This is a genomic window from Enterococcus sp. 5B3_DIV0040 (assembly GCF_002140755.1).
Lineage (GTDB): Bacteria > Bacillota > Bacilli > Lactobacillales > Enterococcaceae > Enterococcus_D > Enterococcus_D casseliflavus.
In genome coordinates this window covers 1,952,695-2,010,365 of the sequence record NZ_NGLC01000001.1, presented here as the reverse complement: position 1 = coordinate 2,010,365, position 57,671 = coordinate 1,952,695, and the positions used below count along the sequence as shown (strand labels likewise).

48 protein-coding genes (1 of these 48 running past the window's edge) are annotated in these 57,671 nt (G+C 44.0%); 37 read left to right on the top strand and 11 right to left on the bottom strand.

The features are described from left to right. From celB to A5883_RS09450, 22 genes are all read left to right on the top strand, one after another. A protein-coding gene (gene celB, locus A5883_RS09560) for a PTS cellobiose transporter subunit IIC (RefSeq protein WP_086338417.1) crosses the window boundary here: on the top strand, positions 1-25 show its 3' end. Its footprint begins 1,331 nt before the window's first position; the window shows 25 of its 1,356 coding nt (coding positions 1,332-1,356); its start codon lies off the left edge, out of view; its stop codon occupies positions 23-25. 101 nt (positions 26-126) lie between these two features. Further along, entirely contained in the window at positions 127-855 is a 729-nt protein-coding gene (locus A5883_RS09555; RefSeq protein WP_086338416.1) for a GntR family transcriptional regulator, read from the top strand. A 779-nt stretch (positions 856-1,634) separates the two neighbouring features. Then, on the top strand, positions 1,635-2,720 hold the full coding sequence (locus tag A5883_RS09545) for a DivIVA domain-containing protein (RefSeq protein WP_016610405.1): 1,086 nt from the start codon (positions 1,635-1,637) through the stop codon (positions 2,718-2,720). A gap of 136 nt (positions 2,721-2,856) precedes the next feature. Then, positions 2,857-4,164, top strand: a complete 1,308-nt coding sequence (locus tag A5883_RS09540) for a hypothetical protein (protein ID WP_016610404.1) — start codon at positions 2,857-2,859, stop codon at positions 4,162-4,164. Next, a complete protein-coding gene (locus A5883_RS09535; protein ID WP_005235091.1) occupies positions 4,161-4,535 on the top strand; it encodes a hypothetical protein in 375 nt (124 codons plus the stop codon). The genes A5883_RS09540 and A5883_RS09535 overlap by 4 nt, the downstream gene beginning before the upstream one ends. Then, complete coding sequence (locus A5883_RS09530) at positions 4,468-5,844, top strand: glucosaminidase domain-containing protein (RefSeq protein ID WP_034858089.1); 1,377 nt, start codon at positions 4,468-4,470, stop codon at positions 5,842-5,844. The genes A5883_RS09535 and A5883_RS09530 overlap by 68 nt, the downstream gene beginning before the upstream one ends. Further along, positions 5,837-6,880 (top strand): hypothetical protein, encoded by a 1,044-nt coding sequence (locus tag A5883_RS09525; protein WP_086338415.1) that lies wholly within the window; start codon positions 5,837-5,839, stop codon positions 6,878-6,880. Before A5883_RS09530 ends, A5883_RS09525 begins: the two co-directional genes overlap by 8 nt. A 13-nt stretch (positions 6,881-6,893) precedes the next feature. Then, positions 6,894-8,348 carry a hypothetical protein gene (locus A5883_RS09520; protein WP_086338414.1) on the top strand — a complete coding sequence of 485 codons (1,455 nt, stop codon included), beginning with the start codon at positions 6,894-6,896 and terminating at the stop codon, positions 8,346-8,348. 38 nt (positions 8,349-8,386) lie between these two features. Then, positions 8,387-8,710 (top strand): hypothetical protein, encoded by a 324-nt coding sequence (locus tag A5883_RS09515; RefSeq protein WP_016610400.1) that lies wholly within the window; start codon positions 8,387-8,389, stop codon positions 8,708-8,710. A 25-nt stretch (positions 8,711-8,735) separates the two neighbouring features. Then, complete coding sequence (locus A5883_RS09510) at positions 8,736-9,431, top strand: type IV pilus modification PilV family protein (RefSeq protein ID WP_086338413.1); 696 nt, start codon at positions 8,736-8,738, stop codon at positions 9,429-9,431. Positions 9,432-9,474: 43 nt separating this feature from the next. After that, positions 9,475-10,161, top strand: coding sequence for a type II secretion system protein (locus A5883_RS09505; RefSeq protein ID WP_086338412.1), 687 nt, complete (start codon positions 9,475-9,477; stop codon positions 10,159-10,161). After that, the gene (locus tag A5883_RS09500) at positions 10,148-12,172 is read left to right on the top strand and encodes a phage head-tail adapter protein (protein WP_086338411.1); all 2,025 of its coding nucleotides are present in this window, start codon (positions 10,148-10,150) and stop codon (positions 12,170-12,172) included. The genes A5883_RS09505 and A5883_RS09500 overlap by 14 nt, the downstream gene beginning before the upstream one ends. 14 nt (positions 12,173-12,186) lie before the next feature. After that, the gene (locus A5883_RS09495; protein ID WP_223597367.1) at positions 12,187-13,761 is read left to right on the top strand and encodes a GspE/PulE family protein; all 1,575 of its coding nucleotides are present in this window, start codon (positions 12,187-12,189) and stop codon (positions 13,759-13,761) included. A 91-nt stretch (positions 13,762-13,852) separates the two neighbouring features. Continuing rightward, a complete protein-coding gene (locus A5883_RS09490) occupies positions 13,853-15,163 on the top strand; it encodes a type IV pilus twitching motility protein PilT (RefSeq protein WP_086338410.1) in 1,311 nt (436 codons plus the stop codon). Positions 15,164-15,166: 3 nt separating this feature from the next. Then, positions 15,167-16,378, top strand: a complete 1,212-nt coding sequence (locus A5883_RS09485) for a type II secretion system F family protein (RefSeq protein WP_086338409.1) — start codon at positions 15,167-15,169, stop codon at positions 16,376-16,378. An 80-nt stretch (positions 16,379-16,458) separates the two neighbouring features. Further along, a complete protein-coding gene (locus A5883_RS09480; protein WP_086338408.1) occupies positions 16,459-16,977 on the top strand; it encodes a prepilin-type N-terminal cleavage/methylation domain-containing protein in 519 nt (172 codons plus the stop codon). A 71-nt stretch (positions 16,978-17,048) separates the two neighbouring features. Next, positions 17,049-17,801, top strand: coding sequence for a prepilin peptidase (locus A5883_RS09475; protein ID WP_016610392.1), 753 nt, complete (start codon positions 17,049-17,051; stop codon positions 17,799-17,801). Positions 17,802-17,908: 107 nt separating this feature from the next. Continuing rightward, positions 17,909-18,955, top strand: a complete 1,047-nt coding sequence (gene pilM, locus A5883_RS09470; protein WP_086338407.1) for a type IV pilus biogenesis protein PilM — start codon at positions 17,909-17,911, stop codon at positions 18,953-18,955. Between the two features lie 2 nt (positions 18,956-18,957). Continuing rightward, the gene (locus A5883_RS09465; protein WP_086338406.1) at positions 18,958-19,581 is read left to right on the top strand and encodes a hypothetical protein; all 624 of its coding nucleotides are present in this window, start codon (positions 18,958-18,960) and stop codon (positions 19,579-19,581) included. Next, entirely contained in the window at positions 19,574-20,200 is a 627-nt protein-coding gene (locus tag A5883_RS09460; RefSeq protein ID WP_016610389.1) for a hypothetical protein, read from the top strand. Before A5883_RS09465 ends, A5883_RS09460 begins: the two co-directional genes overlap by 8 nt. A gap of 21 nt (positions 20,201-20,221) precedes the next feature. Further along, positions 20,222-24,265 (top strand): pectate lyase-like adhesive domain-containing protein, encoded by a 4,044-nt coding sequence (locus tag A5883_RS09455; RefSeq protein ID WP_086338405.1) that lies wholly within the window; start codon positions 20,222-20,224, stop codon positions 24,263-24,265. Between the two features lie 248 nt (positions 24,266-24,513). After that, positions 24,514-25,221 (top strand): demethylmenaquinone methyltransferase, encoded by a 708-nt coding sequence (locus A5883_RS09450; RefSeq protein ID WP_086338404.1) that lies wholly within the window; start codon positions 24,514-24,516, stop codon positions 25,219-25,221. A 104-nt stretch (positions 25,222-25,325) separates the two neighbouring features. On the opposite strand, the gene A5883_RS09445 is transcribed toward A5883_RS09450, so the two are convergent. From A5883_RS09445 to A5883_RS09425, 5 genes are all read right to left on the bottom strand, one after another. Beyond that, entirely contained in the window at positions 25,326-27,131 is a 1,806-nt protein-coding gene (locus A5883_RS09445; RefSeq protein ID WP_086338403.1) for an ABC transporter permease, read from the bottom strand. A 13-nt stretch (positions 27,132-27,144) separates the two neighbouring features. After that, complete coding sequence (locus A5883_RS09440) at positions 27,145-27,897, bottom strand: ABC transporter ATP-binding protein (RefSeq protein WP_086338402.1); 753 nt, start codon at positions 27,895-27,897, stop codon at positions 27,145-27,147. A 7-nt stretch (positions 27,898-27,904) separates the two neighbouring features. Further along, positions 27,905-28,267 (bottom strand): YxeA family protein, encoded by a 363-nt coding sequence (locus A5883_RS09435; protein ID WP_010747916.1) that lies wholly within the window; start codon positions 28,265-28,267, stop codon positions 27,905-27,907. Positions 28,268-28,434: 167 nt separating this feature from the next. After that, positions 28,435-28,785: a hypothetical protein gene (locus A5883_RS09430; RefSeq protein ID WP_010747917.1), complete on the bottom strand. Its 351-nt coding sequence runs from the start codon at positions 28,783-28,785 to the stop codon at positions 28,435-28,437. Beyond that, positions 28,782-30,083 carry a DUF1576 domain-containing protein gene (locus A5883_RS09425; protein WP_074931818.1) on the bottom strand — a complete coding sequence of 434 codons (1,302 nt, stop codon included), beginning with the start codon at positions 30,081-30,083 and terminating at the stop codon, positions 28,782-28,784. Before A5883_RS09425 ends, A5883_RS09430 begins: the two co-directional genes overlap by 4 nt. Positions 30,084-30,460: 377 nt before the next feature. Here A5883_RS09425 and A5883_RS09420 point away from each other — a divergent pair, with 377 nt between their 5' ends. Beyond that, complete coding sequence (locus A5883_RS09420) at positions 30,461-32,254, top strand: oligopeptide ABC transporter substrate-binding protein (protein WP_086338401.1); 1,794 nt, start codon at positions 30,461-30,463, stop codon at positions 32,252-32,254. A gap of 257 nt (positions 32,255-32,511) precedes the next feature. Here A5883_RS09420 and A5883_RS09415 read toward each other — a convergent pair whose 3' ends face one another. Next, entirely contained in the window at positions 32,512-33,375 is an 864-nt protein-coding gene (locus tag A5883_RS09415) for a helix-turn-helix domain-containing protein (protein ID WP_074931812.1), read from the bottom strand. A gap of 1,066 nt (positions 33,376-34,441) precedes the next feature. Between A5883_RS09415 and A5883_RS09400 the strand changes: the two genes are divergently transcribed. The 3 genes from A5883_RS09400 (at position 34,442) to A5883_RS09390 (ending at position 38,917) form a co-directional block, all read left to right on the top strand. Then, positions 34,442-35,284 (top strand): PRD domain-containing protein, encoded by an 843-nt coding sequence (locus A5883_RS09400; protein ID WP_086338400.1) that lies wholly within the window; start codon positions 34,442-34,444, stop codon positions 35,282-35,284. Between the two features lie 170 nt (positions 35,285-35,454). Beyond that, entirely contained in the window at positions 35,455-37,356 is a 1,902-nt protein-coding gene (locus A5883_RS09395) for a beta-glucoside-specific PTS transporter subunit IIABC (protein WP_010747921.1), read from the top strand. 91 nt (positions 37,357-37,447) lie between these two features. Then, positions 37,448-38,917: a glycoside hydrolase family 1 protein gene (locus tag A5883_RS09390; RefSeq protein WP_015509445.1), complete on the top strand. Its 1,470-nt coding sequence runs from the start codon at positions 37,448-37,450 to the stop codon at positions 38,915-38,917. A gap of 52 nt (positions 38,918-38,969) precedes the next feature. Here the strand turns inward: A5883_RS09390 and A5883_RS09385 are convergent, their stop codons facing one another. The 3 genes from A5883_RS09385 to A5883_RS09375 form a co-directional block, all read right to left on the bottom strand. Further along, positions 38,970-39,155: a hypothetical protein gene (locus A5883_RS09385; RefSeq protein ID WP_074931802.1), complete on the bottom strand. Its 186-nt coding sequence runs from the start codon at positions 39,153-39,155 to the stop codon at positions 38,970-38,972. 360 nt (positions 39,156-39,515) lie between these two features. Beyond that, entirely contained in the window at positions 39,516-39,773 is a 258-nt protein-coding gene (locus A5883_RS09380) for a hypothetical protein (protein WP_005225681.1), read from the bottom strand. 108 nt (positions 39,774-39,881) lie between these two features. After that, the gene (locus A5883_RS09375; protein WP_086338399.1) at positions 39,882-41,117 is read right to left on the bottom strand and encodes an AraC family transcriptional regulator; all 1,236 of its coding nucleotides are present in this window, start codon (positions 41,115-41,117) and stop codon (positions 39,882-39,884) included. 100 nt (positions 41,118-41,217) lie between these two features. On the opposite strand from A5883_RS09375, the gene A5883_RS09370 reads away from it, so the two are divergent. From A5883_RS09370 to A5883_RS09340, 7 genes are all read left to right on the top strand, one after another. Beyond that, the gene (locus tag A5883_RS09370; RefSeq protein WP_086338398.1) at positions 41,218-43,419 is read left to right on the top strand and encodes a glycoside hydrolase family 3 N-terminal domain-containing protein; all 2,202 of its coding nucleotides are present in this window, start codon (positions 41,218-41,220) and stop codon (positions 43,417-43,419) included. A 19-nt stretch (positions 43,420-43,438) separates the two neighbouring features. Next, positions 43,439-44,791 (top strand): PTS sugar transporter subunit IIC, encoded by a 1,353-nt coding sequence (locus A5883_RS09365; RefSeq protein WP_086338397.1) that lies wholly within the window; start codon positions 43,439-43,441, stop codon positions 44,789-44,791. A gap of 9 nt (positions 44,792-44,800) precedes the next feature. Next, positions 44,801-45,706, top strand: coding sequence for an ROK family protein (locus A5883_RS09360; protein ID WP_086338396.1), 906 nt, complete (start codon positions 44,801-44,803; stop codon positions 45,704-45,706). Then, positions 45,699-47,063, top strand: coding sequence for a glycoside hydrolase family 1 protein (locus A5883_RS09355; protein WP_016610369.1), 1,365 nt, complete (start codon positions 45,699-45,701; stop codon positions 47,061-47,063). The genes A5883_RS09360 and A5883_RS09355 overlap by 8 nt, the downstream gene beginning before the upstream one ends. Before the next feature lie 3 nt (positions 47,064-47,066). Beyond that, positions 47,067-48,038 (top strand): alpha/beta hydrolase, encoded by a 972-nt coding sequence (locus tag A5883_RS09350; protein WP_016610368.1) that lies wholly within the window; start codon positions 47,067-47,069, stop codon positions 48,036-48,038. A 2-nt stretch (positions 48,039-48,040) separates the two neighbouring features. Continuing rightward, the gene (locus tag A5883_RS09345; protein ID WP_086338395.1) at positions 48,041-49,741 is read left to right on the top strand and encodes a DUF4091 domain-containing protein; all 1,701 of its coding nucleotides are present in this window, start codon (positions 48,041-48,043) and stop codon (positions 49,739-49,741) included. A 246-nt stretch (positions 49,742-49,987) separates the two neighbouring features. Then, positions 49,988-50,875, top strand: a complete 888-nt coding sequence (locus A5883_RS09340; RefSeq protein WP_086338394.1) for an SDR family oxidoreductase — start codon at positions 49,988-49,990, stop codon at positions 50,873-50,875. 81 nt (positions 50,876-50,956) lie between these two features. Here the strand turns inward: A5883_RS09340 and A5883_RS09335 are convergent, their stop codons facing one another. Further along, entirely contained in the window at positions 50,957-52,462 is a 1,506-nt protein-coding gene (locus A5883_RS09335) for a helix-turn-helix domain-containing protein (RefSeq protein WP_086338393.1), read from the bottom strand. Between the two features lie 92 nt (positions 52,463-52,554). On the opposite strand from A5883_RS09335, the gene A5883_RS09330 reads away from it, so the two are divergent. Genes A5883_RS09330 through A5883_RS09320 form a run of 3 tightly spaced genes read left to right on the top strand, consistent with a single transcriptional unit; the run spans position 52,555 to position 56,467 of the window. After that, a complete protein-coding gene (locus A5883_RS09330) occupies positions 52,555-53,223 on the top strand; it encodes a WxL domain-containing protein (protein WP_086338392.1) in 669 nt (222 codons plus the stop codon). Positions 53,224-53,239: 16 nt separating this feature from the next. After that, positions 53,240-54,289 carry a DUF916 and DUF3324 domain-containing protein gene (locus tag A5883_RS09325; protein ID WP_086338391.1) on the top strand — a complete coding sequence of 350 codons (1,050 nt, stop codon included), beginning with the start codon at positions 53,240-53,242 and terminating at the stop codon, positions 54,287-54,289. Positions 54,290-54,307: 18 nt separating this feature from the next. Beyond that, a complete protein-coding gene (locus A5883_RS09320; RefSeq protein WP_086338390.1) occupies positions 54,308-56,467 on the top strand; it encodes a lectin-like domain-containing protein in 2,160 nt (719 codons plus the stop codon). 54 nt (positions 56,468-56,521) lie between these two features. Here A5883_RS09320 and A5883_RS09315 read toward each other — a convergent pair whose 3' ends face one another. After that, entirely contained in the window at positions 56,522-56,698 is a 177-nt protein-coding gene (locus tag A5883_RS09315) for a hypothetical protein (protein ID WP_015509451.1), read from the bottom strand. 453 nt (positions 56,699-57,151) lie between these two features. Here A5883_RS09315 and A5883_RS09310 point away from each other — a divergent pair, with 453 nt between their 5' ends. Then, the gene (locus A5883_RS09310) at positions 57,152-57,520 is read left to right on the top strand and encodes a DUF7006 family protein (protein WP_015509452.1); all 369 of its coding nucleotides are present in this window, start codon (positions 57,152-57,154) and stop codon (positions 57,518-57,520) included. The last annotated feature ends 151 nt before the right edge of the window (positions 57,521-57,671 follow it).

Below are 57,671 nucleotides of genomic sequence, written 5' to 3'. Positions count from 1 at the left end.
ACAAGCAAACGCAACGAAGGCATAATCAATCCGTTTTTTTGATAAGCCGGCTATGAAAAATAGCTGGCTTTTTTTACGCCAAAGATGATAATAGTAGTAGAGAATCCGAAGGAAAGGAGTAGGCAAATGACGAAACTCAGTATTGAAGACTTAGCAGCAGAATTGATCAGAAAGATCGAAGCGGGTGACATTGGAAATGAGCAGGGGAAGATGCCTAGTGAACGAGAGCTTTTGGCGATTTATCCCGTTTCTCGTTATACGTTACGTCAAGCCCTCAATAAATTGAGCAAGATGGGCTGGATCTACCAGATGCAAGGCCGCGGCTCGTATATTCGCTTTCAAAAAAACCAAAAACCGACCATTGAACAAGGTGATCTTGGCTTCAATGAAGACTTGACCCGGGGCGAGAAAAACATTCGAACGGTCAAAGCTTCAAAGCGACTGGTCAAAGTATCAGAGGCGCTGTTTCTTCCAAGTCAAAAACAATTTGCGAAAGATCAACACTTTATCGAAGTCCAACGGTTTCGCACGCTAGATGACAAACCCTATTTGATTGAACGCTCCTATTATATACCTGAAATCGTAGGGGAGATCTCTGAAACAATGATGGAGGGTTCAATGTTTCAAGCTTTGGCAGAAGAAAAACAACTGACAGTCGCCTTCATCGACAAGTTTATCCAAAGCAAACCGCTATCACAGGAACAAGCAGCGTTTTTTCATCTAGAAGAAGGCATGCCCGCACTGATCGTACGAGACGACAGCTATCTGAGAAATGGCGAACTATTAGCCTTTTCGATGATCCATTATGATTATCGGATGGCGACATTGTACATGCATAAAAAGTTGTTCGTTTAAAGAAAACGGATTTTCAAGAAACGGTTCTTTCTTTTTTTAAGGCAATAGAAAAGCAGCCCATCAGGGAGAAAAAAACTTACAGTTGCGGAGCAGCGGACTGGCAAACTGAGAGAAAAGGGATCTCTTCCAATGGATGAAAGATGACTGAGCAGGAAAACTATATAATAGGTAAAGAATCGATCAGCGACCTTGGCTTATAAGGTCGCTGATTTTTTTTGAGGGGATTGATCGGCGGTTAAGAAGGCGTGATTGTTGATTTAAGATAAAGATCGTTTAAAGAAGAACGCCTGTTTTTTAATACGAGGATATTTTGCTCATTTTTTAACAATATCACTGGGGATAAATGGTTTCCTCTGACAAATATTTCATCAAGTGAAGAAATATCTGATTTTTCAATCTGTTTTTGCTTTGATACTATCAAATAGACAACAGATGTTCTGCGAACGGAAGCCGTCTTTTCGTTTAATGGCTATTTTATTGAGAAACCGGCCGATTCATTTACTTGATTTCTATCTTCCAAAATACATGGAGGTCGTGGAAATCCAGGGATGTGGGGGTCTTTGCTTTCTTTTTTAAGCGAAGGGGGACAAGAAGGAAGCGGACATCACTGCTCAAAAGGTCACAGCAGAAACGTCAGCTCGTTTGAAAAAAAGCCCGAGGGTAGAACAGCCAAAGTGCAACTTTTCACGAAAGCAGACGAACAAGCAGACCAATTTGTAGACACATTAAATTGTTCAACGAATCAAATCATCGATGAGTGAGGAATCAGGAGGGGTAACATGGCATTATTTCGCAAAAAGAAAGATGAAGAAACTTACGAAGGCGTTCATGTCTACGACGAGGAATATGATGAAGAAGAGTACGACGAAGACGAGTACGATGATGAAGAATATGATGACGATGAGTATGACGATGAAGAATATGAAGACGACGAGTACGAGGACGATGAGTACGATGATGAAGAATACGAGGAAGACGAGTATGAGGATGATGCCCAAGAAGAGCTGCTGGCATTAGAAAATACCGTTTCACAATTGACCAAAACCGTCGAACATTTGACCAAGCAATTGGAAAACAAACAAGAATCCATCAATCGGATGGCTTCGCAAGCGACGCAACAAGAAAGTATCATTTATGAAAACAAGCAGCTGCAAATGCGCTACAACGAGTTACAGCAGCAGTTAAAAGAAGCAGAACGTCAACAAGAAGCCCTCAAAGCCAATTATGAGCAGGAAATTGAGCAGTTGACGAGTCAAGAAGACGAATTGATCGAAGTAGAAGAAGAACTCGAACAATTGCGTCAAAGAGAAGATGAACTGTTAAAAGAATTAGAAGAGAAAAGCAAGCAAGTCCAAGCGTTTGAAGAAAAAGCGATTCATTTAGAAGAAAAAGCGGCGATTATCGAAAACTACAAATTAAAAGAAGTCGAAAGCATGCGTCGGATCACTTCGCTTGAAAATGAAAATCAACAGTTGAACTTGCGCTTGCAAGAAGCCGAAGCGAAATATCGAGATCTTGAACGTTCAAGAGTCGAACAATTGGCAGATAAGAATGTCTTACAGCGTGACTTGGAACGTGAATTGACAAAGGTCGAACAAATGAAGGACGAGCTGGCGACGATTTTGATCGAAGCAAAAGAAAAAGCACGGGAAACCGCTGCTGAAGCAGAACTGGAAGCCGACAGAAGACGTCAAATGGCGGAAAATGAAGCCCACAAGATTATTTCAGAAGCATCGATGGAAGTGATGAAGATCCGTCAAGAGATCAAGCAATACCAAGAAAGACTTACGACGTTTCATCATGAGTCGAAAGGGTTGTTTGAGCAATTGATCCAGCATAGCAAAGTATTGAATCTGCCAGACTAAAAAGAAGGTTATAAGTCGGAATAGACGAAAAGGTCTGCTGAATAATTCTGAGAGCGACACGACAAAGGAGGGAAACCCACTACGACCATATGTGCTGTTTAAGAAATCACAGGCAACAACTACGAGTTGATTTCTTATGAGCATGTTGGTTATTGGGACGAATGTGACGAATGATATTTTAAAAATTGCCATCTATCCAACCTTGAGTCCAAATCTTGAGGAATTATTTTATAAACAAGAGGCACTTCCATCAGTAATCACTGCCTGCGACAACCTCTATCAAAAAAAGTGGCCGCTCAAATCTTCGATCCGCAAACAAGTGACGCATTACTTTGAGCAATTTTATTCCATCGAAGCCTTTACCCATCATATCGAGATGGAGATTTTACGGAAAAAAATCGATTACTCAAAATTACGCATTCCTTTGGAACAGCAATTCCCACAGTTTGTGTGGACGCAAATCGGCATCAATCATGTGTCCGATGAAAAAAGCAATCTGTTTTTGGAGTTTGTACCGATCGCTTACACAGAAGAAGAGTTTCCCTTTACGATTCAGTTGGATGCCAGCTTGCAGCAGCAAGCCTCGGCGGGTGTAAGTGATGTGAACGACTTTAAAGAGCAACTGGCAAAAATCGTTCAAAGCGTGATCGATGAACAAAATGTCACGTTTGTGAGTCGCCCGAAAGCGCAAGTCCATGAAGAAAAACGGCAAGGCAAAACCGATGCAGTGAAAAAAGAACTGGAAGACACGGTCGAGTTCCAAAAGGTCAGTGCGGATGAGCCACCGAAGTTCAAAAAGAAAGTTCGAAAAAAAAGCAGCAAAAAAAAACAGGCAAAAAAAGCCAAGCAATTGCCTAAAGTCAACGCCAATGAATTAGCGTTGGAGGAAGAGGCGAAACGAGAACGAGCAAGCAAAGAGCGCTTGCGCTTGGCAAATCAGAAGCTTGAGATCTACATCGAAAACTTGGAAGCCTCTTTGATCAAAAATAGTATCCACTATTTAAACAGCTTGACCGATGAAGAAGACGAGAACTGGCATACGCAATTGAAGATCAGCTTACGAGAATATACCTATCTTTTTCAAAAAGCCAAATACCTCGAACAGGTTTGGCGCATCAATGACAATCTCGTACAAAAGATCGAAAAGATGACCTTGAACGAAAAAGAGTTGACCTATGAAAGAGGGCAAGTGCAGCAAGTGGTCGACAACAACCTTTCTGCTAAAGATATCAGCTTGGTTTTTTATGAATGCAGCGTGATTGAGTCACGGGTCAAATTGTATGAGCGACCATGGTTTAGAAAACCTTACGCACGCATTATGAAGATGGACTATGACAATCTTTTACGAAAAGCCGCTTACTTTGATCTTCTCCAAAGCGAAAGCTATCTATTAGAAAAAAAAGCATTGATCGAAGGCAATACAGACGTTAGGAGCAGCCTATGAGAACCCAAAAGCAAAAACAACGATTCTTATTCTTATACCGCATCTACTTTATTGCTTCTTTGATCCCATTAGCGGTATTTTTGCAGCTGACCGCCTATTTTTATCTCTCTGCCTTTCGAGAATATGTCACTATCAGTCATTTGTTTTTACTCGCTCTTTTGCTAGGTTTTACGATGTATTTGCGGAACAATGCCTTTCATTATCAATTGCTGCTTGTACAGCTTGAAAAAAATGAAAGCAAAGACCATGAACGACCAAAAAAAGGCACCAGCAAGAACAGCCCCAAGGAGGAGGATCAAGAAGATGAAAAAGCCCAGAAGAAACGTAAAAAGTCTGTTAGCGATCGGAGCATTTATCGGAATCATCAATAACCAAACGATTTCTGAAGCCATGGTTCGATCGATCTTAGGTGTAGAGCCATCTACTTATATGGAAACCATCGATGCACAACGAGAAAGTCGTGGGCAATCGATAACGGATGCCCTCCGACCGGTCTCTTATGAAGGAGCTGACAGGATAACGGAGCAACTTGATACTCCTCCAGAACAAACAAACGAAACTCTCCCAGAAAAATCGGAGCAGGCCGAAAAAGGAACGGAAGTCCAAGTCGTAAATGATGTTGAACGACCGGCAGATGATGGGCAGACAGACGAGGAAGAAACAGAGAGCGGCACGGATGAAACAGAAGACCAAGAGACTGAAGATGTTCCGTCGACGCCAGAGCCTTCAGAAGGCGATCAACAGCCGAATCAGCCTGATGGACCTGAAACGAATGAACAAGAAACCAACGATACCAGCAGCAACAATAGTGGAAACAACCAATCAAACGGGAATCAAACCAATCAGGACAAAGATAAAGATCCCGATCCAATCACTGAAGAACCCGAATCGCCGATCGATGAAGAAGAGCGGGAAAGCAACTTTCAATTTTCGGTTACTCGTAATCTAACGACACAACAATTCATCAATGAGATTGGTTCTGATGCGCAGGATGTTGCCTATAACAATGATCTTTATGCCTCAGTGATGATCGCACAAGCCATCTTGGAGACTGGCTCAGGAAACAGTGCCTTATCCAGTCCGCCAAACCACAATCTCTTTGGCATCAAGGGCAGCTTTCGTGGGCAAAAAGTGACCTTCAATACGCAAGAAGATGATGGCAGTGGTGCGTGGTATACGATCTCTTCCAATTTCCGTAAATACCCAAGTTACCGTGAATCCATCGAAGATTACGCTCGCTTACTAAGAGGAGGCATCACAGGCAACCCGCGCTTTTATGCCCCCGTTTGGAAAGAAAATGCCCCAACCTATCGGGAAGCAACTGCATGGTTGACCGGTCGCTATGCCACTGACATCCATTATGACCAAAAGCTGAATGCGTTGATCGAAGCGTATGATCTAACCATCTATGACAATGAGCCGACCGAAGAGGTCTTGGAAGAGATTGAACGCACACGTGCACAAGCAATTGAAGCAGCACGCAAGGAAGAAGCGAAGACGACCCGTTCGTTGTTTGAAGACTTGCAAAGAAGCTCGGCAAATCGTCGAGGCTCAGGGAATTTGCCAGCGTCCATTCGGACCGTCAAGGATCGCTTGCAGGAAAATGCCAATGCCAATACTTATGCAAACCAATTAAGAGGGATGGAACGAGCGGGCAGCGAGGTAGATGCCAATGAGTAATCAGTCACAAGCACCTAGAAGAAAAAAACGTCCGCCACAGCCTGCCAAACGTGAAAAAAAACGAGAACAACCAGAGGATACACCGAGAAATCCCCGAATCGAAAAGTTTCAAGCGCAAGGCAAGCAAGCCAGCACTTCAAGTGGCAAGAAACGACCAAAAAAGACACCCCAAAAAGAACTGACAGGACAGGCGCCTGTGAAAAAGAAACGAAAAAAAGTGGCTGGCACAGCGAATCGCCCCAAATTACCGACCGAAAAGCAGCATCCTAGCAAGCAAAAAGAAAGAGCAGCTGCCAGTACGACCAGTGAAGCACCACGCAAAAAGAAAAAGCGTCCACCGCAGCAAGCACGTCCAAACCAGCGTAACGAGCAGGGGAAAACCAAGAAATCAAGTAATCCGAATGCCAAATCAAAAGGGACCCACAAGCAAGGCAAAAAACCAGCGGAGGCTTCCCAGAAACGACCAACCTTGCAAAAAGGCAAAGCTGCGACGAAGAAACCAACAGCTAAAAAGAAATCTGGCGATCTCGGACTGAAAATCATTTATCTGATTTTCTTGGCTTGCAGCATGACTGTCCTCTTTACGTTTATCGGCTTATATGTAGCTGATCAAAACGAGATGACGGTTTTCAATCATCGGGTGGTGCGTTTATCAGATAATGGGATGGCGAATCTTGACAGCTCTGCATTACGCACACAAGATTTGATTATTTTAAGAGAACAAGCCTTCACTCAAGTACAGCCAAACGGGATCGGGGTCTTTACAAATGGCTCAGGAACTGGCTATATTGCCCGCCGAGTGCTATCGATCGAGGCTGACGAAGAGCAAGGCTATCATTTATCCGTCATTGGTGATGGACAGGCATTTGGGGAAGAAGCCATCGAAGCAGACCGTTTCGTTGGGGAAGTCTCAATGAGTATCAACCATGTAGCAGATGTGTTTCGCTTTATTGATCAAAACTTGATATTATCCATCATCTTCTGTGTATCATTGATCGCCTTATTCATTCTATTAGGCATTTATCTCTTTACTTGAGAGCCGTCATTACTTGAGAAAAGAGGAAACAAGGTTGCAAAAAAAAATAGTGTTAAGAAATAGTATCGCGGGTCTGCTTTTCTTTCTTTTGTTGCTTAGCATCTTGATTTGGCAGAATAATCAGTCTATTCACATTCGTCGATTAGCGGATGAAAATGAAGTGTTCGAAAAAATCGAGATTTTGGAAGAATGGCAGGAACGAATGACCCTTGCAGGGACGACGATCCAACGATCCGTTCGAGTAATGAACGCCAGTGAAGTGCCAGTGTTTGTCCGAGCAAGCTTTGAAGAAGTGCTGCGCTATATCGCGCCAGACAGTGAGGAAGCAGCCTTTGAGCAGGCGGCAGATGCGAGTGATGCGCCAGACTTATTACCAGTACTGTCTCGCTTTGATGAAAACGAAATTTTAGCAAGAGGGTATCAGAACGTGACCCAGCAGATCCCAGAACTTATTGGAAATGCTCTTGATGGTCAAGTGATGGTTTGGATCAGCGATGAGACGATCGAAGAATTGGCACCTACGCCTGCCTTGGATGCCTTCGATAGTGAAGAGATGCAGGAGTTATTGGGGGAATTAGACGCTGAAGGACAGGAAAATCCTGAGAACTTCTACGATCACACCGAAGGCAACGAAGAAATGGGCGATCAACCGTCATCAGACTTGATCGATGGTCCGCCAGATCTCTGGCAAGAACCGGTCCTTGTCGAAGCCCACTTCAGCTATTCCTTTCGACGGGACCAACGACCGGTCATGCAGAAAATGAGTGGGGAACTGCTGCTGCTCAATCCTGCTGATCCGGTTGCTGAGTGGACCTTTGAAGCAGCGAACTTGACCTATAGTTATTATCTTGAAGGGTATCGTTATTTTGTTCGAAATTGGGCGGAGTCGCAGCTAGCCAGCCCCTTTTCCACCAATGAAGAACCTACGGGATTCACGTATCTCGGAGAACAGGGAACGATTGACCAGTCGTCATTTGATTACACGACGACAGAATCTGGGTTAGGCAGTGCCTTTCAATTGCCAGAGATGATCAGTGCGTTTCCTGATGCTGCTGGCTTGTATCCGACCCAAACGGTGAAAACGCTAAGCAGCTTTGTCTCTGAAAGTCCCGCCCAGATCGACTCAGAAGCCATCATGATCGAATTCGGCTCTTTGAGCGATTACCGTCAGATTGATCGAAATACTTGGATCTATAATCCCGATGATGGCTGGTTTTATTATAGTTTCCCTTTGGACCGATCCTATCAAAGTGAAGACGGGTATGGCGTCACCCGTTCACTGATCGAACAAGTGATGATCGATACAAGTGTCGCAGACGATAGCCATCTTGCCTACGAACTTTTACCGAAAGTCGAAGTCATTCAGGCTTCTGATCGACAATCATTAAAGGAGGTCTTTCAGTTAGACAATGAACGGCCAGAGAGTGCCACTGCGATCATCTATCGGCATTTGCACTCACTTCAATAAGTTGCTAGAAAATAAGTCAAGGAGAGATTCACGTGAAAATGGTCATTGAAGAAATTGAATACCGTTATTTTCTTCAATACGGGAAGTATTTGGATTATTTCTACCAACAATACATGCAAGCGAATGTCGAAGATCCTGATGTTGAAAAAGGGATCGCCGAGATTCAGCGACTGGTTGAAGAAGAAAGGTATCATTATATCAGGGAACGAATCCGCATCACACGCAAAGCCAAAAAAAGTATTCCATTAGCTGACTACCCTGATTTCAATAAACTGATTCACTGGGGGTTCACCCTTAGCAAATTATCTTTTCTTGACCCAGATACAAGTATCAACCAGCTAGAAGAAAAGGATTCTCCTTGATCGGGGGCTAGGCAAAAAGCAGGTGATGAAACTGAAAAACGGCAGACAAGCACATAGAGTACTTGATGAATCAGGGTTCAGCCTTGTTGAGATCCTTGGAGCGATCGTCATTCTCGGGATCGCGATGGTCATGATCGCCATGTTGATCATCCAAAACAACCTGATCCTTAGCTACAATACCCGAATGGAAGAGGCCATCGCAGCACGAGATGACGTCAAGGAATGGCTAATCTACCGAGCGCAGACCCAAGATTTGGCGGATTTGAATATCGGGATCTTTACTGCTCGACCATCTTGGATGATGGTCGATCCAGATGACCCCTCAGAAGTTCGCAGACACCATTTGGTCCTCGATAATTCAGGGATCCAATACAATGCGCAAGGGCAACCGATGTATGAAGAAATCCCGATTGCTGTAGATGATCTCAATCGGGGACGGTTTATTCGCAAAGTGGTATACGATCATTCTGGCGCTCATTTGCCGCAGCCCTTGGCAAATTCGGAAGAAAATCGCCTCTATATGGGAACGTACTTGTCGGAGAATGAAGAAACCACCAACTATTTAGTCAAGGTCTCCATTCGTGAAGATCCCAGGAATGGACTGCGAGAAGACACTTATGATCGTCGGCAACTGGGCATCGGACTTATTATTCAGGTCTTCGATAAACAAACGGGCGCATTTTTGACAGAAACGTATCTGCATTGGGTAGTTGACTATTGAAAAGGCTGGCTGTTCTTGCGGAAGTTGCAAAGGAGGGGCGCAGATGAAGCATCGATTACAGGATGAGCAAGGAGTCACGCTTGTCGAATTGTTAGGGGCGATCGTGATATTCGGCATCATCATTGCTCTCTTTTCTGGGACACTCTTTCTGATCGTCCAAGCCTCTGTCCGTCAAGGTCGAATTGCTGCCTTTCAAGGGATCGCGAATGAAATCATGGCGCAAGCAGACCAAATCGCCAAAATTGACGGCATCTATGAACATGCGGGGTATTTAGGAAAATATGATAGTCTTCTTTTCCACGAGGAACATATTGTCAAAACAATGCCCGAAGGAACCTTAGGGGCAGCAATTACGGAAGAGGGCAGTCCGCGAATGGTTGTGACGGATATCACAGATACCAACAATATCCGTGCCAGAGTCTATGATACGAAAGACCCTACCATCAAGTTAAAGATCATTCAACAAAAAAATGAGAATGAAGCGACGTTGACCCATCACTATACGCCTAATTATCGCGATACGTTCAGTATCCAGACCAAGTTTTTCGTTTTGTTTTACACCGAAACGATCAATTTTGCGGATTATTATGATGATTTGACTGGCTGGTGGCAGATGGAGGAGCTGGTCACTGATTACCACGAGCAGATTATCTATAAACGAGAATTTACGATCAATTATCGGGACAATGAGAAAGCAAGAGGGGGGGTACCGGGGAATGGACGATGGTAGAAAAAATGAAGCGGGGTTTGCGCTGATTTATGCTCTTGCGGCGATCATTCTTTCCTCCTTGATGATTGGCTTGGTCTTCCTTGTTGCTCGAAATGTCAATTCACAAATTCGAACGGTAGACAGCTTCCGGCGAGTGGAAGATGTACACGAATATTCCTTTCAACTCGCTTCTCAGGACCTAAAACTGAGAATAGATGATTTAATCACTCGAACCATGCGGTCTGGCGGCTTCTATTCTTATAATAATGAATGGATAGACCATCTAGAGTCAGAGTTGGTATCTATTTTTGACCAGGTCGATGTGAATGAGACCATCGATAATACATTTGCTTTTACCTCCTCTGTCGTTGACTATCAATTCAACGAGATCGCTCCTTATGTAATGACGAAATCTGGTGGGGAGCAAGGATGGATCCAAGCAGCCTCGATGCTGCCAGATAAAACCAATCTTCAAATCATTATTCAAATTCAATCGCAAGTCACGGATCAGACGCAACTGGATGAAGGACAGCCGCGAGTACATACAGCTTCTGCCGAGTATATCTATGAAATGCAGCTTGAAGAAGAAGACCTCGAACAAAACCAAACACAGCTGGATATTTGGCGAAACATTTTTTATCCCTATTACTTACCCTCTACAGCAGGGCAAGCGGTATCCGCCGATACCTGGGTTCGAAAATTATTCGAAGTCGCTGATTTTCAGCGCGTACGTCCAGCGTTTGATTATCTCGCCTTTGAATCGGATGACTTCTTGCAATTCGGGTTTGCCAACAATGTCCTGCAAGATTTTCAAACAAAGCCGATTCTTAATTGGCTGCATTTCGATGGTTCCTTTTTCTTTAATCATGGGATCCAGATGGAAGGACAGGGAAGCGGACAGTTTTCGGCAAAAAGTCTGCTTGCGATCCAGAATGATGGCGGACAGCCTAGTAACGGGTTGAACTTGATCAAAGACATCTTCTTGCAAGCGGGTCTAGGAATGTATATCGATTTGGGCAGTCGAGCGGGCAGCCGCTTGGTCCTATCACAAGCATATACGGATATCCTGGCTGGAAACCTATGGATCAACAATACCAATAGTTCGGCTTCGAGAGTAGAGCAAGAAGGGGTTCTCTTTGCTGAAGGCCATCTGAATGTTTCCGTAAATTCACCAGATGCGGGCTCTGGATTAGGCGAATTAAATAGCAATTATTTTAATTTCTATCATCGAGAAGCCACGAAACAGAATCCTGCTGCAGATGGTAGTTTGACGTTTATGAAGCCGTCGATGGTTCTGACGAGCAGCAATTTTTATGCGGGACCAGTCACGGAAGGCTCGATCGTGCATAGTACCGAAGAGACGGAACGAAGGATTACTGTATATGGTGATTTTATGCTGACGAATACGATGATGCCTAGTGGTGGAACGATCGATGATTTCTCGTATTTTCAGAATCAAAATCAATTCACAGTGCCCCATGACCCGTCAAGAATCACATTGGATGGCAGCAATACCATGATGGAGGTTCACGGGCTTTCATTTATCGATGCCCCGAAGACTGCTCGAAGACTGGCATTAGCAGAAGCAGGCAGCTCAGCGGTTTTTGATTCTTACTATGAAGATCCAGCGTATTGGAATCAAATCACCTTAAAAAATGGTGCTCAGCTGATCTTGGGTCATACAGGCGTTGAACCCTTTCATTTAGCTGTGGATAGAGAGTCGACCTTTGTCATGGAAATCCTGCCAGATTTGGCATTATTTGACCCGACTTTTTTAGCAACAGGGGCTCATAACCGTCGTCTTGAAGGAACAGTCGTTCTCGTACCTTACTATATGGATGACCAGGTGGAACTGGAAAATCAACTGCAACAATTAGGCGTCAATTATCGCGTCCGCGACTTTGAAAGTCAGGCGCAACCGGGGGAGGTAACGATCCTCAGAAGCTTTTTGGATCGAAACATGTGGTCTGATGATGAAGCATATTTAACCGTTACACGAATGTTTGACTATATCAACAAACTCGATTATTGAAAGGAGGGCGCCAGTTGCCGCAATCAAGTGAAAGAACGCCACGTAGAAAACCTAGAAGGCCTCTCAAAAAGTCAGAGAGCAGTCCAAGTTCAACCACCGCTGAGAAAACACAAACAGGCAACCTGTTTGACTTAGAGATCAGCTCAGAGGTTTTGTCCCTGATCCCCCGCTCGTTTGCCAAACAGCACAGCGTCTTTCCGTTAGAGAAAAAAGGCAATCGTTTGACCGTTGCGATGGCAAACCCTGGGGATTATGCGGCGATCAATGAAATGCGTTTGATCACTGGGTTATTGATTCGTCCGCAAAAAGCTCACAATGCCGATATCCAACAACTGATCGTTCGCGATTACCCTTCTGAGATTAGTTTGGATGGTTTGAACGACTCTCTCGTTGAAACCATCGATCCAGAGGGCGACTCAAAATTAGATGACTCGCCGATCGTCAAATTGGTCAATACCCTGCTGCAAGATGCAGTGGATCGGGGCGCCAGTGATATCCATTTCGATCCCCAAGAAAAAGGATTAGTTGTCCGCTTACGGGTCGATGGGGAGCTTCGCACCCATGAAAACTTGCCTAAGAGTATTCAGACGGGTGTTACTTCACGACTGAAAATCATTTCCTCCTTGGATATCACCGAAACACGTGTGCCACAAGATGGTCGGGCAATGATTCGTAACGGGGGCAATGTGGTTGATTTACGGGTCTCGGTTTTGCCTGTCATTCATGGGGAGAAAGTCGTGATTCGGGTGTTGGATCGCTCCAGTGGCATTCGGCGCCTCGATGAGTTTCGCTTTGAACCGAAGGTATTGGCAACCTTTAAAGCGATTTTGCATAAACCCCACGGGATCATTCTGGTCACTGGACCGACAGGATCAGGGAAATCATCTTCCTTGTATGCGGCGCTGCAAGAGTTGAACACGCCTGAGATCAATATTATCACCGTCGAAGACCCCGTAGAGTTTCAGCTGCAAGGCATCAACCAAGTGGCAGTCAACAGCAACGTCGGTTTGACCTTTTCTGCTGGGTTACGGTCGATCTTGCGGCAAGACCCCAATGTCGTGATGGTGGGAGAGATTCGGGATGGCGAAACGGCGGAGATTGCGATTCGGGCTTCCATGACTGGGCACTTGGTATTATCCACCCTTCATACCAATGATTCCGTCAGTACCATCAATCGCTTAGTCGATATGGGGGTAGAACCGTTTCTGGTTGCCAACGCGTTAGAAGGCATCTTAGCTCAACGGCTCGTCCGAACCCTTTGTTCTTCTTGTAAGACAGTAGGACCAGCCAGCGACAAGGACAAGCAGTTATTTGAATCCTATGGCATCACGGTTACGGAACTGGCACAGCCTGTGGGTTGTCCAAAGTGTGGCAATACGGGATTCAAAGGGCGAATGGCCGTCCAAGAGCTGTTGACGATCGATGCCAAGCTGCGCCGGATGATCACGAACAAAGCGACCAACGACCAGCTGATGGATTATGTTCAGGAACGAAAGATGCGCTTTTTGTTGGATGATGGGTTAGACAAAGTGCAACAAGGCTTTTCCACCATCGAAGAAGTCTTGAAGGTGGTCGCCGCAGAAGAGTGAGGCGCTGATTGATTTATCGGTGATCCAGGGATCACCGAAGAACTACATATATTGTTTTAAAAGGAAATGCACATAGAAAGGGGCTGGTTTAATGGATCAAACGAGAGTGGCAACACAAGAGCGAGCAACCAAAAGGGCGACGAGAGAAAAAACAGCTCCGACCCGTACCCGCATTCGGGAAAATCGTGAACTGAGAGAAAAAAAACGTGCCCGCAGTCGACAGAGCGATCAAGACCGACCTGTCTCGACACGGGAGATCATTCAAAAAGCAGAACGGCAAGTAGCAACAAAACCGACGACTGCCAGCAGTTCACAGGGCGTCAATCACAACGAAGCGGCGCAGTTTGCTGCCATGTCACCTAAAGAGCGGATCGATCATTGGCTGATGATTGCCGTCGAACAAAAAGCATCGGATATCCATTTAGTCGAAGGCGTACCGCCGATTTTTCGTCGCCACGGCGACTTGCTGCCGATCGAAGGGGTGCCGACGATCGACACCAAGGATATCGAAGCCATAGCTGAAATCCTTTGCAACCAACGGCAATGGGAGGAATTCAAGGAAAAAGGCGAGACTGACTTGGCCTACGAATTAGGCGACATCTGCCGCTTTCGGGTCAATATTTTCCGTCAAAAAGATACCGTTTCGATCGCCTTGCGGCAGATCCCCATCGAGATCCCGAAGTTAAGCAAACTCGGTATGCCGACTGTCTTGCGGACCCTGATCCATAAAAGCCAAGGCTTGTTCTTAGTAACAGGGCCGACCGGTTCAGGGAAATCAACGACACTGGCTGCGATGCTGGACTATTTGAATGACACCAAAAAGACGCATATTTTGACGTTGGAAGACCCGATCGAGTACATCCATAACCACAAAAAAAGCATCGTTGCCCAGCGGGAAGTCGGCAGCGACACCATGTCCTTTGGCAATGGCTTACGAGCGGCCCTGCGGCAAGACCCAGACGTCATCTTAGTAGGGGAGCTGCGGGATTTTGAAACAATCTCGATAGCCTTGACGGCAGCGGAAACGGGACACTTGGTGTTAGGAACCTTGCATACGTCAAGTGCCCCTGCGACCATTGAACGGATCGTCGATGTCTTTCCTGCCGATCAGCAGACTCAGATTCGCACCCAGCTTGCTGGCGCATTACTAGGGATCTTGTCCCAGCGCTTGCTGCCCACGATCGATGGCAACGGACGGGTAGCAGCAACCGAAATGATGCTCAATACCCGAGGGATCGCCAGCTTGATCCGTCAAGGGAAAACCCACCAGATCCATAATATGCTGCAGATGGGGAAAAACGAAGGCATGCATACCATGAGCGCTTCTTTAGAAGAACTGGTTGCTGCGGAACGGGTCGATGCCGATGTGGCAGATAACTTAATGGAGGAAGGGGGCGAATAGCCGATGGCACTCTTTGCCTATCAAGGCACCAATGTCCGAGGCGAAACGTTTTCTGGCAGCTTGCGTGCCAATTCCTCCGTCGAAGCCCGCCAAAAACTGCGCCAAAAGCACATCAAAGTCAACAGTTTGATCGAACAGCCAGAAACCTTGGCGAATAAAGAAGTTCAGTTGTTCAACAAAGTATCTCTAAAATTATTAGTTGCATACTTACGCCAGTTTTCGACATTGATCGCTTCGGGGATCACGATCGTTGATGCTTCACGAATGCTAGAAGAGCAACAAAAAAACCCGAATTTTAAGAAAATTCTTGGTGAAGTTCGGGATGATATTGACGGTGGACGACCGCTTTCAGAAGCCTACAAAGCCCACCCCAATGCTTTTCCAGTTTTATTGACAAGTGTTATCGCCGTTTCGGAAATGTCAGGATCTTTGGAAAAAAACTTAACGGATATGGCGGATTACTATGAGAAAAGTGCTGAAAATCGGAGTGGTCTCGTAACAGCGATGGTTTACCCAATCATTTTGATTTTAATGACGTTTGTTGTAGGTATCATATTACTGGTTATGATCGTCCCGATGTTTGTCGAAGTATTTGAAAGTTTTGATACAGATCTACCAGCTATTACCGTGGCTACCATGGCAATCAGCGCCTTTCTTCAAACTAGAGGGTGGGTTTTAGCAGTCTTTATTGTAGGCATTATGATCGGCTTTTGGGTCATTCGTCGAAATGAAAAAATCGATTTTGCTATTCATCGTTTGATTTTAAAAATACCGTTGTTCGGTGAATTAGCGATAAAAAATAATTATTCACTGTTTATGACAACTTTGTCGACGTTACTTGGTAGCTCAGTTGGGATGGTCACCGCGTTGAATATGAGTCGGGATGTCGTGTCCAATAAATCAATCAAGCGAGTCATTGACGATTGCGCCTTCCAAATTGAAGAAGGGGGCAAAATGAGTGATGTTTTTCGTGGAAATGTGACAGTTCCATTACTTGTCACTCAGATGGTGGAAATCGGTGAAAGTACTGGATCCCTTGAAGATATGCTGAAAAGACTAAGCATTATCTTTCAAAAAGAAGTGGACGAATCCAGTAAACGAATCAAAACAGTCCTTGAACCGACAGTGATATTAGTTATTTGTGTCATTGTTGGATTAATCGTCGCTGCGATCATGGTACCAATGTTTGATCTTTTTGGTGCCGTACAGGGATAATCATTTGTGATATTAACAGAATTCCTAGACGTTCTGTTTGATATATATTTTTTAGGAAAAGTAGGAGGAGTAAATAACGTATGCTTGATGCAATTTTAGTAGAAGAAAAAACAGAAAATCGTTTTAACAAATTAATGAAAGATGAGACAGGTTTGTCGCTGGTCGAGTTACTTGCTGTTGTTGTTATCATTGCAATCATTGCAGGTATCGGGGTAATTGCTATTGGAAATATCATCCAAAATGCGCGTGAAGATGCGGCTATTTCAGATGTTCAAACAGCATACTCTGCAGCGGTTCTGTATCAGTCGACGGAAGTAACACCTAACAGCGGTTCTGGAGCTAACCCGAATCCGAATGAATTCACACTGCAGGATGTTATAGATGCTAATCTTTATAGTGGTGGAGGATTTGATGATGTAGACGAAGTTGAGTTTGAAATCCAGGATGATGGAACTCTGCTTATTACATTAGAAGACGGTGCTTTGACTGCCGGAACAAAACGCTCCGTAGGAATGACGTTAACACAAACACAAGTTAGTGATCTAGATCGTAAAACATTATTCCCAGATCCGCCAGCTGGCGGCGGTGGCGGCAGCTAAAAACACCTTAAGTCACTAACCTGACCTAAGGTGTACGGCAACTCAACCCCCCAGGAAAAAAGGAGTTTTTTATGAACGAAATTTTGCAACAGATCCCAATGGGCCTAATCATTGGTTATCTTTTCATCATAGGAATGTGTCTAGGTTCTTTTTTCCTAGTGGTTGGTTGGCGGGTTCCCAAAAAGGAATCCCTGCTGACTCGCTCGCACTGTGATGACTGCCAACAGACATTGGGTGCAAGGGACCTCATTCCAGTTTTATCATACCTTATTTTAAAAGGCAAGTGCCGCAAGTGTCAAAAAAAGATTCCGCTGATTGCTTTTCTTTATGAAGTGTTGATCGGCATGCTATTTACGATTGCGACCTTGCTGTTTTGGGGCACTGCTGAAGTGATTGCCGCTTGGTGTTTATTAGCCTTATTAGCCATTATTTCTGCCAGCGACATCTTCTATCAGCTGATCCCCAATAAAGTGTTAGCCCCTTTTTTCGCTGGAGGGATCGGTTTACGGTTGATCCAACCGCAAAATGAATTTTGGTGGTATTGGCTCGTTGGCTTCTTTGCTGGCTTCTTGCCATTGTATCTCTTAGCCGAGCTCAGTAAAAAAGGCATGGGTGGCGGCGATATCAAATTATTTGCCGTCTTAGGGGTGTATATCGGCCCAGTGCAAGTCTTGACCGTTTTATTTGTCGCTTCTTGCTTGGCAGTGATCTTTTACGTGATCCAAATGCTACGGGGCAAAGTCAAAAGCCGCTACATTGCTTTTGGTCCCTTTATCGCCATTGCTACTGGCATGGTTTATCTTGGCAGCGGCTGGTTCCTTTGAATCGGGTTGCTGACCTTGGCGTTTGCTTGGTTTGCTAAGCAAGCGTTGTACATAGAAATAACGTTGGTTTCTTCATAAAAACCAACAAGAAGAAAGCAGGTCCTCGTATGTTTGGCAAAAAAACAATTCCCCGCTTAGTTGGGATCGACATCCAAAAAAACTGCATCCGTTACTGTACCAAAAAAGGTGACCGTCTCAAATACGGCGAGCTGGTTGTAAATGGTACGATTTTTAAAGATGATAAGCTGCGCAATCCTGATAGTCTTGAAGCCGCCTTCAATGAGATTGCCAAACGCTTGGGATTACGCACGATGAGTGTGGTGATCACGGCGCTAAATTCTCGTCTATTGATCAAGCAGATCCCTATCGGCAAGATGAACTCGGAAAAAGAGATTCGCGAGTATTTGTATTTTGAATTGGGGGAGTCCATCTCCTTGCCTTTTGAAAACCCGATTTTTGATCTACTGATTCTAGGCAAAGGCAACAAGCAAAAAGTGCCAAAAGAGAAAAAGAAAAGAGCCAACAAGAAGGAAGAAAAAGCTGAGCCGCAAGCTGTGGTCATCCAGCGGAATCGGTTTACCATCAATGGCAATGTGCCAGTCGTGGTCACATCAGAGCCGATTTTGATTCAACTAGGCGACACATTGAAAAAAGGCGGCCATCAGCTGATGGGCGTCGATTGCAGTTTTCTGGCGTATAGTCGCATGTTTCAGCGACAAATCAACTGGAGTGAAAATTTCGTGCTGGTCGAGTTAGATGCTGGTATCGCCAATATTACCTTTTTTGAAGAATTGGTGCCGACCTACCTGCAGTATGAAGATTATAATCAAGCCAATTGGAAATATATTGAAAAAGCCCAATCTGTGCAAGTAAACTTTAGGGAAAGCGCGGAGATCCAAGCACTGGAAGGGTTGGCAGAAACCCTGAATTCGGTGATTGCTTACTATTATCAGGAAATCTCGCCTGATTGTGAACTGAAAAAAATCTACTTAGTCGGCGGTCATCCAATGCTGCGCAAAGAAGTCCAAGAAATTTTTCATGACGTGTCTTCTTTGCCAGTCAAAATGATTTCCGCAAAAGTTAGTGAAACCAGCAAGAAAAAAATTCCCGACCGCTATGTCTTGGCTGCGGGATTAGCGATGAAAGAGGTGTAACCATGAACATCAATCTATTGCCTAATAAATTTATTCGTAATCGGGCGTTTGAAGTCATTCTTTCGGTTTCACTTCTCCTTTCGTTAGTTGTCGTTGGGGTTTGTGGGTTAGGCTTTTGGTATTATCAACGTTTGGTGACCAATAATCAAAGCAATATCATGTCTAGTCAAGCAGAGCGCATCGTCTTTCAGCGCCAGTTAGAAGAGATGCTGGCGTCAAAATCTCAAGACCTGCAAGAATTCATCGCCCTACAAAAGCAAGAAAAATATTTCACGGCACCTATTATGGAGACTTTTGAAGAAGTGGCATCAGGGATCGATGTGACCATCAATTCGTACAATTTGCTGCTAAATGGCGATGGGGGAATGTCCGAAACAGCCCAAGACGGCACACCATTGTTTCCTTTGGTGAACATGGCAGTCCAAGGGGATGTTTATGAAAGTCTGATTCGCCTTAAATCAGCTTTTGAAGCAATCGATTGGGTACACTATGTGACCTATCAATCCTTCTCTCATAGTTCAACGCCGCAAGATGGGCGCATCACTGTTTACCTTTCACGAATCGATGCACCACAAGTGTTCAGTCAAGACAGCGAAGAAGAAAGCGAGGTGGAAGCGGATGACTAGAGTCTTTTTCTCCAAAAAACACATCATCATCTCCGCGGTGATTGCATTAGTTCTCGCTACCTCCGTACTTATTTTCTGGCTATTTTTACTGAATCCCAAACGTGCCGAAGGGATCGAATTGGCTCAGGAATTAGCTGGGATCGAAGCAGAGATCCGCGACATTCAAGAACAGCTGGTCTACCTGCAAGGGGAACCAGACCTTCTTTCTTCAGAGACGGTCAATGAGGTGCCGATCATTCCCAATGGCATGGCGATCGAGTCTTATTTTACCGATCTCGCTGCTCTTGAAACGGAATTGCCGATCACGATTTTGCAATCGACCTTTAATGAGGAGATGCTTTATCCTACACCAGAACAAATGGCGGATCAGACTGGTGACAATCCTTTGGCGACGCAATTTCGGGTCACAAGGATCGGTTTTGACCTCCTGAGTGACACGAATGAAGGAATCGTGCGTTTTATTGACCGGATGGAAAACCTGAATCGCTTTTTAAAAGTTGAATCAGTCGAATATCGGCAAGGAAACAATACGTCAGGAGCAGATGCGTTTTCGGCAAGTGTCGTTATCAAGCTATATTATCTATCAAGCTTTGAAACGGGACAAGAACTGTTGGAGTAATTAAAAGAAAGGGGTGCCTAGATGAAATCATTTACTGTTCTAGCGACTGTCTCGAAAATCAAACTGGCTGCTGCTGCATTAGGGGTCTTTATCGTTATTTCTGTCTTGTATGCGGTCTTTGCTATCAATGGTGGCAATTCCTATCAAGTGTCCGGTCACTTTGACCCAGAAACAGGACAATATGTATTGACGATCGAATCGGAACAAGCCGCAGGCGAGACGCTTTTTTTGATGGCGAATCATGAAGCGCTGGTGTCATTAGAAATGTTTGAAATGCTCGAGCTGGAAGAAGCGACCTTGCATCCAGCTGAACAAGAGGGTGTTTATGGTGTGGAAATCGAAGTGGCGCCTACGGAAGAAACGTTGTCCTTGGCCTTACCGGTCACTTTAGGAGAAGAAGAAGCCATCGAATTTGTCCTTAAGCGGGGAAACCGGACGCTGCAAAAAATCGCTCCGCCTTCTCTCGAGGAACGACAAGCCTTGCGATTGGAAGCTGACAAGGCTGTAGAAGAAGCAGCCTTGCTTGACATTCAGCAGCAGGAAACCAATGAGTCAGCGGCAGTCGAACTACTTTCAGAACGGGCGACGCAAGGAGAGCGTGCCGAAGTTTCGGACTATCAAGAGCTGCGGGCTGCTTTTAGTGATTCCTCGATCTCTGAAATCGTGTTTCTCGCTGACATTACCGCTGATTATACGAATGAGGCCAACAATCGTTTAACTGCGTTGAATCGGTCAGTGTCCATCGATGGGAATGGTTTTACCCTGACCACACCGAAGCGTTTCAACACGAACGGGACACCAAACTATAGCACGAATCCTACTGGACGTTTCTTTGAACTGACGACTACCCATGATCGTCAGCCAGCGGTCTTTGAGTTAAAAAATATGACGATCGATTTTCAGGGGAACAATCTAGGATTAAACGCGTTGATCTATCAACAATCATTGGCAGCTTCGGCTTTTTGGACGGTCAAAATAGAAAATATCGAGGCAAAAAGTGGTGTGCTAGAGGGAAGTACGGGCAATAATTTCCTTTATTTGCAGCAAGGAAATCTCGAGATTCGCGGAACGTTCCATTGGGTGGCTCACAGGAATTCAGCCGCGGGCAATAGTTCAGATACTGGCAGCTTTAATGTCAAAAGTGTCTTGATCACGGATGGGGCGGATGTCAAGATCTCAAATACTCGGCCGATTTTTCGGCTTCGGCCAGATGACAATAATATTTCAACCTCGTTTCGAGTCAATAAGGGTTCTAAAGTAGACCTCTACAGTGTCCAGAGCCAAGCAATTTGGGCAAATCTTGAAGGACGTACTAACGAGGTGATCTTTGAAGTCGATGGAGAAGGTACCGTCTTAAATGCTTCGTCACAAATGGACTTAGCGGGAGCAAACGGCGCAATCATTTCCTTGATTGGACAACGGGATGAGGGGAATAACAAGTTTTCTCGTACGATTATTTCTGGCGGAGCGGTCGTAAACTCGTATTCTAGAGCCCCCAGTCCCACGAATGGTGTACCGAAAGGAACCGCTGCTTTTGTCAATCAAATTTCCAAAGCTTTAAGAGACACCGAACTCGGTGGCAATGTGACGGTAACTGGGGAAGGGTCGCAGTTTAATTTGTTTGGCGATGGTCAAAATCATGACTATGCTTCTGTCATGCGGTTTCGCTTAGTAGGGGAGCAGACCTTTGTGCTTGCCGACCAAGGGAGAATGAATATCGTCAAATACCATGGAAATTCGGCTGCAGTGCGGATGTATGGTCGAAATAACGAGTTCTATGTGGAGTCAGCCGGTCAGTTGAATATCTTTAATCATGCCGGTACCAGGACTGCGGCAGATGATGGCATCTATATTGATGAAACAGGCTTTGCCGTATTCGATCAATACAATGATGAAGAACGAGAATTTGACCCATCTGCTGCTTCCACCATTACTGCCAGTAATGGCTCAGATACGGCCGGTCGGCAAGGCATTCAATTTCCCCTTGATGGAAGTGGAACCTCGGTCTTTAGTGCACAAGGTGAAAACAGTCGAATCCACATCTATGCACATCGTGGACCTGCTGTTTGGATGCAAGGCGGAGAAGCCGAGTTCTTAGCTGGAAAAGATGCGACCTTTCGAATGGAAGGTCGGACCCTAGGCGCAAATAATGGAATAATCAGTTCGGTTGCAAGAAGTAATTTTGTGATTGATGAACCACTGTTTTATGATTTTCGAAACAATCGACCCAATGGCGGACAAGCATTCTCAAACTCAAATCGCGATAGTACCTTTAGGTCTAATCGTGTCGGACTAGCGGTTTGGGAAAAACGCAACGGAGTGGATCTAAATGGTGACCCGGACAATTTCTGGAATCCATTGAGCTATCAATTAAGTGGTCAAAACTTTACACAGATCGTCAGCCCTCAGCCAGGAGAGCCTTTTTCAAATGAGTTCAACAGTACGACTTTTAGGGGCGGGAATGCCTACACGCGATTTTCTGCCAATAATTACCCGCCAATGATCCAGAACTTAGTGACCCCGACCAATGCCGACAAAACCTTTTATGCCAAAGCGGTCGTTCCGTATGAATATACAGGGGCGATTCGTGATGCCTGGGAAGGTGAGGTCTGGGTGGAAGTTGCTTTGAAGGACGAGGCAGGCAACCAGCTTGAAACGCAATGGCTTTCCTCTAAATCAAGTGTCGATGTTTTTGGTGAGGTGCATGATGGGGTAATCGCATGGACGCGGGACGACTTTTTCAAGACAGGTCAACGTTTTGAAGTGCTGCGTGCCCATCGGGGAGTAGACCCCACGATGGAGGATGTTGACGATTCGATTTTTATTCATGCAACAGAAGAGAGTATTGCCGCTTTGCCTGATGCGGTCGTCGTGGATGTACGACCACCGACGGGTCTGCAAGTGGCAGAGGATCAGGTCTTTAATGAACGGACGACAACAGTTTCGGGGATCATGGATTTTCATTCTCCGCAAGAGGACCAGCCAAAAGAGCGAGTCGCCATTTATGCGAGTACCGCGCAAGGATTGATCCGTGATGCTTCAGGTGACCCATATGTCATTACCCTTGATGCCGAACAAGGCAACGCCGTGCCATGGCAGTATCAATTACCACGTCGTCTTGATCCTGAAGAGGATGTGTATATCGAATTTTACGCGAAAGATTTTGCAAATGATCGTTACGACGATTTCGTAGGAACGTTACCAGATACGACCACGACGGAACCAAATGGTCAGTTGGGGAGTACGAATCCGTCCGCCAGCGATTACGAGGACTATTTAGGGTATCGTGATGCCATTGGCGATGATCGTTTCCCACCAGCGCTCTCCTTTGAAGTCACCAGTATTCGACCTTCTGACCCATCGATTACGTTGCGAGTACCGCAAAGCTTTGATCGTGATGAAGAAGGCAATCCGATTATCACCGTCGGCAATCAATTGATCTTGCGGACGATCGTAGAAAGCAACGATGCGCGAAATTCTGGGAAAGACGATATTGAAAATGCTGTCGTGACGCTAGATATCTCGCCGAATTTATTGACATTCTTAAATGTCGATGCGCTCGTGTATCAAGACAATGTCGCCTCGGCTAGTCTTTCTGGCGATCGTATCACGATCCACTTAGAACGCCCGATCGCACCAGGAGATCGCATAGAATGGAACTTGACTGCTCGGGTGGATGAACAGGCAGCTGCTGGGAACGGTCTGACCCCAGTAACGATCAACGGTAGAGTTTCGGGGAATCAGCCAGAAACGGAAAACATTCTGGTAGGGGAAGACAGTCTCACGCTGCAGACAGGTACACGCGCTGTTACTGGTGAGTTGATCAACCTTGCTGTTCATAACAATCAGCTGCAGATTTTTTATTCCAATCTTAGTACCTTTGACGTCTATATGGATGGCACCTTTTATCGAACATACAACGTGCAGCAAAGACCCGTCACGGATTCTGTCACCCTTGATATTCCTGTCCATGACATCCGTAATATGATCTCTGTGCGCTACAAAGACGAAAATGGCGCAGACCGTGTTTCTTATTGGAACAATATCTGGGACTTTATCGATTAAACGTAAACAACCTGTTTTAAAAGCTAGAAGAACAGTCTTTCACTGCTGGATCTGCTTGTTGCTGACCGAATTGCCTTGGTCAACAACGTGGGGATCTATGTAGGAAAGGCTGTTTTTTAGTGGGGAAATGACTGGAGGAAAAGCAGAAAGCAGGGTTTTTGTTCCGCAGGTTTTTTCGTGCTAGACTAAAAAGCAGAAGCACGTGAAGCAACAGCAAAACGAAGGGAACAAAGAAAGGACGTGCCGCAATGGCAACAACAGCCAAAGAAACCAAAGTACATGATGTATTTGAATCGATCGCTTCCCGTTATGATCGAATGAACGGTATTATCTCCTTTCAGCTGCACAAACGGTGGCGCAAGGACACCATGAAACGAATGGCAGTACCAATGGGTGCTGAGATACTAGATTTATGCTGCGGTACCGGGGATTGGGCGTTTGCGTTGAATGAAGCGGTCGGTTCGACGGGGCAAGTGACTGGCGTTGATTTTAGCGAAGAGATGTTAACGGTTGCCAAAGAAAAGGCCCAGAAAAAGCAACAAACGCAGATCCAGTGGCAGACTGGCAATGCGATGGCATTAAGCTTTCCAGATGAGCACTTTGATTATGTGACGATCGGGTTCGGGTTGAGAAATGTCGCGGATCGCCAACAAGTCTTGGCGGAGATCCATCGGGTGCTGCGCCCAGGCGGGAAAATCGTTTGTCTCGAAACATCACAGCCCACACTGATCGGCTGGCGGCAACTGTTTACTTTTTATTTTCACCATGTCATGCCGTTATTTGGCAAACTGTTCGCCAAAAGCTATCAAGAATACTCCTGGCTGCAGGAGTCTGCACGGGATTTTCCTGACAAGGAGGCATTGAAACGAGAATTTCAGGCAGCTGGCTTTGATGTGTTGCAAGTCAAAAGCTATGCAGGAGGTGCGGCGGCGATGCATCTAGGGGCCAAACCCTAAGATTGCTTTCCCTTTGTGCGAGAAAAAACGAAAAAATGAAAGAGACCATCATGCCCTTCATGGCTTGATGGTCTCTTTGCGTTGAGCAATTCAGAGAGTGATTGTTATTTTTTCTTTGGATTTAAAACAATGTTGGTGTATAACCCAATGGTCACCACGTAATAAATGGCGTAGAGGGCGATAAAGATGCCAAAAGGTAGCCATAGGTCATGGTACGGATCGATCATCAAGGTGGTGAACATTTTTAGACCGAACAAGACATGGATCATTCCTAAGATACCAGGAACTAGGAAGAGCACGCCGATCTCTTTGCGGATCGAGCTTTTCAGTAAACGCGTGCGGGTACCGATTTTTTTCAACATCGTGTAACGTTGAATGTCGCTGTTTGCCCCCGAGAGGATTTTGAACATCAGGCAGCTAGCTAACATCGTCAAGAAGGCGATACCCAGGAAGAAGCCCATAAATTCAAAACCAGAGAAAATCCCGTTATAGCTGTCGTAGGCGAAGACCCGTTGTGAGAAATTCATATCGGCGGTTTCTGAAGAATTTGCGTCTTGATTTGCTTGCGCCAAATCACGCAACGCATCGTAGCTTGCTTGAAAGTCTTTGACTTGTACCATTCGCAAGCTGGTTTCCGATGCATTGACCGCATCAAAAGCGGTTTGATCGACGACTTGGATCTCCTTACCTCGTTGTTCTGGTAAGAGGTAGCTACGCAATTGATCTTGGGCGGTCACATCAGAAGCCAATTGATCGCCAGTCAGCTTGTTGTAAGTAACATCGACACTCAACTGATCCATACTGGAGCTGAGCAAGTTGTTTTCATTGAATTGTTCCTTCACGTAATAAATGGTGTCATCCGTTTCTTTCATGCTGTAGGTCACATCAAGGGTCGGGTTTAACGCGTTGACTTTTTCGTCAGAGGCGTTTTGGGCATTGTTCAAATACAAGTCATAAGGGGCAATAGTTTTTGCTAAGATAGGGATCTCGTTTTTAAAGCCAAGACCAACCGTCAAGGCACCTAATGCTAGAGCAAAAAGCATCGCCACCATCGAAAGCATCTGGGTATACTCACGAATCCGAAAGCTTAATTGCGACAAGGTGAAATTGTTTAACTTTTTCAATGCGATCGTATCGTTCTTCTTTAATAGGGATAAAAGAGCGATGATCACCGAACGAAAGACTAGGTATGTGCCAAGAACGATCGTGACAAGGGCGATGCCGATCCCGATCAATTGGAAGGTCATCAAATCGCTCATCATATAATAGCCGATGGCTAAGGAACAAAGACCTAAAATGGTTTGCAAGAAGAGCAAGAATGGCCGTTGTTTGACTTGTGCCGGCGTGCTTGTTTCTCGTAATAATGCTAAAATCGATTTTTTGGCAATTGCCCGTGCATTGAAGATGGCAGCAATCAAAAAGAGAACCGAGAAGAAGCCGACGGTTACGATCAATGCCTCTGGACTAAATGCTGCATAATGAGTGATCTGCAACTTTAATTGATTGACTAGCAAAGTATTGACACCACTTGCTAAGCCGATCCCTAAGATAGAGCCGACGGCGGTGGCAACGATACCTACCATAAAGGTTTCGATAAAGATCATTTGGGCGATCTTTCGTCCTTTGGCTCCTAACATCATAAACATGGCATAGTCCTTTTGGCGCATCGCCATCAAGAAAGAATTGGCATATAAGATGTAGGCAAAGGTAATGATCCCTAAGAGGACCGAGCCAAAACGAAAGACGAAGACCACCATACTGATGATCGAGTTGCTTTTTAAAAAGGCTTCATTGCTCGCCATTGATTCGAACATATAAAAGATGGCTGAAGCCATGACTAGACCAGAAAAGAGGACGATATAATCCTTCAACCGAGCTTTGATCCCGGTAAGTGATAGTTTCCAAAGCATGTGTTCTTCCTCCTTATTGTTCCAAGTTTCCTAGAATGACAAGGATCTGGCGGTAAAACGCTTCACGGCTTTGATCCTCACGTTTGACTTCTTGATGGATCTTTCCGTCCTTGATAAATAAAATACGTTGGCAATAGCTGGCAGAAAGGGGATCATGAGTGACCAATAAAATCGATACCTGGTCATTGGTATTCAAGTCGTCCATCATATTCAATAAGTCTTTCGCACTTTTTGAATCCAAGGCACCTGTCGGTTCATCCGCAAAAAGGATCGTTGGTTCCGTGATCAATGCTCGCGCGGCTGCCACCCGTTGCTTTTGTCCACCAGAGATCGCTGCTGGATATTTGTCGAGAATATGTGTGATGGACAAGCGTTCTGCGACTTGTTTGATCCGTTGTTGGATGATCTTTGGTTTGACTCCTTGTAAAGACAACGGCACAGCGATGTTTTCTGAAGCCGTTAAGTTTTCTAATAGATTGAAGTCTTGGAAAATAAAGCCGATTTCACGGCTGCGGAAATCTGCCAAGGCATCGCCTTTTAGTTTGGTGATATCGCTATTGTTGATGCGAATCGCACCTTTTGTCGGATGATCCAACGTTGAAAGAATGTTTAGTAGGGTGGATTTTCCTGAACCAGAAGCCCCCATGATTCCAATGAATTCGCCTTTTTCAATATCAAAGCTGATACCTTTTAAGGCTTCGGTTTGTTTTTCGTTAGCTTTTCCGTATACTTTGGGCAGTTCATTTGCTTGAATAATTTTTTCCATCGTTGCGTTACGCTCCTTTTAATTGGGTTAATGCTTTGGCTGGGATGTCTTTTTCTTTGACCTCTTCATAGCCAGTTACCCCTTTTTTTTCGTTCCAAGTAAGCTTCAAATAGGCTTCTTTGCGCAATGGTCGTTCTTGGAAACCGTTGAAATCAAGGGTTTTGCTTTTGCCGTTCTCATCATACCCTGGCAATTCGTAATGGTATTGCGTATAGACATTCCCATTGTCATCCTTAGAAGTCGTCTTTTCACCATCTGTGGTGATTTGGACATAGTAGCTGTCGCCGCCCATGATGACGGTTTGTGCGACTTGCAATGCGCCGAACCCTATGAGGAGGAGCGCTGCAAGTCCAATCAGAAGTTTTTTCATCTATCGGTCACCTCGTTTTTTATTATGATGAAAGTATAACGCTGGTTTTCTGAAAAGTAGTGTGAAAAATCTATCAATAAACTTTCATTTTTGTCACGACAAACGAACAAAAAACGTTTCTAAAGGGTGAAGGTCACCGCTTAGAAACGTTTTTTGCGTAGGGCTTTTCAGTTGTATTTTTTGCGATACAATTCAACGATCAATTGCTCATCCTCGTACATGATGGATGCTTCGTCGATCATTAATCCTAATAGATAGTAATCTTTTTCTTCATGGATCGTTTGATGACCGCCTAACAGCTCCACATAATAATTTTCTAACGTGCTATCTCTTGGTGTGTTGAGCATGTCGATAAAATGTTCTAAATCAGAGGGCTGCTCTGGAAATTGACCTTGCACAACTGCTTTAAACCCCTCTGCTTCAAAGGCCATCTCACTTATTATCTTTTGACAGTCATGGGACAAAAAGTAGGTGACCACTTCATCGACGATTCGCCGTGCCCGTTCTTTTTCAATCATTTTCTTCTCCGCCTTCTGATTTGCTGGTATTCATCTAACAATGGTACCATTGCTGCCGCGACAAATCCACTGGAAAAGCCATTATTGTATAAGTTCAATCCTCCATGTAAATAGGTGATATTTGTGACCAAGGCTGCATGGACTACCCCAGCGATTACGCCAGCAATCGGACCATAGTACCCACTGATGGGGGCTAAACTGGTGCCGAAGATCGCTGTCAGCAATAAGCTGAAGGTCGATACGTCAGAGGTCAAACCGACCTTGGTTGCTAAAACCACCCCAATCATGACAGGCAAACTATTTCTCCAGTGATTTCCGAATGCACTGAAGCCAATCACGGTCAGTATTGCGCCTAAAAGGGGACCAGATAGTTCGCCTTGTAAGAAGAAGACAAAGAACAGCATCAACATCCCCATCATCGCCATGTTCATCATCGTGACCCCAAGGGAAAAAATCGTGACATAGTCCGTCATTAATTTCCCTGACGTTTGAAAAAGCTCAGGCAAGCCTTTGAGGGATCGCTGATTTAGAAGATACCCGATAAGAAACATAGCAAGACAAAGAATGAGCAAGAACCCAGTCAGGTAATAGTGATACTCCGTCGTCAACTGTTTGTTTGAATAGACTTCCAAGTCGAACAGGCGTAAAAAACTCGTGAAAAACATAGTGATGATGCCAGCAGCAAACCCGATATTATACAAAGAAAAACCTTGGTGGAATTGTAAAAATTGAGCTGCTAGAGGAGGGAGCGCCAAACCGATTAATAGACCGATGCCATAACCAAAAGCGATCCCGACGGGTAAAGGCAACCCTAAACCGAATGCTAAGTAACTGATGACCGGCGAGGCGGCACTGCCAAATAAGGCAACCAGTGAATATTGTGTAGCGGGGCGTTGCTGTATGTAAGAGTACAAATAGACACCAAGTGGAATGGGAATCGAGTTAAAGATGTTTTTTCCAAAAAAAGAAAAGCCAGATATGGTAAAAAAAGCAGCGATCATTGGTCCACTAATAATCGTTCCTTGCTTTTTCGCAAGGAGGATACTGATCAATGTCAATAAGCCACTGTTTAAAAAGGCGCTTCCAAGATTGCCGATCGCAAAATAATCAGAAATCAAATTGCTGGGGGCATTTAAGATTGCCAGCGAGCCTTGCCACAAAGCTGGAGGAGGGGAAGCAACCAAGCCAATGAGGATCAAGACGATGCTATACGCCAAAAGCAAGCGCTGGGTTAAGAGCTGTGAGATAGGTGCAAAGGGTTTCGATTTTGTTTGTAAGAAAACTCGTTTATCTGCCATAGTTTCATTGAACGCTCCTTTTTTTCATAGTATCACACCTTTTAGCGACAAAAAAGTATTTTTTGACAGTTTTAAGTAGCAGGACGACGAGAGAAATGAGAACCAAAAAAGGGAGAAAAAGAAAAATTTAAGAAAATGCGAATAAAAATAACGGCGATGTATCAAGGAGAATCGCCCTTTTTTCAATAATTTCATCAATCGGTGAAATTATTGACAGAAAGAATTTTACGAAAATTGTTATAATTTAGTTAATCTCGTTCAGATTTTCTAATAAAAAAGCCATTTTAAGATAAAAAAAACTGTTTGCTTGGTTTTTTTATTCGAAGATCGAGTGATCACTGAATCACGAGGAAGGGATTTAAATAAGGAGGAAGAGTATGAAGAAAACGAAGTTTGGCATGATTACTTTATTGGCAGCGCTTGTTTTAGGGGCTTGCGGACAAAGTAACGAAGGTGGAACAGGTTCGACAGATACACAAGAATCATCAACTGAGGCAGCTGGATTTGATATCAATGATTTGCAGCTTGCAGTTGAAAATAACGATGAAGTGATCGATGGGGGCGTCTTAGATGTTGCGGTAGTAACAGATACGCAATTCCAAGGGTTGTTTCAATGGGAGTTTTATCAAGATGCTTATGACCGTGACTTCATGTTACCAAGCCATGAATATTTGTTCCTACAAGATGAAGATTTCCGAATTGTGAATGGTGGACCAGCTGATTTAGAATTAGATGTCGATAACAACAAAGCAACGATCACTTTGCGTGAAGATTTGAAATGGTCTGACGGGGTCGATGTAACGGCTGAAGACGTGATCTTCTCTTATGAAGTCATCGGACATCAAGACTATGATGGCGTTCGTTACAACAATGATTTTACGAATATTGTTGGTATGGAAGAATACCACAGCGGCGATGCCGATACGATCTCAGGGATCACAGCAGTTAGCGATAAAGTCGTTGAAATCGAGTTTAAAGAAATGCATCCAGGTATGCAGCAATCCGGTGGAGCGATCTGGCATTCTGCATTAGCGAAACATGCCTTTGAAGGCATTGAAGTGGCAGATATGCCTTCAAGTGATCCCGTTCGAACCAATCCAATCGGTTTTGGTCCATACAAAATGAGTAATATCGTACCGGGTGAAACGGTGGAATACGTACCGAATGAACATTACTATGGCGATACACCAAACTTAGAAAAAATCGTGATGCGTAACGTCCCTTCGGCTTCAATCAATGAAGCGTTAAACGCGAAGCAAAACGATTTAGTCTTAAAAATGCCAACAGATACCTTTGATACGTATCAAAACATGGATGGCTACCAAATGTTAGGTCGTCCAGAACAATCTTACACGTATCTTGGCTTTAATTTAGGTTCATGGAATGATGAAACAAACAGTGTTGATTTTGATCCAAATGCAAAAATGGCGAACAAAGCATTGCGTCAAGCAATGGGCTATGCCATCGACAATGATGCGATCGGTGAGCGTTTCTACCACGGCTTGCGTTCAAATGCTTCAACATTGATCCCACCTGTTTATGGTACGTTGCACAATAGCGATGCCGAAGGATACCACTTAGATATGGAGAAAGCAAACCAACTTCTAGATGACGCTGGCTTTATCGATGTTGATGGCGATGGCTTCCGAGAAGATCCAGATGGCAACAAATTGACCATCAACTTTGCGTCAATGTCTGGTGGGGAAGTTGCCCAACCATTGGCGGATTACTATGTTCAACAATGGCAAGAAATCGGTTTAGATGTTCAATATTCAACAGGTCGTTTGATCGATTTCCAAGCCTTCTACGACAAGCTGAAAAACGATGATCCAGATATCGATGTCTTCCAAGCTGCTTGGTCTACGGGTTCAGATCCATCACCAACCAGCTTATGGGGACCAAATTCAGCATTTAACTACACTCGTTTTGAGTCAGAGGAAAATACTGAATTGTTAGCTGCGATCGATTCAATCGATTCCTTTGATGAAGCAACACGGAAGGCTGCTTTTGATGCATGGCAAGAATATGCGATTGAAGAAGCTTTTGCGATCCCAACGTTGTATCGGAATCAAATCTTACCGATCTCTGATCGTGTCGCAAACTTTACCTGGGCATTTGACGCCGATCATAACCCATGGGCAACCATCGGTGTGACTTCAGAATCTCGTTAATCGGTTAGTAAATTACACAAATGAATCGGCAGCAGCATGCTCGTTGCTTTTGCCAAACAAAACCAGTTAGGTCTAAAACCTAACTGGTTTTTTCTTGGTCCATGCAGACGGAAGAAGCAAGTCGAATGTTGAACCCTTCATTTCGAGCGGCTGTTTCGTGGGCGGGTTGGAGTGACATTGACGAAAAAGCTGAGCTCCGTTGGAAGATCAGCTTTTTTTGTTAGATAACATTACCTAAATGCCCATTTAATAAGCGGCTAAATCGCACGATTGGTAACAGCAGCAAGCAACTGTTGGAGATCGTCTTTATGGTTCTGGTAACCGGCTTGTTCAATAACGACTAAGGTGTTTTTTAGAATCTCTTTGTTCAACTGAGCGGATTGCAAATACGAGTATATTTCCTGATACAGCACTTGATGGATTTTTAAATAAAAATAGAGAGGAGTATTGGGTAGCGGTTCAGACAAAAGCAGAAACTTGTTTAGTAGATAGGCATCTTTATTTTCGCTGGCAAAGGCACAGCCGTTTAAGATCACGACACTTAACAGATTTGCATAAAATGGATCATTGGCGTAGTGAAGGATTTTTTTGATCCCATGATCTAAGTAATAACTGATCGTTTCTTGGTCAAAAATAAATAACAAATTTGAGAATAAATTTAACTCAAAGCGCCCCCAGGTTTCGATATCAAACAAGTATTGCTTTACCAGGTCGACTTCTTGGGTGTAAGCTCCTTGATTCATCAGAAATGATTCACGGTTGAGCAGCAGCAATCCTTGGACATACAAAGAATAATAGAAAAAATTTTGTGTCTCAAAGTAGCGTTTTTCCAGGCTAGTCAAGTAGTCGAGAGTCAGTGTTCGCTCATAGTAACGGGTATAGAAATCTTGCACCAGCTGACGTTTCTGATCTGTGACTTCGCTGTCGATCAACAGACTGAACTCATGAACCGTGATATTCATTTTGTCTAAGTAGTCAAATAGGGTTTGTGATGAGAGGTTTGTTTTACGATTTTCGAATGAAGAAAGGGTGGTGCGTGAGGAAATACCTTCGGCAAGCTTGGCTTGCGAGATTTTGCGATCTGTGCGCAGTTTTTTGATTAAAGAGCCTTGCTGTTTCATGGGGGACCTCCTTAATTGTGACGCATTTCTGAACAATGTGATTTTAATAACATGTTATCAAATATAATAAGGTATAGCAAATAATAAAGGAGGTAGTTTTTCATGGAATTTGAACCATTCGGCCCTTGGGAAATCAACCCATTTAAAAACTAGTACTGCCTTTTCTGCGAAACCTTATCGTTGACCTTTCAATGATAAGTCTTGTGGCTGTTTCCTTTGTGATAGGAACAGCATTTTCCTCGCTCTCTGCGGTTTTTATCGCAGGATCGAGCAACATCTTGAAGAATCGAAAGGTTATTTGATTGCTTCCCCCTCTCAAAGACACCTTTTCGTTTGTGGAAGACATGAAGCGCATGAATCGCTAAAAGCGGTCAGTCACATTGAATGTCTGTCATGCACCAGACCTTCCCCAATTCTTTGATTCTTTGTGATTGATCGTTTTTTGTAAAGCATCATCCTTCTAGCTATGACCGTAATGTACGAAGATTACGGTTTTTTTTGTGTTGTGTGCTGTTGGATAAAAAATGCCCAAGCTGTTACAGAGGATTTATACAGAAAAACCCCTCACTATCAGTAAGAAAACTACGAGCAAATCAGAGTGAAACGAAGCCAAAAACGAAAAAAGAAAAACGTTTGCAAAAAAAGTGTTGACATTTTTTCTCAGAATGAGTACTATTATCTCAACGGAACATGAGAGTGTTCTCATTACTGGATTCGTTACTGTTCGGCAGGCAAGACCAGAGGAAAAAAGTGCGTTGATTACCCAAAGTTTCTTGGGTTGTACACTTTTTTGCTTTGGTCTTCTTTTTTTGCTCCATTATTTCTATTCGCTAAAAAAAGAACCGGTTCCAAGGTAAGGTCCAGTCATTGATCAGCAAAGGAGGGGAGAAGTAAAACGCAATGAACTGCCAGCTAGGTTTGACGATAGCCTGCAGCACTGTCTGGAGCAGTCAATCACCTCGTCACTTAACGGCACGTCAGAGAAAGAAAAAAATACAAGACCTTCTGCATAGACGTCAAAGGATGCAACGTTTTTACGGGCTATGCTGATCAAGGAGGATCGTTCGTGAAGATTATCAAGAGGATCAACAACAATGTTGTACTTTCAAAAGAAGATGAAGTTGAAGTGATCCTAATGGGAAAAGGGATCGGCTTTCAAACGAAACCGGGTGACCCGATTCCAGCTGAGCGAATCGAAAAAAAATACTATCCAGAAGATGATTTGACAGTGGAACATATGTCGAAAGTCATGACGAAGGCTGACGAAAAACAAATGGCCGTCATTTATGAAATCGTGCGTCTTTTTCGGGATAGCGTTGGAACCGATTTCAATCCAAATGTTTATTTCACACTGATGGATCATATTTTGTTTGCCATCAGTCGTCAAAAGCAAGAAATTGTTTTGACCAATCCCATGCATTGGGAAATCAAGAAAATCTATGCCAAGGAATATGCGGTCAGTGTCCAAGCGGTCGAGTTGATCCGCAAAGAGCTGTATCCCAATTTTTCACAAGAAGAAGCTGCGTTTATCACTTTGCATTTCGTCAATGCGCAAATTGAAAAAAGCGCCAATCAAAGTGCTTATGAGCACACCGAGTTGACGAACAATATTTTACGGATCGTTAAGTACAGCATGAACATCGAGTTTGATGAGAATTCTTCCTACTTCCAACGGTTCGTGACCCACATTCGCTATTATTTAATTCGACAAAGTCAAGAAAAAGAAGAGCCAGTATTGGCAAATCCAATGATTGCCTTGGCCTTCAGCAGCTATCCAAAAGAAAAAGAAACCGCAGATTCGATCAAAGAATACTTATTTGAACAAAAGGGCTGGCATGTCAACGATATGGAATTGATGTATTTGATTCTGCATATCGGTAACTTAGCCGCTCACTCAAAATTAACCTAAGAATGGAAATGGATTCGTTACAGTTCGGCTGGCAAGACCTGCACTTTCTTACAATACTCGATGAGGAAACCCGTCGCTCTTTTTTTAGGGGATCTCTCATGCTTGTTTATTGTAGAAATGGCTGGTCTTTTTATTTTTATTAAATGACCAATAAAAAAGGAGCAATCAAAATGGCAAAATATACTGAATTAGCGCAAGACATTTTGGCCCACGTTGGTGGCAAAGAAAATGTCTCATCTGTAAAACACTGTGTGACTCGCTTACGGTTCCACTTAAAAGACGAAAGCAAAGCGGACACTGATTATTTGCAAAAACGTGACGGTGTCGTGACCGTCGTCAAAGCAGGCGGACAATACCAAGTCGTTATCGGCAATCATGTGCCAGATGTTTATGATGAAGTGTTGAAAGTCGGCGGATTAGCCGATGGTGGCAGTCTTGATATCGATGAAGGCGACGGGCAAAAAGGCAGCTTGTTTGACCGCTTTATCGATGTTATCTCAAGCCTGTTCCAACCGTTCTTAGGCCCATTAGCGGCAGCCGGTATCTTAAAAGGGATCACGGCGTTGCTGGCAGCAACTGGGATGGAAGCGACCAATGGTATCTATGTAGTAATGAATACTCTAGGCGATGGTTTGTTCCAATACTTACCAATGATCTTAGCCGTCACTGCAGCGAAGAAATTCAAGATGAACACCTATACAGCATTAGCGATCGCAGGGGCGATGGTCTATCCTGGCTTAGCAGAAAGTGTGGCTGAAGCGAGCAAAGTCTTCGGTTTAACTTTGACCTTGCCAGCAGGCGGCTACTTCAACAGCGTATTGCCAATTATTTTAGCGATTTTTGTCGCTTCAAAAATTGAGCAGTTTATGCGCAAAGTCACACCTGACGTAGTCAAAATGTTTGTGGTTCCGTTTGTAACGATTTTGATCACTGTGCCGTTGACCTTCTTTGTGGTAGGTCCAGTCGCAAATACAGCCTCTAGCTGGATCGGTGTTGCTTTCCAAGCAGTGTATGATTTCAGCCCAATCATCTACGGCTTTGCTTTAGGGGCATTATGGCAAGTATTAGTTATGTTTGGTCTTCACTGGGGCCTTGTGCCATTGGCGATCATGGATATGGCGCAAAACGGCTCTTCGATTATTTTGACCGCAGCAGTGCTACCATGTTTCACGCAAACGGGTGTGTTAGCAGCGATTTGGTTGAAAACGAAAGAACCAAAAGTCAAACAAGGCGCCATGCCAGCATTGATCTCATCGATCTTCGGTGTGACTGAACCTGCGATCTATGGGTACACGTTGCCAATGAAAACACCATTTATCGTTTCTTGTTTAGTTTCAGGTTTCGTCGGTATCTACTTGTCAATCTTTAACGTCACTGGTTATGCAATGGGTGGTATGGGGATCTTCTTGTATCCTGCATATATTGATCCAGCAACAGGCAGCTTCCATAGTGTGATCCACTTGGCGATCGGTACAGTGATTGCGATCGTGGCGTCATTTATCATCATGATGTTGTTGAAAGTGCCAACATTGTATACAACTGTTGATTCACCAGTCGACGGTCAAGCAACACCAGCAGCGCCAGCGCCAGAAGCAAAAACCGTTTCTGCCAGCGTCAAAGACGAAACAGTCAAAAGCCCAGTAACCGGTCAAGTGGTTGCTTTAGCAGATGTGGAAGACAAAGTCTTTTCTTCAGGTGCTATGGGAAAAGGGATTGCAGTTGAACCAGCGATCGGTGAAATCACTGCGCCAGCAGATGCAGAAGTCAAAATCTTGTTTCCAACAAAACATGCCATCGGTTTAGTGACAGAAGATGGAACAGAACTATTGATCCACATCGGCATGAATACGGTAGAACTTGAAGGCAATCACTTTACTGCCTACATCAACCAAGGAGACAAAGTCAAAGCTGGTCAAAAATTGATTTCTTTTGATACAGAGGCGATTCGTGCGGAAGGCTATTCCTTGCTGACACCAGTCATCGTCACGAACTCTAACGACTACAGTGACATCCAAACGACACAGTCAAAAGAAGTAACAGCGCAGGACGATTTGATCGAAGTCGTAAAATAAATGCGATTAACGGCACGTCGCAGGATCAGTAAGAATGCTTTCTTGCTGATCTGCTGTGTCGATCATTAAAGAAAAAGAAAGTAGGCTAATCATGACAGAAAAACAATTTCCAAAAGGTTTTTTATGGGGCGGCGCCACTGCAGCCAACCAATTTGAAGGAGCATGGAACGAAGGCGGACGTGGTCCAGCGACATCCGATACAGCGATCGCTGTCAAACCAGAAGACCGCAAAAACATGGCAGAATTTGCTGCACCAATGACACGGGAAAAAGTTTTGTTTGCCTTAAATGACAAAGAAGGCTTGTATCCAAAACGTTGGGGGTCAGACTTCTACCATCGCTACAAAGAAGATATCGCCTTGTATGCAGAGATGGGCTTCAAAACCTTCCGTCTGTCCATCGCTTGGTCAAGAATTTTTCCAAATGGTGACGATGCTCAGCCAAATGAAGAGGGCTTGCAATTTTATGACAATGTGTTTGATGAGTGTGCGAAATACGGGATCGAACCCTTAGTGACCCTCTCTCACTACGAAACACCTATCGGGATCGCGTTGAACTATGGCGGCTGGAAAAATCGCCAAGTGATCGATTTGTTCGTCAAATACGCAGAAACCGTGTTGACCCGCTACAAAGACAAAGTCAAATACTGGTTGACCTTCAATGAAATCAATATCATGGGGATCTCTGGCTATGTTGGTGGTGCCTTGTTATCCGAAGACGGCACACAAAACCTTTCTGACATGTATCAAGCCGTGCATCATCAATTTGTGGCTTCTAGTTTAGCAACAAAATTTGCCCACGAAATCAATCCTGACATCAAAGTAGGGATGATGTTGGCACGAATGCAAGCTTACCCAGCTACACCAAATCCAGCAGATGTGATGGAAGAAATCAAGCGTGACCACGAGAATCTCTTCTTCTCTGATGTCCAAGTTCGTGGGAAGTATCCCGCATATACGAAGCGCTTCTTTAAAGAAAACGGCATCGAAGTGACCTTCGAAGACGGCGATTTAGACATTCTTGCGCAATACCCTGTTGACTTCATGTCCTTTTCTTACTATATGAGTTCTATTGCCCGCCACAATCCTGAAGAAGGCGGCGAAGCAACTGCTGGCAACTTTTCTTTAGGTGAATCAAACCCTTACTTGGAAGCCTCTGACTGGGGGTGGCAAATCGATCCAATCGGCTTGCGTGTGACTTTGAATAACTTGTACGACCGCTACCAAGTACCGTTGTTTATCGTTGAAAACGGCTTAGGTGCCTTGGATACGGTGGAAGAGGATGGTTCGATCCATGACAGCTATCGCATCGATTATTTGAAGGCGCATATCGAACAAATGTATGAAGCGATCGAAGATGGTGTGGAATTGATGGGCTATACGCCTTGGGGTTGTACCGACTTAGTATCGGCTTCCACGTCAGAAATGTCGAAACGCTACGGCTTTGTCTATGTAGACGCGGATGATGAAGGAAACGGCAGCTTTGACCGTTCCCGCAAAGATAGTTTCTACTGGTACAAAGAAGTGATTGCCACCAATGGCGGTAGTTTGTTACAGGATTAAAAACTAAACCAAAGCGGCTCTCTTTTGTGAGAGCCGCTTTTTTTTGCTGGGTTTAGAGAACAAAGAAGAAAAAGGGAATCAGCAGCTGCCATGCCAGAAAAATCAAAGATACAGTCAGCGCCCACTTCTTCATTTTTGGCTTAGGCACAACGGATTCAGGCATCAAATACACAAGGGAAAAAACCGTGAGAAAAAATAGCAGGGTCAGTGGTTGGACGACAAAGGTCAGCCAGTTCATAGGAAACGCTCCTTTCAAGAGGTTTGATGATTCTTTGTTATGATGTGGTAATTTACAATTTTATTATATATTTAATTGTTTAGGAAGACAATGTGTTCTTTGGGATCGCAAGTGTCACAACGAAAGGAATCAGAGAGAAAGGCTTGGCATGCCGTGATCGGCGAAAAGTGATTTTTTCATCAAAGTAAACTGAATAAGAATGAGTGAGGATGAACAATAAAAAAATCCCCTCGAAAGGGGATCATGAGCCGTAATCCTTACGAAGGGGATGAAAGGAGCTGCTTCATAGGTATAGATCGTCTTTGTTATAGTCAAAAGGCATTAAGAGGGCGTTTTGGCGCGAGTCAGGCGCAGCTGCAGTCAACGTTTTCTACTACGCAAATAAAAAATATACCCAAGCAGACTAGCAGAAATCAAGAAACCCATAAAATAAACGGTTAGTTTCATATCTGGCATGACATAGGAGTATTCTAAGATTTTACAAACAAAGATGATCAAAGAAACAGTGATCGTTAGAGAAACCCATGTGAAACGCGGCAGTCGTTTCGTTAGGAAGACCAAACCTAACGAAAAAAAGATGACTGGTACCCAAAAGATCAAGCGAGCAAGTTGGATCATTTTATCTCTCCTCATTCAAATTGATTTGAGTAAAAGGATAGCTTACAACGCTTGTTATTAAAAATGATAGCCATTGCTTATGAGTATTTTTTTTCGAAGCGTGTGTTTTCAACTTAAAGCATGGGCGTAATGCTGCTCTTTAAATTCTTTTGGTGTTTGCCCCGTCACTGCTTTGAAATTGCGGATAAAATGGCTCTGATTGGCAAAGGCTAATTGGGTGCTGATTTTTTCGTAGGAATAGTCTGTGAACAACAATAAATGCTTGGCTTCACTGATTTTTCGTTCCTGAATGTAACTGTGGATCGTTTTATTCATTTCTTTTTTGAATTGATTGCACAGATGGGTCTTATGTTTTTGAGTAATGGCAGCGAGGTCATCAATGGTCACTTTTTCGTAGAGATGACTATCAACATGATTCACGATCGTTTTGACCAGCAGCGATTTTTTCGCCAGCGGGTAGCTGTGTAAAAGCTCCATGAAGCGGTAGGTCGCTTCTTTGATATAGCGAAGGCATTCCTCAGCAGAATGAATATAAACCAGACCTTGGATCAAGGAATCAGATAAGCCGAATGCTTGGTTGACCGGTACTCCTTCATCAATGCTCATGCGGGTCACGACAGCGACAAATGCCGAACATTTTAGTTTCAACCCTTCAAGCTCATAAGGAGAGAGCGAAACGCTGTAGGTCTCTTTCATTTTATTGAACACCCAAACCACTTTTTCAGGCTCATTACGTTTGATGTAGTCGAGATAACGCAATTCAAAATGGTAGGAATCAAAGGTGGCTTCATGCACCCGACGTTCGTAAAGATTGGTTTCCAAACTAAGATCTGTTTGCATGGATCGGTCATGAGGCTCGTTTTGGTAATGCCAATGAATTTGATCTTTTGCAAGAGGTTGCTCCGCAAACAGCGTATAAAGCAGTTGGATGTACTCTTCAAAGGAGTATTTGTCTTCTTTTGAGTAGTGCACATTGTAGTGGTATTCATGCTCAAGAAATAGGTAAGACGTATCTGGTGTACCAATCACACCACAGGGTCCGATGACCATATAACAGGTTTTTCCAGCTAACTGAAACGCAAAACAACCAAGCATATATTTGCCGTAATGATAGAGATTCGCAACTGGGCCGCTCGTTTCTTCTAAATAGTGTTTCAGAGGATTCTTGGCTGTTAAGGTGAGTGGGGGATACAGCGGAGTTCCTTCTTGATCCAAGAGGATCATCGGGATCAAATATTTGCGATACAGCAGATCCATGGCGGTCGTCAGTGTTGTTTTGTTCATAAGACACCTCAAAGTCCAAACATTGTTTTTTCTTTTAGTATAACGTAAATTTTTTCGCATTCAATAAATATTTTATTATAAACACTAGTTTTTTAGTATATCTAAGGAAGGATTCTTTTTATAATTCAGATAAATAAAACGGTTACAGGAAGGGGCAAACATGGATAGTAAAAAATTGAAAGAATTGTTTCAGCAATTGACGCCAGAAGAAAAAATCGCTCAGACGATTCAATTGAATGGCAGTTTAGTCATTGAAAATGAGGTGATGTCTACGGGACCGATGCAAGATCTTGGACTTCCCAAATCGTTGAAGATTCATGAGATTGGTTCAATCTATAATGTCAATGATCATCAAAAATTGATTCAGTTACAAAGGGAAACGTTGGCACACAGCCGACTTAAGATTCCCATGCTGTTTATGTCTGATGTCATATACGGGTTTCGGACGATTTTTCCGATCCCCCTTGCGCAAGCAGGTTCTTATGATTTTGACCTGATCGAGCAAGCCGCTGAGATGACCGCCAAAGAATGTTACCAAAATGGCCTTCATGTGATCTTTTCACCCATGCTGGATCTTGTTCGCGATCCTCGCTGGGGGCGGGTGATGGAGTCGCCAGGAGAAGATGTTTATACGGCCAAACGTTTTGCTAAAAGCGTCGTGACCGGTTACCAAGGCAATCTTGATCAAGGAGTGGCAGAAAATCACGTTGCTGCTTGCATCAAACATTTTGCTGGTTATGGTGCACCCGAAGCAGGCAGAGAATACAATACGGTCGATATGTCGAATCAGCGCTTATTCAATGAATATTTGCAACCCTATCAAGCGGCGATCGAAGCGCAAGCACTGCTAGTGATGACGGCCTTCAACCTATTGAATGGTGAACCTGCAACGGGTAGCCGCTGGCTGAACCGAGAGATTTTGCGCGAACGATTCGGTTTTGATGGGGTATTGGTCTCCGATCATGCCGCCATCAAAGAATTGGTCCCTCATGGCTTTGCCAAAGATGAACGGGAGGCCGCTCAGAAAGGTTTGGAAGCGGGCGTTGATTTTGATATGATGACATCGGTCTATGCGACGCACTTGCCAGAACTGATCAAACAACCCAAATTAGCAGCTTTGTTGGATGAAGCAGTCTGGCGAATTCTCGTATTAAAAAATCAATTAGGTTTGTTTGAGGAACCCTATCGAGGGTTGAAAACGCAACAGACTGGAGAGGTTTTGTCGGAGGAAGCCAAAGAGCTAGCCGTTAAGTTAGTGGAAAAAAGCTGCGTGCTTTTAAAAAATGAGGGCAGCTTACCTTTGAAAAAAGACCAAACCGTCGCTGTGATCGGTCCTTATGGAGAAAGCCGGTTGACATTAGGCTTTTGGGCGTCAGTTAGCGGCAAGCCACAAGATACGATTCCTTTAAAAACTGGTTTGCTGAAGCACTTCGCACCTGAAAACCTGATCTTTGCTCGTGGATACAATTTATTCGATTCGTATGAGCAATTTGGTCCTTTAAAAGTCGGAATCGAACAGCTGAATGGACCGATCGAACCAGAAGACCAGCTGCTTTTAGAAGCCGTCAAAGCGGCTGAGGCTGCAGAGGTCATCGTCTTGACTTTTGGGGAACAATTTTTGGAAAGCGGCGAAGGGGCATCAAAAGCTCATTTGCAGCTGCCAATGAAACAAATGCGTTTGATCCAAGCGTTGAAAAAAACTGGCAAGCCTTTGATTGGCGTGCTTTACACTGGCAGACCGTTAGTCTTAACACAAGTGGAAGCATTATTTGATAGTCTGTTGCTCGTTTGGTATCCAGGAACGATGGGCGGGATCGGGATCGCCAATCTGTTGAGTGGGCAGGCTTCTCCGACGGCAAAATTGGCGATGACCTTTCCTCGTAGTGAAGGACAGATCCCACTATACAGTGCCCAGATGCCAACAGGCAGACCTTTGACAGATAGCGAGCATTCTGATCGCTTTTTGTCAAAATACCGCGATGAATCAAATGAACCCTTATTCGCATTCGGAACAGGTCTTAGTTACAGTACGTTTACTGGAGAATGGCTTGGTAGTGAAGTATTTAGCGAGACGATCCAATTGGCTTATCGAGTGAAAAACCAATCAGCAACAGCTGCAGAAACCGTCATTCAACTTTATCTCATGCAGCGCCCAGCGGCAGTGGTACGTCCAAGTCGCCAATTAATCGCGAGTGACCTCATCTCATTCGCGCCCCAGGAAGAAAAAGAGCGAAGATTTTCACTGCCGTTGTCAGAACTTGTTTTCTATGACAATCAAGGAACCAAACATTTTACCAAAGGTACTTATCGATTCCTAATACGGATCGATCAAAAAGAAACGATGCTTAGTGTAACGATCTAAACTAAAGGAGTGAGAAAGAATGGAAAAATTAGAAGCATTTTTAAGTAGCAAACTATTACCAATGTCACAAAAATTACAACAAAACAAAGTGTTGGCCGCTTTGATGGAAGGCTTTATTCGAACAAGTCCCATCACTTTAGGAATTGCGTTTATCACGATTATTGGAAATTTTCCGATTCCCGGTTGGACGGACTATTTGACGAAAATTGGCATCTTCCAACATGTTGAAGCGATCACCAACGGAGCAACTGGCGTTTTTGCCTTGTATGTCGTATACAGTTTGGCGTATTCTTACGCAAAACAGTTAGGAAGCAACGAACGCAACTCGGCGATTATTTCTTTAGCTAGTTTCATTATGTTGATGCCCCAAACCGTCGCAACAACTGTCATGCAAGATGGCCAAGCAGTGGAACAAACGATTGGTGCCTTGAAGCTTGATTTCTTAGGCGGGCAAGGACTGTTTATCGGCATGCTGACCGCTTTGTTGGTCACTCGCTTTTATGCTTTCTTGTCGAGAAAAAATATTATGATCAAACTGCCAGACAGTGTTCCCCCAATGGTGACCCAGTCCTTAGCACCAGTGTTTGTTGTCACGATCATTTTTGCAGTCGTCTTTGTCTTACGTGTCTTATTTGGGTTTACTTCATCTGGTTCGATTTTCCAATTCTTTATCGATGTGATCAATGCGCCGTTGAACTCCTTAGTTGCCAGCCCGCTATCGATCATCATCATTATGGAATTATTAGCCGTCTTATGGTTTTTCGGAATTCACAATGCAGTTTTACAAGGACCGCTCGGCGCGATTAGTATGACCATGGTCGTTTCGAATATTGCCGCTTACCAACAAGGACAAGAACTGCCTTATCTGATTCCTTCAGTGATTTATATGGGTATGTATGCTGCTGGCTTCATGGGCTTTGTGACCTTCTTTATGATCCGCAGCAAATCGGCAAAAATGAAACAATTAGGAAAATTATCATTTATCCCGTCGATCTTTAATATCACAGAGCCAATCATGTTCGGGATGCCGATTATTTTGAATCCGTTGTTCTTTATTCCGCAAGTCTTCACACAATTGATCGCTGGCTTTGTGACCTGGGGATTAGCGACTACGATCCTCCCAATCAGCTTGAATCCAACCATGAGTCTATTGCCATGGACGACACCGACTTTTATCAAAATGCCATTTTCAGGAGGGCTTAACTACACGATCTTAATGATCTTCTGTATGCTGATCGGTATTGTGATGTGGTATCCGTTCCTAAAAATTGCGGATAAAAAAGAGTACGAATTAGAACTGGCTGCTGAAAAAAAGCAAGCAAGTGAAGCAGCAAAAATGACAGAAAAAGTCGTGGAAGAAATTCAAGCGTAAATAAAGGAAGTGGCACATTTGGTTTATTTAGGAATTGATATCGGTGGGACGCACATCAAAACGGGATGGGTCGAACACAACGAGGTCAGCAAACGGCGCACCATTTTAACCCCTGCAGCTTTGGAACCTTTTAAAGAAGCTATCAAAGGGCTCTTGCAAAGCTATGCCCGTCAAGTTTCTTTCACCAAAGTCGCGATCGCAGTCCCTGGTTCAGTTAATGAAACAGGGACGGTCTTCTTTGGTGGTGCCTTGCCATACCTTGATGGGGTAAATTTGCCAGAATTGATCTGCCAGTTAAGCGATGGCATGGTGACAGAAGTTAGTGTCGAAAACGACGCAAAAGCCGCCGCGCTAGGGGAAATGAAAGCTGGCAATCTGCAAGGTATCCAAAATGGTGCGGCGATCATTTTAGGAACCGGTGTGGGGGTCGGCCTTTGTCTGAATGGAACACTCTATCGCGGGCATCATGGACAAGCTGGTGAAGTCAGTTTTATGATTCGTGACCGACAAATGAGAGGCGCGGACTCTTTTGTGGGGATCGGTCTTTCGGCTGTGGGATTGATTGAGCGTTTGGCTGCTAGTATGGCAGTTGCGCCTGAGGGTCCTTTGGTCTTTGATACTCTTAGGAAAACTGCTGATCCGGAGGCAGAAGCTTTATTTTTAGCTTATACCAAAGAAATCGCTGTCTTGTGCTTCGATCTTCAGTGTCTTTTAGCTCTGGAGAAAATCGTTATCGGTGGCGGGATCAGCCGTCAACCACGCTTGATCGAAGCCATAGCTAGCAGCTATCAAGCTATTTTTAAAACCGCACCAATCATTGAGAAAACGCTGCAGCCAGTTGCGATCCAAGCCGCTTATTTTCAAGCGGACGCCAATTTGATCGGCGCAGCTAAGGAGGAACCGTGGGATGAGTAAATTTCCAGAAGCATTTTTGTGGGGAGCATCCACTAGTGCTTATCAAGTAGAGGGCGCATGGGCGGAAGACGGCAAAGGTCCCTCAGTGCAAGATATCAAAGAGATTCCGCAAGGGACTACTGATTTTAAAGTAGCATCAGATCACTATCACCGATATGAAGAAGATGTGAAATTGTTTAAAGAATTAGGGTTAAAAGCCTATCGTTTTTCCATATCATGGAGCCGCGTCATGCCCGATGGTCAGGTCAACCCAGCAGGATTAGCGTTTTATCAAAAACTGATCGATCTGCTACTAGAAAACGAGATTCAACCGATCGTCACCGTCTTCCATTTTGATCTGCCCGTTGCGATCGCAAAGCAAGGCGGGTGGGAAAACCGAGAGACGATCCAAGCATTTGCTGATTACTGCCAAGTACTGTTCGAAAACTTTGGGCAACAAGTTCCGTTATGGCAAACCATCAACGAGCAAAATGTGATGGCACTTGCTGGTTCGGTCATTGGTACGAGTCAAAAATCCATGAAAGAAAAATTTCAAGAAAATCATCATATGCTGGTGGCACAAGCATTGGTGACCCAGCAATTTCATGCAGGCAATTTTAGCGGCAAGATTGGCCCAGCACCGAATATCGCCAGTGTCTATCCAGCTTCTGAAAAACCAGCAGATCAGCTGGCCGCTCTATATATGAGTGCGCTGAGAAATTGGTTATTCCTAGATGCGGCTGTTTTTGGCACGTACAATCACAACGCATGGCATTTATTAGAGAAGATTGGCGCAGCACCGACAGTCACTGAAGCAGATCGAAAGATTTTGGCAGCGGGTACCTGTGATTACATCGCATTGAATTATTATAATACGATGACCGTCAGCAGCTATTTTCAAAAAGAAACGAAACTCGATCAACAATCTGGTTTCGGGATTCCAGGCTTTTTCCAAGCAGTAGAAAACACCCATTTGCCAATGACTGAATTCGGCTGGCCGATCGATCCAGAGGGCTTTCGCTTTACGTTGAACGAAATCTATTCCCGTTATCGTCTACCGCTCTTGATCACGGAAAATGGGATCGGTGCCAAGGATGTTTTGACAACTGATGGAAAAATCCACGATGATTATCGCATCGACTACTTGCAGCAGCACATAAAGCAGCTGGCATTGGCGATCGAAGATGGTGTCGATGTGATCGGCTATTGCCCGTGGAGTGCCATTGATCTCGTCAGTACTCACGAAGGCATCGCTAAACGTTACGGGTTTATCTATGTCAATCGTACGGACGAGCAGCTGTTGGACTTGGCACGATACAAGAAAGATAGTTTTTATTGGTATCAAAACGTCATCGATAAAAATGGGTTAGGAGAGTAAGCGGTGTTTATTCAGGAATATCTATTTGATCCAGAAGCGCAAGCCGGTCTGACAGTGTATCTGCATGAGGAAAAAGCCGAGTATGGACGGGTGGGTGATCGTCCGTTTGTCTTGGTGATTCCTGGCGGTGGCTACTCCTTTTGCAGTGAGCGGGAAGCCGAGCCGATCGCTTTAAATTTTGCTGCCCAAGGCTTTCACTCAGGAGTCTTGCGCTATCATGTGGGGACACATCGCAGTTTCAGCCATTCCTTAGAAGATGCCGAAAAAGCGATTGCCAAAATCCAAGAACTAACCAGTGAATGGGGAATCGATAGCGAAAAAATCGCTGTGATCGGCTTTTCTGCTGGCGGTCATTTGGCAGCGGCGTTATCGACACTCTCCCCAATGAAACCGAGCTTATGTATGTTAGGCTACCCAGCGATAGTGTCTTCATTTGCTGCTGTGATGAAGATCGATGCCCCTTCATTAGAGAAATGTGTCACAAAAGATACGCCGCCCACCTTTTTATTTTCAACCTTTGAAGACAATGTCGTTCCTATCGAAAATTCATTGGCGTATCTGCAAGCCCTAGAAGAGCACGAGGTTCCCTTTGAAAGTCATATTTTCCAAAAAGGACGTCACGGTCTTTCTTTGGCGACCGAACGCTTCGGTAATCGGAAAGAGATGGTCGATCCACGCTTTGCCCGTTGGTTTGATGAATGCGTCGAATGGCTAGAGTTGAACTGGGCAGATAAAGCTGCCCAGCCAGCTTTGTTTCCTGATTTAGGGCAGTGGCCAATTCGAGCGTTGCTTGATTCAGGGGAAAATAAACGCTTGCTGTTGCAGGCTTTTCCATCATGGGCAGACAAAAGTCGCTTAAAAATCGTAAAAAACATCAGCTTGCAGCAACTACTAACGATCATGCCAGAAGCGTTTGAAAATGTTTCTTATCAAAAGCTTGTATCGCAGCTGATTGATCCTAGAAAGGAAGAGTAAAAATGAAAGCAATCCTGGTCCATGAAAGCTATAAGGCTTCAACAGAATTGATCACCCAAGAACCACAAGCGATTGAACAGTTATCAGCTGTTCGTAACAGTACTGCTGCTTGTCAGCTGCTGCTGCACGATGGCAATCGCAATCATTATATTATTGGCGACGAGTTTTCGATCCCCGATGAAATCGAAATTCCCATGATACGTGTTGAGATTTTTAGCGAATTGCCGGTCAAAGCGCAATTCGTCGATTATTTTGTCGGTCAGCAGGAATTGGCGTACGCCGATAAATTGCTTGAACGAACTGCCAAAACCTATCCTGGCGATCGCTTTGCGCCTCTTTATTTGGAGTGGCAGGTCGATGAGACGATCAAACCGCAAGCATATCCCGTGAAAATCAAGGTCTATCGGGCACACTTGACTAGCCATGAGGAGTGCTTATTAGAAAAGAACCTAACGATTGAAGTGGATGGCTTTACTTTTCCAAAAGACTATTTAGAGACGTTCCACTTAAATATGTGGCAGCAGCCCAGCAATTTGGCTCGCACCTTTGACGTTCCGTTATGGAGCGATGCCCACTTTGACTTGATCAAGGAAATGGCTGAGAGTCTCGCTGCGATCGGACAAAAAGCGATCACAGTGATCGCCGGAGAGATCCCATGGAAGGGCTGGTTCAATTACATCGTCAAAGATTATCCTGCTAATTTATATGAGTATTCGATGGTCAAGGTCAAAAAGACGCCAGACGGAGAACTGTCCTGCGATTTTTCTGTGCTGACGCGTTACTTGAATTGTTTTTTTGCTGCGGGCATCAAAGAAGAAATTGATGTGTTTGGTTTATTAGGGGTCTGGGAGCCGCCATTTTTCCCGCTGGTCAACTTGGACCATCCAGAAAAGTTGGTGATTCGCTTTTACGATGAGGGAAAAAGCACCTTTGGCTTTCTCAATCAAAAAGCTGATTTGCAGGAGTATCTACGTCAAGTATTTGATTATTTTAAAGGGAAGAATCTATGGGAGAAGGTTCGCATCGTTTCTGACGAACCGAAGAAACAGCAAATCGACAGTTTCCGAGCCTCGTTAGCTGTCTTAAAAGAAATTGATCCTTCGATCCAGATCAAAGCTGCTTTTGATAAAGAAGACGTATTGTTTGAGCTGCTGCCAGTGATCGATCATCCCGTGACTTCCTATTACTGTACTTGCAACCATTACGAATCACTGATAAAAAGCCATCCAGGGAAGATGCAGTACTATGTCTGCAATTATCCCGACAAACCGAATACCTTTTTGCATAGTCCCTTGTTAGAAACGCGAATGCAAGGAATCTTATCGTATCAGTTCAAAACAGACGGCTTTCTGCGTTGGGCATACAATTGCTGGCCAGAACAGGCTAGGACCGATATTCGATACAACACGAGCTCACTACCGATCGGTGATCTTTGTTTCGTCTATCCTGGGAATCACGGACATATATTGCTGTCACTAAGATATAAGCAACTCCAACGGGGAATTGAAGATTTTTATCTTTTGAAGACAGCCCAAGCTGCTCAACCGAAGCAAACGGACGCCTTAGTAGCAGATTTTCTTAAAGTTACAGACACCAAACGCTGGATGATCGACAGCCACCACAGTCATCCCGATGTTTTTCTACAGACCGCAAAGGAGATGGAGGCCTTTCGTCGGGCACTGCTCGAACTGCTAGAAAAGTAGCAAAATCAACCACTGCACACAGAAACTTCACTACGATTTCCCAGCAGAATGATGAGATGCCTGGGGGCGTTCTCACTACTGAGTCATGCAGCATTTTCGTTTTACTAAGCATCTGTTTTCTTACGGATGTTTTTTTTCTGGTGAGCGTTTCGTTTCTCATTCCCTCCATCTTCCTTTACACTTTTAAGTAAGGTCATAACAAACGATGACAAATAAGAAGTAGAAATAATCAAGGAGGAAACGAGCATGTCAGAAAAAATCAACAATCCGTTAACGAAGTATTATGATGGCACATTTGAAAAACAGGTGCAAGAAGCACCGGCGATTCAAGGAAAGATGCAGCCAGTACCTGATTGCGGGGAAGAAAGCTACTCAGGTTCAGACAAATTAGCTGGACGCAAAGCATTAGTGACCGGTGGTGATTCTGGTATTGGTCGAGCAGCAGCGATCGCTTTTGCCAAAGAAGGCGCCGATGTTGCAATCAACTATCTTCCTTTTGAAGAAGAAGACGCGCAAGAAGTCAAAGCAGTCATTGAAAAAGCTGGACGCAAAGCAGTATTGATCCCAGGAGATTTGAAAGATGAAACCTTCGCTCGTCAATTGGTTCATGAAGCAGCCAAAGAATTAGGCGGGTTAGATACATTGGTTCTAAATGCTGGGATGCAACAAGCGGTGAAGGACATCAAAGAGTTGACTACGCAACAAATTCAAGATACCTTTACAACGAATATCATCTCGATGTATTGGACAGTCCAAGAAGCATTGGATTACTTACCAGCTGGTGGAAGCATCATCACGACCACTTCGATCCAAAGTGCGGAACCAAGCGCCCATCTTTTAGACTATGCAGCCACGAAAGGTGCCATTACTTCCTTTAGTAAAGGGCTAGCTGCGCAATTAAGTGAAAAAGGCATTCGGGTCAATACCGTTGCGCCTGGTCCAATCTGGACGCCACTTCAAATTTCTGGTGGACAACCACAATCTGCGATCCCAGAATTTGGTCAAAAAGAATTGATGAAACGTGCTGGACAACCAGTCGAATTAGCGCCAGTCTATGTTTTCCTAGCCTCTGATGAAGCAAGCTATGTAACTGGTCAAGTGTACAGTGTAACGGGTGGTAGCTTCTTCGCTTAACAATCCCTGGATAAATTTGTAGGAAAAAAGCTCGAGCAAAGATGCTCGGGCTTTTTTGGGGATGAAAATGGAATCGGCAGCTTACTTTCCTTGTTTGGCAAACATCTTGGACATCATCAGTTGATTGATCTTTGCAAAAACGGCTGCCCACTCTTGTTCGGCTTGCAGGTTAGACAGTAAGACTAATTTTTCGGAAAAAATCACTTCTTCATAACTATCGGTGATCAATAGATCGGCTGCTTCCATCTGGTTAACAAAAGTCACTGAAGCTTTGGAATAAATCGAACGGATCCTTGTCTCGATCATTTGCTTCGTGCGGTATTGGATCGTCGTTTGAATATAGATCGACACGGTCGGGGGCGTATTCATCTGTGTTTCAAAAAACAAGAGATGCGCAAGATAAGGCAACTGTGTCTGTTCAAAATACTCTTTGTCCAAGTCAGCAAATGGATACCTTTCAATATGGGTCAGTAAAAGCTTGCAGATTGCTTCATAGATTTTGTCTTTCGAAGGAGTGTTTTCGGTCAACAGTTGGTGTTCGAGCTGCCACACTTCCAGAAGATCGATGCCGATAATGATCGATAGATTGAAGACCAGCAGACAGCTGCTTAATAGTTTTTCAAATTCGGCGACTTCCTGACTTGGAGCAAAGGTATCGTGCCAATCTTTGATCATTGCAGTGAAAAAGCGCACAAGATCGGTATCAGAATGTTTGATCTCTTGGATGATCGCTTGATTCTTCTCTTGGGGAATTACCCCTGGCAAAAAGACATGCAAAAAGAAATTTAAGTAAAGATATTCTGACTGAAGCGTCTTTTCTGAGGCATAATCGGCACTCAAAAAAAGTGAATCGAGGATTTCCTCTGGTAAAAAACAATAGAAATTCATCAATTCCATGTATTTTTCAGGAATCACTGGCAAATATTTTTTTTGGATCGTTCGGCTGACCACTGCTTGCCAAAATGCAGCGAGTTTATTTTTCGTCAACGGATCAAAGTGAGAAACAGCAAAAAATGCCGTAAATTCTTCGACATTTTTATGGGAAACGCTTGGCAACAGCCACAAATCAGCAGGCGCACTTTGGGTCAAGAAACTGTAGGTGAAAATACGGATATCAAGCTCTTTTCCAGCAAGAACGATGCGGTTATTCAGGTCTGTTCGAATTTGGATTTGAAACTTTTCCAATAGTTGATTGATTTTCTTGATCAACCGATACATATGCGATTGGCTGACATGCAAATCCAAACATAATTGCGTCAAGGTCATTTGCGGGCGCCCAATCAAGTAGTGAATCAAGGTATATTGTGTGGAGTTGAGCAAATAATGATACATCAATTTTGCATAGAAAGGTTCATCGTCCTCTGCTCGCTCAACAAAATACTGATTGTAATGATTTTTTGATAGAAGCAGGTGAGGGGAGAGCAGCTGCAGATCTTCATTTAAAAAATAAATATATTTTTGCAGACTTTTTTGTGGGATGTTCAAAACTTCTGACAGTTGGACCAATGTCACGCCATTGGAATTGCAGACAACTTTGAAAATCTCTAATTTCTTTTCTTCTGCGGGAGATATGAATTCTCGATACATAAGGGATTCTCCTTTTTGGCGTTTTTTTTACGCTAAATCTGTGAACCGTATGATAACCATGATGGATTATACTTATGATAGATGAGAATAGAATGAAAAAACACCAATTAAATTATTATTTTTTAAAGCTGTTTTTTTCGATTAACCTCGGTTTCTCATTAAAAAAAGTGAAGGAAGAGATGAAAATGAACAAAAAGGTACTAATGTTAGGTTTGGTCGGAATGGGTTTAGGAATGGTGCCGACTGCGGCAGCTGCAGCAGAAGCGAATCCAACGGCTTCAATGACGAGTCAAGCAACGCTAACGATCGAACAAGGAATCTTGTCACTGGATCAGGTGACTAATTTTAACTTCGGTACAAGCAGTATCCAAGAGATTGCTACCGATGAACAAGTGATTCAAGCAACGTCGAATGAAGTGACATCGATCACAGATTACCGTGGGCCGAATCAAGCTGGCTGGCAGTTGACGGCGCAATTATCGAAAATGACGAATGCTAGCGATAACGAGCTGGCAAATGCCAAAGTCACTTTAAATGGTACAACGGCTTCTGGCGATGCAGCGCTAGTCTCGGGCACCGAATTGATGGTAGGGGCAACAGACCCAACGCTGATTGCTTCTGCTGATGGCACAACTGGCTTAGCAACCAATGATTTTAACTTTTCCAATGCTTCATTAACCGTACCAAAACAAAATGTGAACAGCGGCACTTATAGCGGCACGATCACATGGACCTTATCAAACACCTATCAAGCAGAATAGCAAGGAAAGGGCGACAATGAAAAAACAAATCAAGTGCTTCGTACTCATTAGTTTCTTTATCAGTTTGTGTTGCTTTATGAAAGTCACCGGTCATGCACAGACCACACGGTTCACTGTAACCCCAGAACTTCCCCAAAATCAAGTCAGTGACGTCAGTTATTTCGACTTACTGGTAAATCATGAGACCGAACAGAATTTGACCGTTGCCCTTCATAATACAAGTCTAGACCCGTTGACCATTAAAGCATCCGCACTAAATAGTTATACGGCCTCTACTGGGATTATTGCGTACCAAGCAGAACAGACCGCCGAAGAGAATCAAGGAATCTCTTTTAGTGAATTGATTGAAAATCCAAGGCAGACGATCCAACTTGCCCCTGGAGAAAGCTATCAGGTTCATTTTACCCTTTCAATGAAAGGAAAAGAATTTGCAGGAGAAATACTTGGTGTGTTTGCCTTTGAAGAAGAACCGTCAGAGACAACTGAAAGCCAGCAAACAAATCTGCAAGCCAACTATAAAATTCAGCAAGGGGTCCGCTTGCGTCAGAATGTGGCAACCATGCCTGATCCCCAATTGTCTTTGATTAATTCTGAGGCGGCGGAAAGAAATGGTTCTGCTGCTCTCAAAAGCAGTATCCGCAATAGTCAGCCCACAGCATTTGGCAAAATATCTGTGAAAACGATCATACGTGAGCAAGACAGCGGCAACAAAGTTGGTGGTTTTTCTGCAGAGAATTTTCAAATAGCTCCAAATTCGGTTTTGGAGCTGTTTAGTGCCTTTGATCAGAACATTCTCGAACCGGGGACCTATCTGTTACGGATCGAGTTGAATGCGCCTAAAGGAACGTGGGTGTTTGAGGATTCGGTGGTGGTTGATCGCAAGCAAGCCAACCTTATCAACCGTCAGACAACATTAGGTGCAGCGTATCTTCAAAAACAGTACTGGTTCTATGCTTTAGGGATACTACTCTTCCTGCTTGTCTTGCTTCTTTTGTTCTTTTTGTACAAGCGACGCAAAAAAGCAGAAGCAGATGATGCACCGACAATGCAAGAAGAATCAGAATGAAGAAAGCAGGGGACAGCGATGAAAAAGTTTGGCATTAAACGATGGTTCTATGTACTTCTTTTTAGTTTCTTTCTGCTGGGCTGGCGGCAAGAGACAATCTATGCTGCGGTATCTGTTCCGGACTTTCCTACGTTGGCGATTGACGATTCTTTGATCACTCCTGTGGGGCAAGCGGGTTCGCCACAAGGAGAGTCAGGATTCAATTATGTTCAGATCAATGATGGAACTACTACCAATTCCAGTGGTGGTGTTTGGTTTAATAAGCCAGTTTCCTTTACTCGCTCCTTTCGCTTAGAAATGGCATTTTGTATCGATAATACAGCAACGGACAGTGATGGGATCGCTTTTGTGATGCAAAGCAATGGTTTAAATGCACTGGCGCAACAAGCGGGACCGACGATTGGTGTCTGGTCAAATTCGGGAGGAGCGACTCCTTTAAGTACTGGGGCGATCCCCCAAAGTTTTGCGATTGAATTTGATACATTTTATAATAATGCAGGGTTGACGGGGGACGGAATGATGGATCGTGATGTTCCTTCCGGCCATCATATCGCTTGGAATTTTCCAGGTTCAAATGACGCATATACCACCGATGGTTGGCTGATTATTGACAAAGTCTTAAACCATCGAGATACGGTATCCGTACCAGATATTTCCGATGGGCAGTGGCATATTTTTACAGTAGTCTTTGATCAGCCGACACAAACGTTGCGTTACACCGTACCAGATTTCGGTGTTGATGTGACGGTTCCTGTTGATGACACCTTCAAATCGAATTTGAATCTCACCAATAGTGCACCGGTCTATTTTGGTTTTACAGGTGCAAACGGGGGCTATGTTCAAGAAAAAGCTGTGGCCTTTGTCGATGTTGAAGGACTAGTAGAACTTGATATGCGAACCGGTATTTTTGAAAAAGACCCAGTCAAACTATTGTTGGATACTGGTACGACACTTGCCCAGCCAGCCACTGTCGACAATAGCAAAACCATTACTTATGCGACCTATCTCTCCTATAAAAGCACCAGTGATCTAGCTGACTTGGAATCGGGAATCTTGCTCTCATCGCTTTTTCCAGAAGGACTATCATTAGTTCCCGAGGCGGTTTATTTTGGGAAAGCCAGTGAAATCATGGTTAATGGCATGCCTGAAGGCGGAACTGCCTTGCCCTTTGCCATTGAAAATGGACAATTGGTTGTGACACTGCCCGACATGGTCAAAGGGAATGAATACATCGTTCACTTTTCCGTCAATTACACAGAAGCTCCGCTCGATCAGAATTTAGATGTAGCCATCCCTGTCCAAACTGTTTTTAATGGAAATGCTTTTGTTTCCAGTATGACATCAGGTGATCCAGAAACTCATTATTATCAAATGACCGGATCCTTTCCACCGACTCTTTCAACAGGTTCGGCGTCATTGGCAGAAGCAAAAGCAGACCTGCAGATCGTGCGGCAAAAGCGCAATTCCTACATACCGATCACGATTGATGACCAAAATTCGACCCAAGCCAAAATATATGTCACGGATTTCTTTACGGAGGATAAGACAATCACCGAAACGGATTTCTCTGAAGCAGCGTTGGTTGAACGGGGAACATTGTCGGAGCCATTGTCGGATACATTGGCACTAGACACCTCAGATCTAGAACCGGGCACAACCTATTATCTTGCGTCTTATGTGATCGATACAGAAGGCAATCGATCGGAGACACGTTATTATGGCATTGACTTTCGAGGGATCGTGGTATTTGAGCGTGCGCCTGCTTCAATCAACGCAGCGGCAGTGACCTTGAATGAACTCGCACGATCCATCAGAGACGATGGCTTTGCTTATTTAACTATTTCTTTTGATCAAGAAGCCCTTTTGTCTGTCAGCAATACCAGCGAAGGGACCTGGCAGTTAAGCGGCCAGATGACTGATTTTATGCAAAATCAGCAACAATTAGCGGAGGAAATCCAATTGGTCCTCTATGATCCGGTGACCAATCAGCTGGTGGCTTCTGTCACTTCTGAAGAACAAGTGATTTTCCAACAGCAGCCAACAGGATCAACGGACTTAACTCTGGATCTTCAGGAATATGATTGCTACTTTCGCTTTGTTCCCAAGTTGGATTTGATAGAACCTGGTACCTATTCAGGTACGGTCAATTGGCAGTTGGAGAGTACGATTGTAGACTAATAAAAAAAACGCCATTACGGCGTTTTTTTTATTAAAGTTCTCAGTCGATCACTGTTAACTTTGTCGACTTTTCGCAATTTTTAAAACTAATGATAGGCCTGCTAAAGCAAAACTGCCGTATTTAACGAATTTTTCCAAGGAATCTAAAGTTTGCTGTTTTTTGCGTTTGCAGTCCGGACAGCTTTTTTCATTGCCAGTTAACTTCTTGCCGCATTTACAATGGTTCTTCATCTTTGCTCCACTCCTCGTCTCGTTTATTTTGATGACTTTCTCTACTTTAATTATACATGTTGCTGAAGGTTCTGTCTGAGATTATGCTGTCTCCGTTTTTTGTGAAGGGCAATAAAGGCTCCTGGTTGTTTGGTTCAAATCGATCGCTGCTAAAGGATGCGATCCTTGGCGGCTGATTTTTCTTATAGAAGAGAGGCAATCTATCTAAAAAAGGAGGGAAATCTGACAAATTTCTCATTTTCAGATGTTGCTGATTCGCTTTGCTTATCAGTTCAGCAAAATTTTGCTATTGTGGAGTAAGATTGAGGAATCAAAAAACGACTTCTCCTTTTTTTCTTGATTCTATCCTTAATCTGAGAACGAAAATCACCGATAGTATGCTATATATAGGAACAGGGAGCCATCCTTGACGATGTCGAATATGGCATTTGAATGAAAGGATTGATGAAATAAGTGATTTCTTCAATAATCTATACGGACACAAAGGCTTATTTGGATAAGGTGGTCGATCAAGCACTGTTGGATTTGTTAAAATCTGATTATCCCAAAGTCTATGATCATGTACAACAATTGATTGCTAACTTTGAAGAAACGATCCAACAAATTGATCACTCAAATTTTTGGCAATTGATGCCAGAGATTTTAGGCTATGATTCACGCTTTGTCTTGTTGAACTCGTTGCAATTGTCAGAAGACAAATTTTTGACGGAAATCGAGGTTATTCAGATGATCGAACGCGATTATCCGAATTTGAATAAAGAGTTTTGTGGCTATTCCTTAAAAGAAAAAGAGCACGAAAGCCTGATCTTCAACATCCAATAAGCGGTTCTTCTTAGGATCACTTGATAGAAAAGAAAGCGACTAGCGCATCTAGTCGCTTTTTTTTTATGGAGAAGAAGGAGAATTAAACGTGTTATTTATCATTAAAATAAAAATTATTTTGAAATTATGAATAAAATAGATTATTATTGGT

Excerpts from the sequence above, each read along its gene's own strand:
- A5883_RS09320 (WP_086338390.1), top strand. The coding sequence starts at position 54,308 with ATGAAAAAGTTTGGCATTAAACGATGGTTCTATGTACTTCTTTTTAGT.
- A5883_RS09330 (WP_086338392.1), top strand. The coding sequence starts at position 52,555 with ATGAAAAAACACCAATTAAATTATTATTTTTTAAAGCTGTTTTTTTCG.
- A5883_RS09340 (WP_086338394.1), top strand. The coding sequence starts at position 49,988 with ATGTCAGAAAAAATCAACAATCCGTTAACGAAGTATTATGATGGCACA.
- A5883_RS09395 (WP_010747921.1), top strand. The coding sequence starts at position 35,455 with ATGGCAAAATATACTGAATTAGCGCAAGACATTTTGGCCCACGTTGGT.
- A5883_RS09440 (WP_086338402.1), bottom strand. The coding sequence starts at position 27,897 with ATGGAAAAAATTATTCAAGCAAATGAACTGCCCAAAGTATACGGAAAA.
- A5883_RS09370 (WP_086338398.1), top strand. The coding sequence starts at position 41,218 with ATGGATAGTAAAAAATTGAAAGAATTGTTTCAGCAATTGACGCCAGAA.
- A5883_RS09540 (WP_016610404.1), top strand. The coding sequence starts at position 2,857 with ATGAGCATGTTGGTTATTGGGACGAATGTGACGAATGATATTTTAAAA.
- A5883_RS09375 (WP_086338399.1), bottom strand. The coding sequence starts at position 41,117 with ATGCGAAAAAATTTACGTTATACTAAAAGAAAAAACAATGTTTGGACT.
- A5883_RS09355 (WP_016610369.1), top strand. The coding sequence starts at position 45,699 with ATGAGTAAATTTCCAGAAGCATTTTTGTGGGGAGCATCCACTAGTGCT.
- A5883_RS09545 (WP_016610405.1), top strand. The coding sequence starts at position 1,635 with ATGGCATTATTTCGCAAAAAGAAAGATGAAGAAACTTACGAAGGCGTT.
- A5883_RS09485 (WP_086338409.1), top strand. The coding sequence starts at position 15,167 with ATGGCACTCTTTGCCTATCAAGGCACCAATGTCCGAGGCGAAACGTTT.
- A5883_RS09385 (WP_074931802.1), bottom strand. The coding sequence starts at position 39,155 with ATGAACTGGCTGACCTTTGTCGTCCAACCACTGACCCTGCTATTTTTT.
- A5883_RS09390 (WP_015509445.1), top strand. The coding sequence starts at position 37,448 with ATGACAGAAAAACAATTTCCAAAAGGTTTTTTATGGGGCGGCGCCACT.
- A5883_RS09530 (WP_034858089.1), top strand. The coding sequence starts at position 4,468 with ATGAAAAAGCCCAGAAGAAACGTAAAAAGTCTGTTAGCGATCGGAGCA.
- A5883_RS09455 (WP_086338405.1), top strand. The coding sequence starts at position 20,222 with ATGAAATCATTTACTGTTCTAGCGACTGTCTCGAAAATCAAACTGGCT.
- A5883_RS09525 (WP_086338415.1), top strand. The coding sequence starts at position 5,837 with ATGAGTAATCAGTCACAAGCACCTAGAAGAAAAAAACGTCCGCCACAG.
- A5883_RS09445 (WP_086338403.1), bottom strand. The coding sequence starts at position 27,131 with ATGCTTTGGAAACTATCACTTACCGGGATCAAAGCTCGGTTGAAGGAT.
- A5883_RS09315 (WP_015509451.1), bottom strand. The coding sequence starts at position 56,698 with ATGAAGAACCATTGTAAATGCGGCAAGAAGTTAACTGGCAATGAAAAA.
- A5883_RS09515 (WP_016610400.1), top strand. The coding sequence starts at position 8,387 with ATGGTCATTGAAGAAATTGAATACCGTTATTTTCTTCAATACGGGAAG.
- A5883_RS09345 (WP_086338395.1), top strand. The coding sequence starts at position 48,041 with ATGAAAGCAATCCTGGTCCATGAAAGCTATAAGGCTTCAACAGAATTG.
- A5883_RS09510 (WP_086338413.1), top strand. The coding sequence starts at position 8,736 with ATGAAACTGAAAAACGGCAGACAAGCACATAGAGTACTTGATGAATCA.
- A5883_RS09425 (WP_074931818.1), bottom strand. The coding sequence starts at position 30,083 with ATGGCAGATAAACGAGTTTTCTTACAAACAAAATCGAAACCCTTTGCA.
- A5883_RS09490 (WP_086338410.1), top strand. The coding sequence starts at position 13,853 with ATGGATCAAACGAGAGTGGCAACACAAGAGCGAGCAACCAAAAGGGCG.
- A5883_RS09460 (WP_016610389.1), top strand. The coding sequence starts at position 19,574 with ATGACTAGAGTCTTTTTCTCCAAAAAACACATCATCATCTCCGCGGTG.
- A5883_RS09420 (WP_086338401.1), top strand. The coding sequence starts at position 30,461 with ATGAAGAAAACGAAGTTTGGCATGATTACTTTATTGGCAGCGCTTGTT.
- A5883_RS09415 (WP_074931812.1), bottom strand. The coding sequence starts at position 33,375 with ATGAAACAGCAAGGCTCTTTAATCAAAAAACTGCGCACAGATCGCAAA.
- A5883_RS09365 (WP_086338397.1), top strand. The coding sequence starts at position 43,439 with ATGGAAAAATTAGAAGCATTTTTAAGTAGCAAACTATTACCAATGTCA.
- A5883_RS09475 (WP_016610392.1), top strand. The coding sequence starts at position 17,049 with ATGAACGAAATTTTGCAACAGATCCCAATGGGCCTAATCATTGGTTAT.
- A5883_RS09555 (WP_086338416.1), top strand. The coding sequence starts at position 127 with ATGACGAAACTCAGTATTGAAGACTTAGCAGCAGAATTGATCAGAAAG.
- A5883_RS09325 (WP_086338391.1), top strand. The coding sequence starts at position 53,240 with ATGAAAAAACAAATCAAGTGCTTCGTACTCATTAGTTTCTTTATCAGT.
- A5883_RS09435 (WP_010747916.1), bottom strand. The coding sequence starts at position 28,267 with ATGAAAAAACTTCTGATTGGACTTGCAGCGCTCCTCCTCATAGGGTTC.
- A5883_RS09500 (WP_086338411.1), top strand. The coding sequence starts at position 10,148 with ATGGACGATGGTAGAAAAAATGAAGCGGGGTTTGCGCTGATTTATGCT.
- A5883_RS09380 (WP_005225681.1), bottom strand. The coding sequence starts at position 39,773 with ATGATCCAACTTGCTCGCTTGATCTTTTGGGTACCAGTCATCTTTTTT.
- A5883_RS09335 (WP_086338393.1), bottom strand. The coding sequence starts at position 52,462 with ATGTATCGAGAATTCATATCTCCCGCAGAAGAAAAGAAATTAGAGATT.
- A5883_RS09465 (WP_086338406.1), top strand. The coding sequence starts at position 18,958 with ATGAACATCAATCTATTGCCTAATAAATTTATTCGTAATCGGGCGTTT.
- A5883_RS09535 (WP_005235091.1), top strand. The coding sequence starts at position 4,161 with ATGAGAACCCAAAAGCAAAAACAACGATTCTTATTCTTATACCGCATC.
- pilM (WP_086338407.1), top strand. The coding sequence starts at position 17,909 with ATGTTTGGCAAAAAAACAATTCCCCGCTTAGTTGGGATCGACATCCAA.
- A5883_RS09505 (WP_086338412.1), top strand. The coding sequence starts at position 9,475 with ATGAAGCATCGATTACAGGATGAGCAAGGAGTCACGCTTGTCGAATTG.
- A5883_RS09450 (WP_086338404.1), top strand. The coding sequence starts at position 24,514 with ATGGCAACAACAGCCAAAGAAACCAAAGTACATGATGTATTTGAATCG.
- A5883_RS09430 (WP_010747917.1), bottom strand. The coding sequence starts at position 28,785 with ATGATTGAAAAAGAACGGGCACGGCGAATCGTCGATGAAGTGGTCACC.
- A5883_RS09480 (WP_086338408.1), top strand. The coding sequence starts at position 16,459 with ATGCTTGATGCAATTTTAGTAGAAGAAAAAACAGAAAATCGTTTTAAC.